Source organism: Pseudomonas sp. LB3P14, assembly GCF_054898045.1.
Genome location: NZ_CM142714.1, coordinates 57,672 through 113,339, shown reverse-complemented (window position 1 = coordinate 113,339; position 55,668 = coordinate 57,672). Strand labels below are relative to the sequence as shown.

General features: G+C 57.9%; 57 protein-coding genes and 4 pseudogenes (1 of these 61 cut by a window edge). 31 read left to right on the top strand and 30 right to left on the bottom strand.

Going from position 1 to position 55,668, the window contains the following annotated elements; genetic code table 11:
• Positions 1-270: 270 nt before the first annotated feature.
• The 6 genes and pseudogenes from ACYZT5_RS00535 to ACYZT5_RS00510 form a co-directional block, all read left to right on the top strand.
• Positions 271-613 (top strand): annotated as a pseudogene (locus ACYZT5_RS00535) (integrase domain-containing protein); the annotation flags it as partial.
• 216 nt (positions 614-829) lie between these two features.
• On the top strand, positions 830-1,162 hold the full coding sequence (locus ACYZT5_RS00530; protein ID WP_462049329.1) for a carboxymuconolactone decarboxylase family protein: 333 nt from the start codon (positions 830-832) through the stop codon (positions 1,160-1,162).
• A gap of 44 nt (positions 1,163-1,206) precedes the next feature.
• Positions 1,207-2,313 carry an alkene reductase gene (locus ACYZT5_RS00525; protein ID WP_462049328.1) on the top strand — a complete coding sequence of 369 codons (1,107 nt, stop codon included), beginning with the start codon at positions 1,207-1,209 and terminating at the stop codon, positions 2,311-2,313.
• Between the two features lie 48 nt (positions 2,314-2,361).
• Positions 2,362-2,580, top strand: a complete 219-nt coding sequence (locus tag ACYZT5_RS00520; RefSeq protein WP_095052113.1) for a tautomerase family protein — start codon at positions 2,362-2,364, stop codon at positions 2,578-2,580.
• 111 nt (positions 2,581-2,691) lie between these two features.
• Positions 2,692-3,147, top strand: a pseudogene (gene kefF, locus ACYZT5_RS00515) (glutathione-regulated potassium-efflux system oxidoreductase KefF); the annotation flags it as partial.
• 13 nt (positions 3,148-3,160) lie between these two features.
• Positions 3,161-3,445 (top strand): annotated as a pseudogene (locus ACYZT5_RS00510) (glutathione-regulated potassium-efflux system protein KefC); the annotation flags it as partial.
• 14 nt (positions 3,446-3,459) lie between these two features.
• On the opposite strand, the gene ACYZT5_RS00505 reads toward ACYZT5_RS00510, so the two are convergent.
• The 10 genes from ACYZT5_RS00505 to ACYZT5_RS00460 form a co-directional block, all read right to left on the bottom strand.
• Positions 3,460-3,789, bottom strand: coding sequence for a thioredoxin family protein (locus ACYZT5_RS00505; protein WP_104910647.1), 330 nt, complete (start codon positions 3,787-3,789; stop codon positions 3,460-3,462).
• Positions 3,790-3,852: 63 nt separating this feature from the next.
• On the bottom strand, positions 3,853-4,551 hold the full coding sequence (locus tag ACYZT5_RS00500; RefSeq protein WP_462049327.1) for a DsbA family oxidoreductase: 699 nt from the start codon (positions 4,549-4,551) through the stop codon (positions 3,853-3,855).
• 23 nt (positions 4,552-4,574) lie between these two features.
• On the bottom strand, positions 4,575-5,147 hold the full coding sequence (locus ACYZT5_RS00495) for a TetR/AcrR family transcriptional regulator (RefSeq protein ID WP_462049326.1): 573 nt from the start codon (positions 5,145-5,147) through the stop codon (positions 4,575-4,577).
• Between the two features lie 105 nt (positions 5,148-5,252).
• Positions 5,253-6,026: an SDR family NAD(P)-dependent oxidoreductase gene (locus ACYZT5_RS00490; protein WP_462049325.1), complete on the bottom strand. Its 774-nt coding sequence runs from the start codon at positions 6,024-6,026 to the stop codon at positions 5,253-5,255.
• 98 nt (positions 6,027-6,124) lie between these two features.
• The gene (locus ACYZT5_RS00485) at positions 6,125-6,679 is read right to left on the bottom strand and encodes an OsmC family protein (protein WP_462049324.1); all 555 of its coding nucleotides are present in this window, start codon (positions 6,677-6,679) and stop codon (positions 6,125-6,127) included.
• A 397-nt stretch (positions 6,680-7,076) separates the two neighbouring features.
• A complete protein-coding gene (locus tag ACYZT5_RS00480; protein ID WP_462049323.1) occupies positions 7,077-7,652 on the bottom strand; it encodes a TetR/AcrR family transcriptional regulator in 576 nt (191 codons plus the stop codon).
• A 48-nt stretch (positions 7,653-7,700) separates the two neighbouring features.
• Entirely contained in the window at positions 7,701-7,934 is a 234-nt protein-coding gene (locus ACYZT5_RS00475; RefSeq protein WP_462049322.1) for a hypothetical protein, read from the bottom strand.
• Positions 7,935-7,973: 39 nt separating this feature from the next.
• Positions 7,974-11,060 carry an efflux RND transporter permease subunit gene (locus ACYZT5_RS00470; RefSeq protein WP_462049321.1) on the bottom strand — a complete coding sequence of 1,029 codons (3,087 nt, stop codon included), beginning with the start codon at positions 11,058-11,060 and terminating at the stop codon, positions 7,974-7,976.
• Positions 11,057-12,178 (bottom strand): efflux RND transporter periplasmic adaptor subunit, encoded by a 1,122-nt coding sequence (locus tag ACYZT5_RS00465; protein WP_462049320.1) that lies wholly within the window; start codon positions 12,176-12,178, stop codon positions 11,057-11,059. The genes ACYZT5_RS00470 and ACYZT5_RS00465 overlap by 4 nt, the downstream gene beginning before the upstream one ends.
• 176 nt (positions 12,179-12,354) lie before the next feature.
• The gene (locus ACYZT5_RS00460) at positions 12,355-12,975 is read right to left on the bottom strand and encodes a TetR/AcrR family transcriptional regulator (protein ID WP_462049319.1); all 621 of its coding nucleotides are present in this window, start codon (positions 12,973-12,975) and stop codon (positions 12,355-12,357) included.
• A gap of 87 nt (positions 12,976-13,062) precedes the next feature.
• On the opposite strand from ACYZT5_RS00460, the gene ACYZT5_RS00455 reads away from it, so the two are divergent.
• Complete coding sequence (locus ACYZT5_RS00455; protein ID WP_462049318.1) at positions 13,063-14,532, top strand: efflux transporter outer membrane subunit; 1,470 nt, start codon at positions 13,063-13,065, stop codon at positions 14,530-14,532.
• 391 nt (positions 14,533-14,923) lie between these two features.
• Here ACYZT5_RS00455 and ACYZT5_RS00450 read toward each other — a convergent pair whose 3' ends face one another.
• Positions 14,924-16,441, bottom strand: coding sequence for a nucleobase:cation symporter-2 family protein (locus ACYZT5_RS00450; protein WP_462049317.1), 1,518 nt, complete (start codon positions 16,439-16,441; stop codon positions 14,924-14,926).
• Between the two features lie 256 nt (positions 16,442-16,697).
• On the opposite strand from ACYZT5_RS00450, the gene ACYZT5_RS00445 reads away from it, so the two are divergent.
• Together ACYZT5_RS00445 and ACYZT5_RS00440 are read left to right on the top strand one after the other, a co-directional pair.
• Positions 16,698-16,979, top strand: coding sequence for a BrnT family toxin (locus ACYZT5_RS00445; RefSeq protein WP_462049316.1), 282 nt, complete (start codon positions 16,698-16,700; stop codon positions 16,977-16,979).
• Positions 16,980-16,982: 3 nt separating this feature from the next.
• Positions 16,983-17,315, top strand: coding sequence for a BrnA antitoxin family protein (locus tag ACYZT5_RS00440; RefSeq protein WP_462049315.1), 333 nt, complete (start codon positions 16,983-16,985; stop codon positions 17,313-17,315).
• Between the two features lie 65 nt (positions 17,316-17,380).
• Here ACYZT5_RS00440 and ACYZT5_RS00435 read toward each other — a convergent pair whose 3' ends face one another.
• The 3 genes from ACYZT5_RS00435 to ACYZT5_RS00425 form a co-directional block, all read right to left on the bottom strand.
• Positions 17,381-18,208, bottom strand: a complete 828-nt coding sequence (locus tag ACYZT5_RS00435; protein ID WP_462049314.1) for an arylamine N-acetyltransferase family protein — start codon at positions 18,206-18,208, stop codon at positions 17,381-17,383.
• Positions 18,209-18,320: 112 nt separating this feature from the next.
• A complete protein-coding gene (locus ACYZT5_RS00430) occupies positions 18,321-19,115 on the bottom strand; it encodes an exodeoxyribonuclease III (protein WP_462052357.1) in 795 nt (264 codons plus the stop codon).
• Positions 19,116-19,212: 97 nt separating this feature from the next.
• Complete coding sequence (locus ACYZT5_RS00425) at positions 19,213-21,783, bottom strand: bifunctional diguanylate cyclase/phosphodiesterase (protein WP_462049313.1); 2,571 nt, start codon at positions 21,781-21,783, stop codon at positions 19,213-19,215.
• 261 nt (positions 21,784-22,044) lie between these two features.
• On the opposite strand from ACYZT5_RS00425, the gene ACYZT5_RS00420 reads away from it, so the two are divergent.
• Positions 22,045-22,395, top strand: a complete 351-nt coding sequence (locus ACYZT5_RS00420) for a hypothetical protein (protein WP_462049312.1) — start codon at positions 22,045-22,047, stop codon at positions 22,393-22,395.
• A 140-nt stretch (positions 22,396-22,535) separates the two neighbouring features.
• Here ACYZT5_RS00420 and ACYZT5_RS00415 read toward each other — a convergent pair.
• From ACYZT5_RS00415 to ACYZT5_RS00400, 4 genes and pseudogenes are all read right to left on the bottom strand, one after another.
• Positions 22,536-23,471, bottom strand: a pseudogene (locus ACYZT5_RS00415) (DUF1254 domain-containing protein); the annotation flags it as partial.
• A 144-nt stretch (positions 23,472-23,615) separates the two neighbouring features.
• Entirely contained in the window at positions 23,616-25,187 is a 1,572-nt protein-coding gene (locus ACYZT5_RS00410; protein ID WP_462049311.1) for a sensor domain-containing diguanylate cyclase, read from the bottom strand.
• A gap of 60 nt (positions 25,188-25,247) precedes the next feature.
• Complete coding sequence (locus ACYZT5_RS00405) at positions 25,248-26,045, bottom strand: aldolase (RefSeq protein ID WP_462049310.1); 798 nt, start codon at positions 26,043-26,045, stop codon at positions 25,248-25,250.
• A gap of 14 nt (positions 26,046-26,059) precedes the next feature.
• Positions 26,060-26,764, bottom strand: coding sequence for a haloacid dehalogenase type II (locus tag ACYZT5_RS00400; RefSeq protein WP_462049309.1), 705 nt, complete (start codon positions 26,762-26,764; stop codon positions 26,060-26,062).
• A gap of 108 nt (positions 26,765-26,872) precedes the next feature.
• Between ACYZT5_RS00400 and ACYZT5_RS00395 the strand changes: the two genes are divergently transcribed.
• Complete coding sequence (locus ACYZT5_RS00395; protein ID WP_462049308.1) at positions 26,873-27,715, top strand: LysR substrate-binding domain-containing protein; 843 nt, start codon at positions 26,873-26,875, stop codon at positions 27,713-27,715.
• A 54-nt stretch (positions 27,716-27,769) separates the two neighbouring features.
• Here ACYZT5_RS00395 and ACYZT5_RS00390 read toward each other — a convergent pair whose 3' ends face one another.
• Positions 27,770-28,561, bottom strand: a complete 792-nt coding sequence (locus ACYZT5_RS00390; RefSeq protein ID WP_462049307.1) for a lipopolysaccharide biosynthesis protein — start codon at positions 28,559-28,561, stop codon at positions 27,770-27,772.
• Positions 28,562-28,781: 220 nt separating this feature from the next.
• A complete protein-coding gene (locus tag ACYZT5_RS00385) occupies positions 28,782-30,533 on the bottom strand; it encodes a L,D-transpeptidase family protein (protein WP_462049306.1) in 1,752 nt (583 codons plus the stop codon).
• A 79-nt stretch (positions 30,534-30,612) separates the two neighbouring features.
• Here ACYZT5_RS00385 and ACYZT5_RS00380 point away from each other — a divergent pair, with 79 nt between their 5' ends.
• The 8 genes from ACYZT5_RS00380 to ACYZT5_RS00345 all read left to right on the top strand — a co-directional run bounded on the left by ACYZT5_RS00380 (position 30,613) and on the right by ACYZT5_RS00345 (position 37,004).
• Positions 30,613-31,317 carry a murein L,D-transpeptidase catalytic domain family protein gene (locus tag ACYZT5_RS00380; RefSeq protein ID WP_462049305.1) on the top strand — a complete coding sequence of 235 codons (705 nt, stop codon included), beginning with the start codon at positions 30,613-30,615 and terminating at the stop codon, positions 31,315-31,317.
• 113 nt (positions 31,318-31,430) lie between these two features.
• A complete protein-coding gene (locus ACYZT5_RS00375) occupies positions 31,431-33,128 on the top strand; it encodes a copper resistance system multicopper oxidase (RefSeq protein WP_462049304.1) in 1,698 nt (565 codons plus the stop codon).
• Between the two features lie 10 nt (positions 33,129-33,138).
• A complete protein-coding gene (locus ACYZT5_RS00370; RefSeq protein WP_462049303.1) occupies positions 33,139-34,026 on the top strand; it encodes a copper resistance protein B in 888 nt (295 codons plus the stop codon).
• A 54-nt stretch (positions 34,027-34,080) separates the two neighbouring features.
• Positions 34,081-34,452, top strand: a complete 372-nt coding sequence (gene copC / locus ACYZT5_RS00365; protein ID WP_462049302.1) for a copper homeostasis periplasmic binding protein CopC — start codon at positions 34,081-34,083, stop codon at positions 34,450-34,452.
• A 3-nt stretch (positions 34,453-34,455) separates the two neighbouring features.
• Entirely contained in the window at positions 34,456-35,391 is a 936-nt protein-coding gene (gene copD, locus ACYZT5_RS00360) for a copper homeostasis membrane protein CopD (protein ID WP_462049301.1), read from the top strand.
• An 85-nt stretch (positions 35,392-35,476) separates the two neighbouring features.
• A complete protein-coding gene (locus ACYZT5_RS00355; protein WP_462049300.1) occupies positions 35,477-35,839 on the top strand; it encodes a DUF7079 family protein in 363 nt (120 codons plus the stop codon).
• 51 nt (positions 35,840-35,890) lie between these two features.
• Positions 35,891-36,178: a hypothetical protein gene (locus ACYZT5_RS00350; protein WP_462049299.1), complete on the top strand. Its 288-nt coding sequence runs from the start codon at positions 35,891-35,893 to the stop codon at positions 36,176-36,178.
• Positions 36,179-36,218: 40 nt separating this feature from the next.
• Positions 36,219-37,004: a transporter substrate-binding domain-containing protein gene (locus ACYZT5_RS00345; RefSeq protein ID WP_462049298.1), complete on the top strand. Its 786-nt coding sequence runs from the start codon at positions 36,219-36,221 to the stop codon at positions 37,002-37,004.
• A gap of 118 nt (positions 37,005-37,122) precedes the next feature.
• Here ACYZT5_RS00345 and ACYZT5_RS00340 read toward each other — a convergent pair whose 3' ends face one another.
• On the bottom strand, positions 37,123-37,341 hold the full coding sequence (locus ACYZT5_RS00340) for a hypothetical protein (protein ID WP_462049297.1): 219 nt from the start codon (positions 37,339-37,341) through the stop codon (positions 37,123-37,125).
• A gap of 475 nt (positions 37,342-37,816) precedes the next feature.
• Between ACYZT5_RS00340 and ACYZT5_RS00335 the strand changes: the two genes are divergently transcribed.
• The 6 genes from ACYZT5_RS00335 (at position 37,817) to tal (ending at position 42,188) form a co-directional block, all read left to right on the top strand.
• A complete protein-coding gene (locus tag ACYZT5_RS00335; RefSeq protein WP_462049296.1) occupies positions 37,817-38,086 on the top strand; it encodes a short-chain dehydrogenase in 270 nt (89 codons plus the stop codon).
• A gap of 466 nt (positions 38,087-38,552) precedes the next feature.
• Entirely contained in the window at positions 38,553-39,548 is a 996-nt protein-coding gene (gene dusA, locus ACYZT5_RS00330) for a tRNA dihydrouridine(20/20a) synthase DusA (RefSeq protein WP_462049295.1), read from the top strand.
• A 153-nt stretch (positions 39,549-39,701) separates the two neighbouring features.
• On the top strand, positions 39,702-40,076 hold the full coding sequence (locus tag ACYZT5_RS00325) for a DUF2388 domain-containing protein (protein ID WP_462049294.1): 375 nt from the start codon (positions 39,702-39,704) through the stop codon (positions 40,074-40,076).
• Positions 40,077-40,403: 327 nt separating this feature from the next.
• Entirely contained in the window at positions 40,404-40,646 is a 243-nt protein-coding gene (locus ACYZT5_RS00320; RefSeq protein ID WP_140679683.1) for an AbrB/MazE/SpoVT family DNA-binding domain-containing protein, read from the top strand.
• A complete protein-coding gene (locus ACYZT5_RS00315; protein ID WP_462049293.1) occupies positions 40,643-41,038 on the top strand; it encodes a PIN domain-containing protein in 396 nt (131 codons plus the stop codon). The genes ACYZT5_RS00320 and ACYZT5_RS00315 overlap by 4 nt, the downstream gene beginning before the upstream one ends.
• A 223-nt stretch (positions 41,039-41,261) precedes the next feature.
• On the top strand, positions 41,262-42,188 hold the full coding sequence (gene tal, locus ACYZT5_RS00310; RefSeq protein ID WP_462049292.1) for a transaldolase: 927 nt from the start codon (positions 41,262-41,264) through the stop codon (positions 42,186-42,188).
• Between the two features lie 73 nt (positions 42,189-42,261).
• Here the strand turns inward: tal and rssC are convergent, their stop codons facing one another.
• The 3 genes from rssC to ACYZT5_RS00295 form a co-directional block, all read right to left on the bottom strand.
• Complete coding sequence (gene rssC, locus ACYZT5_RS00305) at positions 42,262-42,744, bottom strand: anti-sigma factor antagonist RssC (protein ID WP_007935262.1); 483 nt, start codon at positions 42,742-42,744, stop codon at positions 42,262-42,264.
• The gene (gene rssB / locus ACYZT5_RS00300) at positions 42,744-43,925 is read right to left on the bottom strand and encodes a two-component system response regulator RssB (protein ID WP_462049291.1); all 1,182 of its coding nucleotides are present in this window, start codon (positions 43,923-43,925) and stop codon (positions 42,744-42,746) included. The genes rssC and rssB overlap by 1 nt, the downstream gene beginning before the upstream one ends.
• Positions 43,926-44,278: 353 nt before the next feature.
• Positions 44,279-44,968 carry an MlaA family lipoprotein gene (locus ACYZT5_RS00295; protein WP_462049290.1) on the bottom strand — a complete coding sequence of 230 codons (690 nt, stop codon included), beginning with the start codon at positions 44,966-44,968 and terminating at the stop codon, positions 44,279-44,281.
• A 200-nt stretch (positions 44,969-45,168) separates the two neighbouring features.
• On the opposite strand from ACYZT5_RS00295, the gene ACYZT5_RS00290 reads away from it, so the two are divergent.
• Complete coding sequence (locus ACYZT5_RS00290; protein WP_462049289.1) at positions 45,169-45,789, top strand: HAD family phosphatase; 621 nt, start codon at positions 45,169-45,171, stop codon at positions 45,787-45,789.
• Positions 45,790-45,915: 126 nt separating this feature from the next.
• A complete protein-coding gene (locus ACYZT5_RS00285; protein ID WP_462049288.1) occupies positions 45,916-46,179 on the top strand; it encodes a DUF4404 family protein in 264 nt (87 codons plus the stop codon).
• Between the two features lie 79 nt (positions 46,180-46,258).
• Here the strand turns inward: ACYZT5_RS00285 and queF are convergent, their stop codons facing one another.
• Both queF and copI read right to left on the bottom strand, forming a co-directional pair.
• Positions 46,259-47,089, bottom strand: coding sequence for an NADPH-dependent 7-cyano-7-deazaguanine reductase QueF (queF, locus tag ACYZT5_RS00280; protein WP_462049287.1), 831 nt, complete (start codon positions 47,087-47,089; stop codon positions 46,259-46,261).
• Positions 47,090-47,150: 61 nt separating this feature from the next.
• Positions 47,151-47,672, bottom strand: a complete 522-nt coding sequence (gene copI / locus ACYZT5_RS00275; protein WP_462049286.1) for a copper-resistant cuproprotein CopI — start codon at positions 47,670-47,672, stop codon at positions 47,151-47,153.
• Between the two features lie 155 nt (positions 47,673-47,827).
• On the opposite strand from copI, the gene ACYZT5_RS00270 reads away from it, so the two are divergent.
• Positions 47,828-48,508, top strand: a complete 681-nt coding sequence (locus ACYZT5_RS00270) for a heavy metal response regulator transcription factor (RefSeq protein ID WP_338922410.1) — start codon at positions 47,828-47,830, stop codon at positions 48,506-48,508.
• A complete protein-coding gene (locus tag ACYZT5_RS00265) occupies positions 48,508-49,857 on the top strand; it encodes a heavy metal sensor histidine kinase (protein WP_462049285.1) in 1,350 nt (449 codons plus the stop codon). The genes ACYZT5_RS00270 and ACYZT5_RS00265 overlap by 1 nt, the downstream gene beginning before the upstream one ends.
• Before the next feature lie 123 nt (positions 49,858-49,980).
• On the opposite strand, the gene ACYZT5_RS00260 is transcribed toward ACYZT5_RS00265, so the two are convergent.
• From ACYZT5_RS00260 to ACYZT5_RS00250, 3 genes are all read right to left on the bottom strand, one after another.
• The gene (locus ACYZT5_RS00260) at positions 49,981-51,225 is read right to left on the bottom strand and encodes a lipoprotein-releasing ABC transporter permease subunit (RefSeq protein ID WP_462049284.1); all 1,245 of its coding nucleotides are present in this window, start codon (positions 51,223-51,225) and stop codon (positions 49,981-49,983) included.
• Between the two features lie 66 nt (positions 51,226-51,291).
• A complete protein-coding gene (lolD, locus tag ACYZT5_RS00255) occupies positions 51,292-51,975 on the bottom strand; it encodes a lipoprotein-releasing ABC transporter ATP-binding protein LolD (RefSeq protein ID WP_462049283.1) in 684 nt (227 codons plus the stop codon).
• 7 nt (positions 51,976-51,982) lie between these two features.
• Positions 51,983-53,233, bottom strand: a complete 1,251-nt coding sequence (locus tag ACYZT5_RS00250) for a lipoprotein-releasing ABC transporter permease subunit (protein WP_462049282.1) — start codon at positions 53,231-53,233, stop codon at positions 51,983-51,985.
• Between the two features lie 94 nt (positions 53,234-53,327).
• On the opposite strand from ACYZT5_RS00250, the gene ACYZT5_RS00245 reads away from it, so the two are divergent.
• A complete protein-coding gene (locus tag ACYZT5_RS00245; protein ID WP_462049281.1) occupies positions 53,328-53,909 on the top strand; it encodes a PilZ domain-containing protein in 582 nt (193 codons plus the stop codon).
• Positions 53,910-53,923: 14 nt separating this feature from the next.
• A complete protein-coding gene (locus ACYZT5_RS00240; RefSeq protein WP_462049280.1) occupies positions 53,924-54,646 on the top strand; it encodes a glycerophosphodiester phosphodiesterase in 723 nt (240 codons plus the stop codon).
• A gap of 42 nt (positions 54,647-54,688) precedes the next feature.
• Here the strand turns inward: ACYZT5_RS00240 and sthA are convergent, their stop codons facing one another.
• Positions 54,689-55,668: the 3' portion of a Si-specific NAD(P)(+) transhydrogenase gene (gene sthA, locus ACYZT5_RS00235; protein ID WP_462001991.1), read on the bottom strand. 415 nt of this gene lie beyond the right edge of the window; 980 of the gene's 1,395 nt are visible here — the last part of the coding sequence; its start codon lies beyond the right edge, outside the window — the gene reads right to left on this strand; the stop codon is at positions 54,689-54,691.

Sequence of the window (55,668 nt, the reverse complement as noted above, 5' to 3'; positions counted from 1 at the left end):
GCCCCGGTCATCGCATCACTGCCTTCACCCGACTCAGGATCTCGCGGCGCCGGTCTCGTCAGCCAGCGCAGCCTCCACCCGCCCACCGGTAACGGTGTTCAGGAGGCCAGATCATGAGATGCCCAAGCTCCCGGTCGTAAAGAGCCGCCAGTCCCGCGCTAGTGGACAACCCTCACAGGTCGCAGGGGCCTTGATCCCTGATAACACTCAACATCCATGGCGGGATGACGTGGGGAAGGTTTCAAAGGTTTGGCTTCGAGGAGTTTGATCATGGCATTGGTGGGTAGACGGGATGGACGCAATTTTGGCTATGGACGGCAACTGAGTTATGCCGGGCCGCAGGCATTGCGCGATCTATTTGGCGGCGGGCATTACGGCACGGTGCAGGCGCACAGTGATCGCTGGCAGGCGTTTGTTCGGTGGTGTCGCTCGGAGGATGGACCAGGGTTTAACGATGCGCGACAAATTGATCGGCAGACCTTGCTGGACTTCGCCGGACATCTGCGCCAGCAAGTTGAATAAGTGCGCTATCGGCATCGCCACCGCGCAAAACCGGTTGCCCAGTGTGAATCGACCCATGACAGCGCTTCGCGGCGATCAGTATGTGAGCGTCTCGACGATGCCTGGCAAGTGGTGCTGACAATCGACAGTCCAGTAATCGTCATCCCCATGAAGCGTTTTTCCTATTGTTCGGGAGCAAACTATCAATACCTTCGATTGCGTCGATAGTGAAAATCAGTACGAGCATATTGTTTGCCTACCAACTGGATGGTATCTTATTAGCAAGTTTATAGATAACTGTAATCAACACCATCCCTGTGAGAATCCCATGCAAGATTGGAAGCAAACCCGCAAAGACATCAATACTCGCTTGGTAGAACTAAACGGCCTGTCTCCGGAAACAATGAAAGGCGTGGCGTCGCTCGGCGCTGCCGGCGGCAAGACCAATCACCTGAACGCGAAGACCCGGGAACTGATCTCCCTCGCCGTAGCCGTGACCACCCGCTGCGACGGTTGCATCGCCTTCCACGCCGCCGAAGCCAAGAAACTTGGCGTCACCAGTGAAGAAGTCGCCGAAGCACTGGGCGTGGCAATCAACATGAACGCCGGTGCCGCGTTGGTGTACAGCACACATGTGCTGGACGCATTCGATAAGTCGTAAATCAAACGCTGACTTTCAACCTGTTAACGACTTCGAGACTAATCATGAATAAGCTGCTCACCCCTTACGATCTGTCCGGTACTGCGCTAAAAAACCGGGTCGTCATGGCCCCCATGACCCGCACCCGGACCCTAGACAACATCCCTAACGAGTTCACCACGCTGTATTACGCACAGCGTGCTTCTGCTGGTCTGCTGATCACCGAAGGCCTGCCGATTTCCGACGAAGCCCGTGGCTACCTGTACACCCCAGGTATTTATGCCGACGAACACTTGCCAGGCTGGCGTCAGGTCACCGACGCGGTGCATGCCAAGGGCGGGAAGATCTTCGCGCAGTTATGGCACGTTGGCCGTATGTCCCATATTTCGGTGCATGGCATGGTTCCGGTTTCTTCGGGTACTCAGCCGGCGGTCGATACCACGGTATATGCCTGGATCGAGCCTGGCGAATCCGGTCCTGTGCAACCCAGCGTGCCTCGTGCGCTGGAAACAGATGAAGTGAAACGTGTCATCGCTGACTTTGTGAAGTCTGCGCGTATGGCGATGGAGGCCGGTTTTGACGGTATCGAAATCATGGCTGCCAACGGGTTCCTGTTCGATCAGTTCCTCAGCAGCGCCTTGAACACCCGTACCGACCAGTACGGTGGCTCTATCGCCAATCGCCAGCGCTTTCTGCTGGAAACCATTGACGCGATTTCTGCCGAAATCGGCGGCTCGAAGATTGGCGTACGGTTCTCGCCGTTTGGCCGCCTGTATGACTTTGGTGTGTACGAAGGTGAAGCAGAAACCTGGATGAGCATGGCGGCAGCGCTTAATGAACGCGAACTGGCCTACGTCCACCTGAACTACCAACCGACCATCGTCGCCGCTGAAACGCCGCCGGGGTTCGGCGCCGCGTTCCGTGAAGCCTACAAGGGCACCTTGATGGCCGCCGGTGGGTTTAACCAAGCCCTCGCTGAGTCGGAACTGGTTAAAGGTGAACTCGACTTGATCGCCTTCGGTACGGCCTACATCGCCAACCCCGATTTGGTGGAGCGCATGCAGAACGGATGGCCACTGGCAGAGGGTGATCGCGCGACTTACTACGGTGTCAGCGATCGCATTGCCAAGGGTTACACCGACTACCCGGAATACGTTGCAGCCAAAGCCTGATTATTCGCTGTTTCATCACCGTCCACTTCAGACATTAAGGAGCACACCATGCCTCTCGTTACCATCAAAGGCATTGAAGGCGTTTTTACCGACAAGCAGAAAGCCGAAGTCATCCAGAAAGTGACGGACGCCATGGTGTCTGTGGAAGGTGAAAACATGCGCGCCCTCACCTGGGTCATCTTCGAAGAGGTCAAAAGCGGAGATTGGGGAATCGCTGGCGAACCCGTGACTGCGCAGGATGTATTGAAACTGCAAGTAGGTAAATAAAGGGTTCCATCCCCAAAAAGCGACTCTCTGGTCGGTGGGCATCTTCATGCCCAACGACCAGAGAGTCTTTTCGTTCTGAATGAACTCGCGATTTGTCGTGGAATGCTCCCAATGATTCTGATCATTTACGCTCACCCTTACCCCGACAAATCCAAGGTTAACGAGGTGATGCTCAGGCAAGCCTCCAATAACCCGGATGTGGTCATACGCTCCTTTTATGACCTGTACCCGGACTTCAACATCGATGTCCCAGCCGAGCAGCAAGCCCTAGAACAGGCAGAGCTTCTGGTCCTGCAACATCCGCTGTACTGGTACAGCTGCCCGCCGCTGCTGAAATTGTGGATCGATAAAGCCTTCACCCAAGGGTGGCCTATGGCAGAGGCGCCACCGCACTCAAAGGTAAGAGCTTGTTGTGGGCCGTGACCACCGGCGGCGAGCACGACCAGTTCGACATGGGTGCCCCCCGGGTTTTCGGTGCTTGCCCACCCCCTGCATGCGACCGCGACCTACTGCCAGATGCGCTGGCTGACGCCTGTGGCTGTCCACGGTGCTTTCAACGCTGCCCCTCGACCCTGCTTTCGCATTGTCTTTGGGCCGCAGGGCATTGGAGCAACTGGGCATTGGTCGTTACGAAGCCCGCGAACGAGCGGATCGATTCCGTCGCCTGAACCTGGAGATGCTGGAAGAAATGGCCGCACAGCCGGTGGATGATACCGAGTTCAAGTATGACGCCTACAAACGGGCCAACGCGCTGTTAACGGAAATCTTCAACGAAGACCGCGCTCATCCCATCGATAACTGGTCCGGGGCAAATCCACACCCGAGGGATGAAAAAGAACGCCAGACTGATCAGCCTGACCGCTGATGGAGGAGGTTCGGTTAAATCGCCTCTTCCAACTCCGCAAGAATGGCTTTTTTCATGGCTCCAACTGAACGGGATCCGGGCATGACCCGCAGCAGCCGCCCCTCATGGAACACCGCCAAGGATGGCACCGCCCGGATACCGTACATTTGCGCGATCGTCGGAGACACCGCCACATCAATCTTTGCAAAAGCCGCCAGGGAGTGAAGCTTTTCTTCCAAGGCATGAAACACCGGTTTCATCTCCTGACAAGGCTTGCACCAAGACGCTGAAAACAGCACAACGCTGCTGCCTTTGGCCACAAAGCGGGCGAACTGCGGAGCACTCAACTCAACGATACGGCTCATTTGGATCTCGCTCTCAATACGGATGAAGGGCGGCACAACCCGGTACCGCACCGCTTCTGCTGATCAAATTTTGCAGCCATCTATGCCGCAGACTTGACTGCTGAATGCGTCATCTTCGACTTTCGACTTCTCCTGCATCTTGTTCAGCGCTTCAAGAAAAGCAGCCTCGGGCTGAGCACCGGACAATGAAAAGGCATTATCGAATACAAACAAAGGCACGCCCGAACCTAGTTGCGCGGCGATATATTCGTCCTCCTCCATCTCTACGCGCAATTCAACGGATGACCACGCCCGTTGGATTAACGCGTCCGAAACGCCTGCGGCCTTGGCTATGGCCTCCAGGCTGCCGCGATCAAACAGCGACTGACCATGGGAGGTGCTTTGCTCATACAACGCCTCGACCAAGCGTTTTTTAACGGCTTCGTCCGCAACCGCCTTGACCAGTACATGGGCATCGGCAGTATCGCCAAACAGCATGCTGTCAAAGCGGTAATCAAGCCCATCGGCCTGGCCATATTTACTGACGGTGTTCATCATCGCGACAGCGGAATCCGGATTGCCGAGCTTGCGTTTAAGGGCAGCGATCATAGGCTCTGGCGCGTGATTCGCCGCCAGGCGATAGGCCCTGACGTTGACTTGTACATTATCTTTTTCAGCAAATTTATCGAGCGCCTGCTCGAATCGACGCTTGGCTACCCAGCACCAAGGGCAAACAAAATCAGACCAGATATCCACTGCATATTTTTTCGAAGAACTTTGCATGACTCGTCCTGCACTCAAAGAAATTAAGACCGCGTTACCAGCGTTTCAAGCAAATGATCGAAGCCTGCCAGCGGGTCGGTTGATCGGCCCAATGTCCAATCGATAAGGCTCGCGCCCTCCAAGCTGCTTAGCAGCATGAACGCGTAGGTCTCAACGGGTTTGTCCAGCGACCAGTTGCGCTGCCGGACCCCGTCATTGAGGGTGGCCTGAAGCCAATCGAGCTGGCTCTCAAAGAACACCCGAGTGAGCCCTTGCAGCGACAGCGGCAGTGCCGCCATTTCTGCCGCCAGGGCGCCACACAAGGGCAGCAGCCCCTCGTTGGCGCTGATGATGAAAAGCCGGGCAAAACCACGAAGCCGCAGCAACGGATCGACATGCGTTTCTTCGATCGAACTGAGGGTCGCATCGAAGCGTTTGATGTAGTCCTTGATCAGCTCCGCGCCCAGGCTTTCCTTGGTCGGGAAGTGATGGTGAATACTGGCTTTTCTAATACCGATCTGCGCCGCAAGATCGGCATAACTGAACGCGGAATAGCCCTTGGAGCGCATTTGGGTTTCCGCGACTTTCAACAGCGCTGCTTTTGTCGTGATCGACATTGAAGACTCCTGCAGCCAGCATTCAGCTTTCTTTCACTTGTACTGAGTGAAGGCGTGAAAGCTCCCGCAGAGGGAGCTTTCATCAGGCCGCGCTCGCCACTGTGGTCAGGCCCGAACAGCCATAATTCCAGCATCCACGTCCCAGATTGCGCCGGTCACCCAGGACGTCTTGTCCGACAGCAGGAACAGGATGGTGTTGGCGACGTCTTCGGGAACGCCGACTCGTCCCAACGGGTGGAAATCGTTCAGCGACTTCATCGCTTCCGGGATCGCCTCTTTGTCCATGAACCCTTCATAGATCGAGGTGTGAACGATCCCTGGCGAGACAGCGTTGACCCGAATACCCGAGTGAGCCAACTCAATTGCCAGGTTGCGTGTCAGCGCATGCAAACCTGCCTTTGCCATGGAGTAGGCAGAGGCCGGCGAACCTGCCAATGCGGCCTGTGCACCGATGGAGCCGACGTTGACAATTGCCCCTTCAAGCTTGACGGCCAGCATGTTCTTGACCACGGCCTGAGTGATAAAGAAGGTCGCGCGGTTGAGCGACAGGTACATGTCGTACTCGGCCTCATCGTGCTCGGTGAACGGCTTGGGAATAAAGATCCCGGCGGAGTTCACCATCAGACTGACATCGCGGTGGTTGGCATTGATTTCCATACGAACGAAATTCATGCCCTCTTCAGTCATCAGGTTGGCGACGATCACCGACACAGGGCCCAGCGGGCTCAGCTCGTTACGCACCGCATCAGCCTTGTCTTGCTTGCTGCCGGTGAGAACTACGCTGCCGCCTGCCTTGAGCACCATGCGTGCCGTTTCCAGGCCCATGCCACTGGTACCGCCGACGACCAACAGTTTTTTGCCTTTAAAAAAATCGTTCATTGCAGACTCCGGTTATCCAGATTCCGTAAGGGTCGGCATCAGGGCAGCTAGCCGTCTACCGGTGCACGCTAGGTTTGAATCTGTTTGAAACAGGCGAATTAGCCCTCACGCACTTCGAGGGTCGGCACCATACGGATAGCTTTCGAAAAGTTGGCGTAGTTGACAGAGGTTTTGAGCACCACGTTGTGCAGCTCTTCAACACGCTCACGGGAGGCGTCGGTATGCAGGCGAATCACTACACTCACTTCGTCGTAGCCCGGGTTGACGCTTTCGTCGATGCCCAGGAAGCCACGCAGGTCGAGGGTGCCGTCAGTCTCGATTTCCAGGCTGTGAATCTTGATCCCCATCATCGCGGCATTGGCGGCATAACCGACCGACATGCAGGCGTTGAGAGCGGCCATCAGCAGCTCTTGAGGGTTAGGCGCAGTGTTCTGGCCCAGCAATTCATTAGGCTCATCGGCGACGATTTCGAAATCCCGCGAGTAGGTTTCACCGCCCAGACTGTAGCGATTGACTTTGGCCACAGAGCGAGTCTGGCCTTTCCACTGAGTCTTGACGTTGAAGCTCGCGTGGCGCTTGGTCGCATCCTCAGCAACGCCTTGGGCAAACTGCTGGAGTGCGGCGACATCGATACCATTCAGGTTGTTGCTCATGTGTTCGTTCCTCTTCGGATGGACCGGGCGTTTGGCCCGGAAGAGAAACAAGACTACCAACTAGTAGGTTGTCGATCAATAGATTATTCTTCTTATAACCAATCGCCAAAAAAAACCAGCTCCGACAGAGTTTTCCTGAATAGGGATAACTGCGATAACAATGCAGTAATTTCTACTTAATCTTGTACTTCTGGTCACACACCGAAAGTGTAGACAAGGGTAGGTATCCGCAACCCAAATGCGAGACTAGACGTACGCTCGTCAGATTGAGTGCGCGCAAAAAGAATTCAGAGAGTGTGAGCTAAGCGGCTGAAACCACTTACGAGGCGGGAAAACGGACCGAGCCAGCGGGGGCAGAATCGGTCGATTTATGACGCAGAATAAAGCTGATCGAACCTCAGTGATGTGTTTCGGTAACCCGAAGTCCATCTAAAATGAAATCAAATCCAGAAGACTGTTCGTAATTGTCGTTCAGCGCCCAAGATACAAAGCTGCCACCTTCCAACGTATTCAAGATGAACCTGGCAGCCTTCACGCCGTCCAGCTCAGCTTTGAGTTCCCCTGCCGCTTGGCCCAGTGCGATATTGGCCTGAAGCCAATTGAGATGGATTTCGAAAAAATCCCGCGTCAATTCCTTTAGGCTTTCAGGCAAAGCCAGCAATTCCGCCGCCAGAGCGCCGCAGAGCGGAAGCATCGCGTTTTTACTGCTTTGTGCGAACATCAAGGCGAAGGCATTGAGCCGATCGATAATGCCGGTATTTTCATCATTGATGCATTCCAGCTGATTCTTGAACCGGAACAGATAACTCTCAACGATGGCAATCGCCAGACTTTCTTTGGTGGGAAAGTGGTGGTGAATACTCGCCTTCTTGATACCGATGTCTTCCGCCAGATCGGCATAGCTGAAGGCTGCGTAGCCCTTGGTACGCAACAGAATCTCAGCGCTGGTCAGGAGGTCGGAACGTGTACTCATGATGCCGTTTCCAAATTTATCAATGCGGCATCATAAATTAGTACTTCTTCATAAGACAGCGCTCAGGTTGCGCACCTGAACCACCCACTGGAATCGGCCTATAAATGAGACCTGCGCGGACTTGAATGGCGGTAAATCCGGCCATGTCTCAAGCAACACCGTCTGCAATGACAGGGCTGCAGATAGCCCGCCAAACACCGTTCTTCCCTGGAGCCAGTTGGCCGGAGCCACGAAGGGCGCAGCGGGATCAAACTGCTGAGTAATCCGGGCCAACGAGCTCATATCGATATTCCTTTTTGAGACGATCCAGGCACGCAGGTATCAAGCAACATGAGTGTTCGCTGCAAGCTCATGCGCGGGCTCTGGCTTGATCTTGAACCAGAGGGCGTACATCGCTGGCAGGAACACCAGGGTCAGCACGGTGCCGGCAAACGTACCGCCAATCAGGGTGTAGGCCAGCGTTCCCCAGAACACCGAATGGGTCAGCGGAATGAACGCCAACATCGCCGCCAACGCCGTGAGAATCACGGGCCTCGCTCGCTGCACAGTGGCTTCGACCACGGCGTTGTAAGGCGACAGGCCGGCTTGCTCATTGGAGTGAATCTGGCCGATGAGGATCAGCGTGTTGCGCATCAGAATCCCTGACAAGGCAATCAGTCCCACCAAGGCGTTGATCCCGAACGGTTGCTGGAACAGCAGCAGAATTGGCACCACACCAATCAGACCCAAAGGCGCTGTGGCGAACACCATCATCATTGCCGACATCGAGCGCACCTGAATAATGATGGTCAGCAACATCAGCGCGATCATGATCGGGAACAACGGTAGCAATGCCTTGTTCGCTTTGCCCGACTCCTCGATCGAGCCGGCAAACTCAATCCGGTAGCCCGCCGGCAGTTTTTCGATGATGGGCTGCAACTGCGTTATCAAGGCGTTGGAGACATCGGGAGGCTGAAGACCTTCAGCCACGTCACCGCGCACAGTTATCGTCGGCGTACGATCACGACGTCGCAGGATGGGCTCTTCCATGCGCACATCCACCGCCCCTACCTGGGACAGCGAAACGCGCTGGCCTTGGGCGCCGGTCAGCGTGAAGGCGGCAATTTTCGACGGATCCAGACGCGTCTCTCCCGCCGAGCGAGCGATCACCTGAACCGAACGAATGTCCTCACGCACCTCGGTGACAGGCACCCCCGTGAGCAGGAATTGGAGCTGTTGCGCGACATCGGTCGAGGTCAAGCCGAATGCTTGCAGGCGATCCTGATCCAGCGTGAGATGAAGTGCCGGCGCACGCTCGCCCAAGTCGGTGTTGACGGTCCTCATCATGGGGCTGGCGGTCATGACCTCACGCACCTGCGCGGCGATATCTCGCAACACCGCGGGGTCGGCGCCCATCACCCGAAAGGCCACCGGATACGGTGAATAAGGACCAAATACCAACTGCGTCACCCGCACCCGGGCTTCAGGCGCCAAGCCATCGGCCGCGGCTTGCCTGAGGCGGAGCTTGAGCGCCTCGCGCTCTTGCTGACTCGCCGTCAGGACGACGATTTTTGCGAAGGATGGATCGGGTAGCTCAGGGGCCATCGCCAAATAGAAGCGCGGCGCGCCCTGGCCAATGTAAGCGGTGACGATCTTGGCCTCCGGCTGCTGAGCCAACCACGCCTCGACTTTGGCCGCTGCCACATCAGTCTGCTCGATAGACGTGCCGTAAGGCATCTGCACCTCAACCAGCACCTCAGGCCGGTCGGACGTTGGAAAGAACTGCTTCTTGACCACGCCCATGCCCAGAATCGCAACAACAAACAAGCCCACGACAGATGCAGCCACCAGGCCTTTGCGGCGGATCACACCGCCCAGCAGGCGCCTGAAACGCTGGTAGTTCGGTGTACCGTAAATCGCCGTATGCCCGCCTTCAGGCACCTTGATCTGCGGCAGCAGTTTGACGCCCAGGTAAGGTGTAAACACCACGGCCACCAACCAGGAAGTGATCAGCGCAATGCCAACGATCCAGAACATATTTGCGGTGTACTCACCAGCGGTCGACTTGGCAAAACCGTTGGGCATAAAGCCGATCGCCGTCACCAACGTCCCCGACAACATCGGCGCGGCCGTGTGGCTCCAGGCATAAGCGGAGGCCTTGATTCGGTCGTAGCCCTCCTCCATCTTCACCACCATCATTTCTATGGCAATGATTGCATCGTCCACCAGCAGTCCCAGCGCCAGAATCAACGAGCCCAGGGTAATTCGATCGAAGTCTTTGCCCGTGGCCGCCATGACAATGAACACGGCCGCCAGGGTCAGCGGCACCGCCGCGGCAACCACAATGCCGACACGCCAGCCCATGCTGAGAAAACACACCAGCAGCACCACGCCCAGGGCAGCAAAAAACTTCACCATGAACTCGTTGACGGATGCGCCAATATTCACAGCCTGATCCGTGACCTTGGTCAGGCTCATGCCCAAAGGCATCTGCTCGTTGATCGCTGTCGCCTCGGCCTCCAGCGACTTCCCCAGATCCAGACCGTTCCAGCCATCGCGCATGACCACGCCGAGCAACAATGCGGGCTCGCCATTGTTGCGTACCAGGAACGTCGCAGGGTCCTCATAACCGCGCTTGACCTCAGCCACATCGGACAACTTGAGGGTTCTGCCCTGCACCGTCAGTGGGGTATTACGAATCTTCTGCAGGTCATCAAACGCGCCATCCAGGCGGATGAAAACCTGTGGGCCCTTCGCTTCAACTGAGCCGGCCGGCGTTATCATGTTCTGCGTGTTCAACGCACTGAAGATGTCTCGTGCGGAAATGCCCAGTGTCGCCAGACGCTCGTAGGACAGCTCGACAAAAATGCGCTCGGCCTGTTCACCGATGATGTTGACCTTCTTCACACCCGCCACATGCAGCAGACGCTGGCGCAAGCTCTCGGCTTCGCGCACCAACAGACGTTGCGGCTCGCCCTTGGCCTTGAGCGCATAGAGCGCGAAGGTGACATCGGAATACTCATCATTGACCATCGGGCCGATCACCCCAGACGGCAACCCCTTCTGCTCATCCAGGATTTTCTTGCGCGCCTGGTAAAACTCCTCCTGGACGGCTGAGGGCGGCGTGCTATCGAGCAGATAAACCGTGGTGAATGCCAAGCCGGGCCGGGTAAAGGTCTCGGTCCGGTCGTACCAACGCAGTTCCTGCATGCGTTTTTCCAGCTTTTCTACCACCTGGTCTTGGATCTCCTGGGCCGTCGCTCCAGGCCAGGCGGTGACCACCGTCATTTGTTTAATGGTGAATGCGGGGTCTTCCGCACGCCCCAGTTTGAAGAACGCGTACAACCCACCCACAGAAATCAGCAGGATCAAAAACAGGGTGATTGAGCGCTCGCGTACTGCCAGCGCCGAAAGATTGAAGCCGCTCATCGACTCACCTCCACCACCGTTTTTTGCGTGGCACCGGCAAGTTCAGTCCTGACCTTCTCTCCCTCATTCAATAGGTGCGCACCCAATGCGACGACACGATCACCCACCTGGAGATCACCCGTCACGCGCACGCTGGCCTCGTTATTCAGGCTGCGAACCTTGATCGGGCGCCATACCACATGCTCCGGTTCTCCCCCAACCACCCAGACACCCGGGCCTTTACCCGCGTCGTAGAGGGCCCCCATGGGCACCTGAAATTCCTTGGCATCAGCAACATCCGTGTCAGCGATAACCACTGAGATCGTCGAACCCAGGGTGGCGTTGGAGAGCGCCCCCTCCAGCACATAACGCGCTTCAAACGTTCGGGTCTGTCGGTCCGCAGAGTCGGACAGCTGACGTAAACGGGCGCTGCCTGCACGCTGGTTCTGCCCGTAGAGCTCAACCGTCGCCGCCGAGCCCAGCGCAGGACGTAGCGTCTCGGGTAACTGGATCACGGCCTCGCGCTGCCCTGAATGAGCAACGCGTACCACCATCTGTCCTGCGCCAACCACCTGCCCCGGCTCCGCCAAGGTATCCACTACAACCCCATCAGCATCCGCCAGCAACGTCGAATAACCGGTCGCGTTTTTCGCCACATCAGCCTGAGCCTGGGCAGCGTTTAGCTGAGCTTTCGCCGAGTCGGCAGCCGCTTTGATCCCTGCGTAAGCTGAGGCAGATACCGCACCGACGGACACCAAATCACGGTAGCGACGCTCATCATCGGAGGCCTGCCGGGCTCGGGCCGTAGCGGCCAGCACCGCTTCCTGCTGCGCCCTCGCGGTCAGCGTCAGGTCGTTGGCATCGATGCGCATGAGTGGCTGCCCACGTTTGACACTCTGCCCAGAGTCCACCAAGCGCTCCAAGACTTTCCCAGGCACCCGAAAACCGAGATCGCTCTGAACTCGAGCCGCGACGATACCGGTGAATACCCGTGCCGCAGGCGCGGAGGGTTGAACCACGCCGATGCGCACCAAGGGCACTTGAAGGCGAGGATCGGCAGGCGTGGCCTCGTTGCAGGCCGCTAGGGCAAACGGCAACAAAACAATGAAAATGAGTGACAGGCGGTGGCGCTGGATCATAAAGACCTCTCGGTAGCGGATGCACCATGCTTATTCAAGTGACCAATTCTGTCAATAGTCACTACCGAGACGAATGGACATCGCCCACTTGATCAGAGCAAAGCAAAGAGGGTTGATATCTAGTTTTTCAGTCGCACACGCTGATACGGATGCGCAGCGCATCCGTCAGCAGAGGTTTAAGGCATCAGGCTGCGCAGAACAAGATTGGAGATGAGAGAAGGGGCTTCTTCAATAAAATCGAGGTTGTACTGCAATAGCAGAGGATTGATGAAGGGCCGCAGAGCGAGATGAATCGCCTCTACCGTCTCGTCCAGCGGTGTCTTGCGTTCAAACTCGCCGAGCTCTCGCCCCTCACGCACGATTTGCAACACGAAACTCTTGATCTGAGCGTCATAGACTTGTGAGCTGGGCCAGCGCTCCGACGCGGCGAACGCTGCGATGTCGTAGAGTTTACGGTCGTTAAAGAACAGGCTCACACCTGTAGCGATTAAGGTTTTGACCAGGCGCCGAAAACGCTCAGTCGGCGAGATGCCGTCTACATTGATGGCCTGCTCCACTGCCGCAACGATTTCAGTCAGGCAATTTGTACAGATTGCTTCACCAATCGCCTGCTTGGATTCAAAGAATTTGTAGATGTAAGCCTTGGAAAAGCCGATGGCCTTGGCTAGGTCAGAAACCGTTGTTTTGCCATAACCATACTGACTGAAATGCTCGTTGGCCGCCGCAACAATCTGGTCTCGAATGTCGTGATCGGCTGGGCCACGGGCGCTGGGTGAAGAAACTGATGGCTGATTCATGCTAGCAGCTTACTCATCCCAAAGGTGGTTGACAACTTGTGACCAAATTGTAATATCGTCACAAACCGACCCTTTCGCAGGTATCGCATGCACCCTCCTCCTCGTTTCGCCGTCTTACTGTGTTTGGGTATGGTTGCAGGTTGCGCAGTGGGCCCCGACTACTCAGAACCCAGTGTGGAATTGCCCGAGCATTTCTCGGCGCAAACGTCCAAGGCACGACAAGTGGCCGTCGCAAATGCCGATCTCGCCGCTTGGTGGAACGCATTTGATGACCCGGTACTCAGTCAGCTGATAAATCGAGCACTTGAACAGAACCTCGATTTAGCCCAGGCAAGCGCAAGGATCGATCAGGCTCGCGCCGGTTTGGGGGCCGCTAACGCAGCCCTCCTGCCGTCGGCCACCGTCAACGGTCAAGCGGCCCGAGCCCGACAGTCATTGGAAACTCCGTTGGGCCAAGTGCTCAATTCAGCCCCTTCCTATAATCGCTACGGCAGTGCCTATGAGGCGAATTTGAATGCCGGCTGGGAGTTGGATGTGTTTGGCGGGCTGCGCCGCAGCAAAGAGGCGGCCTTCGCCGATTATCAGGCCTCACAAGCCGGGGCGATTGCCACACGCCTGGCAGTGGTCGCGCAAACAGCCGACCTTTACATCAGCATCCGTGGCCTGCAAGCACGCCTGGAAATTGCCCGGCAGCAAGTAGACACACGACAACAACTGCTCACCACCATCGAACATCTCTACGCAAAAGGCCTGGCGGCTGAACTGCAGTTGAACCAGACCCAAGGCGCGCTGAATCAAGCGCAGGCCACCGTTCCGGTACTGCAAGCAGGCATTGACGCGGCAATGAATGCGCTGGATGTCATGTTGGGCAAGGCGCCCGGCACTTATAGCGCGCAGTTGACTAAGCCGGCGCCCATCCCTGATGTGCCAGGCCTCTCGGACATGGGCGCTCCGGCCGACCTGCTGCGTCGGCGTCCAGACTTGATCGTCGCTGAGCGCCGGCTTGCGGCATCCAACGCACGCATCGGCGAAGCCATGTCCGAGTACTACCCTAAACTGTCTGTGGGGGCGCTGCTCGGCAGTGCTACCTCGGCATCCAGCGCAAACCTGTTCAGCAACGGCGCCAGTCAGGCTTCGGCGGCACTGGGATTACGTTGGAGGCTGTTCGATTTTGGCCGCATCAACGCTCAAATTGATTTGGCGAAAGGCCAAGAAGCCGAAGCCTTAGCCGCTTACCGCCAGTCCGTTCTGCGGGCCTGCGAAGATGTTGAAAGCGCTTTTTCGGCGCTGATCAACCGCGAGCAACAATCGACACAACTCGCCCAGGGCGAGTCGGCGTATGCGAAAGCCCGAGCGACGTCGTTTGTCGCCTATGAAAAAGGCGTGGTCAGCCTGATCGAAGTACTGGATGCCGATGAACACCTTTTAGCGGCATCTGATGGCAGAGCTCAGGCACAAACTGAATCGGCTCGCGCTGCAGTGGCCACGTTCAAAGCATTGGGCGGCGGTTGGCAGCGGGACGACTCAGATGCTCGCGTTGCCTCAAAGACACGGTAGAACTGTGACCTGTGTCATCCCTCTTAACGGCCTTAACCGACCGTTTTTTTGGAGGGGTATCAGCCAGCGCCCTCCCTCAGCCCCAGCTAAGCTTCGTCCGCCAAGCGAATTAGCGAGCCCGAGGATTTGTCGTCGTTAATTACCTGAGCTCTTCGCCAAGAATCCTTCCCACGCCGACGTGGTGGCATTTAACCAGTCCAGGTCGTGGAGCCAGACAGCAATATCGAAAAGCCCCTGAATCGAAAGGTTCAGGGGCTTTTTTGTGGCCAAAAGATCGCAGCCTCGTTTCACTCGACAGCTCCTACAGAGAATTGCGTTCCACTGTAGGAGCTGTCGAGTGAAACGAGGCTGCGATCTTTTGATCTACCAGCCTTTTAAGCGAATACAACTGTCAGACATGCTCACTGCTTTTGGCATGAGCCGCACGATGCTCGCTCGAATCATGGGTCGCTTCCACCACCGGAATCTCATTCCCGTCGCAGTCACGCAGTTTACCTTCGCTGAAGTAATCCCCTTCGCGCAACGCTGCCAGATCCTGATAACGCAGGACGCGCTCAGTACCGGCCGCGAACACCGATTGCTGATCCGAGTTACCGGCAGTGAGGTGGTTGAAGGTCAGGTTAAGCACGATGGCCATGATCGCCGAGGAGCTGATGCCTGAGTGGAAGATCGTTGCGAACCAGCTTGGGAAGTGGTCGTAGAAGTTCGGCGCAGCGATGGGGATCATGCCGAAGCCGATGGAGGTGGCGACGATGATCAGGTTGACGTTGTTGCGGTAGTCGACCTTGGACAGCGTACGAATACCGCTGGCCGCCACGGTGCCGAACAGCACGATACCGGCGCCGCCGAGAACAGAAGTCGGTACAGCGGCGATGACCCGCCCCATAAAAGGCAGCAAGCCGAGGATCACCAGAAACAAACCACCGGTAGCCACCACGAAGCGGCTCTTGATGCCGGTCACCGCCACCAGTCCGACGTTCTGGGCGAAGGCGCTTTGGGTGAAGGAGCCGAAGATCGGCGCGATCATGCTCGACAGCATGTCGGCGCGCAGGCCGTTGCCCAGGCGTTTGGAGTCGACCTTGGTGCCGATGATCTCACCCACCGCGAGGATGTCGGCCGAGGTTTCCACCAGGGTCACGATCACCACGATGCACATCGACAGGATGGCGGCGAAGTGGAAGGTCGGCATGCCGAAATGGAAGGGTGTCGGGAAGCCGAACATCGGGCCCTGGGTGACGGACGAGAAGTCTGCCATGCCGAGGAACACGGCGATCACCGTACCGATGACCATGGCCAACAGGATCGACAAACGAGAGATGGTCGCGCTGCCGATCTTGCTCAGCAGCAGCACCAACACCAGCGTCACGGCCGCCAGACCGATGTTCGCCATGCTGCCGAAGTCCGGGGCATGGCTGTTGCCGCCCATGGCCCAGCGTGCGGCTACCGGCATCAGCGTCAGGCCGATGGTGGTGATCACGATGCCCGTCACCAACGGCGGGAAAAACCTGGTAATGCGTGAGAACACCGGCGTGATCAGCAAACCAATCAGGGAGGCGGCAATCACCGCCCCGAGAATCGATTGAAACCCGCCCTCCCCGCCACTGCTGACAATCGCCACCATCGTCGCGACACCAGAGAAAGACACGCCCTGTACCAGCGGCAATTGGCAGCCGAAAAACGGTAAACCCAGCGTTTGCAGTAATGTCGCCAAGCCACCCGCAAACAATGAAGCAGCAATCAACAAACCGATGTCCGCCGGCGAGAGCCCGGCCGCCTGGCCGATGATCAAAGGCACCGCGACGATGCCGCCGTACATGGTCAGAACGTGTTGCAGGCCGTAAGCCATATTCGCGCCGACACCGAGATTTTCGTCCTCAGGCCGTTGGTGTGAAACAGGAGGCGTTTTCATGGTTTGGGGGGTTCCCTGGTTTTTGTTGTGCGCACACTGTATGCAAGAGTCAGGACAAATGTCTATAGAGTTGTATACAACTAATCAGTCAGATTATGGACACCTGTCCACACGCTCCTTTACCTGCGCAGTCTCCCCCCTCCAAAAACTTATGAAATACATCCTTTCTTTGCCTCCTTCCTCGCCCGCTAGTCTTTGGAGTTCCAAGCGACCGCCGGCACGGACGCCTCTCGCTTATACATATAAAGTATGCATAATGAAGCCATTCGAGATTCAGTATCACAAGGCAAAGAACGCAGCTAACAAATTAAAGCATCAAGGGATCAGCCTCGCGGAAACGGAGGCCGTGTTTTATGACGGGAGAGCCCTCTCGTTGCAAGACAACCATCACGATGAGCAGCGGTGGATCATCATGGGGCTGGATGCCAAAGGTCGTTTGTTGGTCGTTGCGTACACCTATCGCGATCCGAATTTCGTTCGAATCATTTCTGCGCGCATCGCCACCAAAAACGAGCGCCGGCGCTATACGGAGGTTTGATCAATGAAAGACGAATACGACTTCAGCAATGCCAAGCGCGGAGCAGTTGCTTCCAGCAAAGGCAAAACCCGAATTACCATCATGCTGGATGATGTCGTCATAGAGGCTGCTCGCTCTACGGCCGAGAGCGAGGGATTTGGCTATCAGACGGTGATCAACAACACCTTGCGCCAGGCCTTGCTCACCGATAAAGGCAAAACAGCCGAGCCGGATCAGTGCACCGCTGTTGCGAACGCGGGACATTTCAAAGAAGGGATTACGGCCAGCGAACTGCGCAGTCTGGAGAAAAAACTCTCAGAGGTCCTCAGCGAAATCCATCGAGTGATGGAGTCTTGATCCTGCCTCATGAGCACTGTCGAGCGATTCACGCCCGAGTGCCGCGGTTTGGTACTAAAGCTGAGCTAGCTTGATTCAATCAGCCCCTCAAACACCCGCTTCAACCCGGCATGCACCGGCACCCGAATTCCGAACTCACGCTCCAGCAACCCGATCAACTCATCCACATCCGCCACTTGCCGCCGTTCAGTCTCACTGCCGATACGATGAATCGCAAAATTGCCGTTATTGAGCGTGCGTCGCCATCCCTCCCCTGTGCGCGCCACCATCAACTGTCTGGCAAAAGACGATTCGGGATGGGTCGAGACATACCAATTGCCGACGGCGTAATCGATGTCCTCCTGGCGCTGTAAATCGAAAATGTACATCGCCCGCCATTCGCCGGCGACGTTGGCACGGAGGGTGTAGCCATCCTGGTGCTGTTCGATGCGATAGGGTTCGTGAGGTGTGAGCTGTTCAGCCGAGGTATCGAGCAACAGCGGTGCAGTGGGCACCATGCCGCCGAAGCCGACGTCGGTGATGTAGCGCACGCTGTCCAGGGTTACCAGGCTCAAGCGGTGCGTACGGGCGGTCCACGCGCCTTCGGGCTGGCCCATGACCACTCGGCCGGAGATGGCGCGAGCATCGAAACCCAGTTCCTGGAGCAAGACCAGAAACAGGTTGTTGAGTTCGTAGCAGTAACCGCCGCGACCGTCGTGCAGGACCTTTTGCTCAATGGACGGCAGGTCGATGAGCACCGGCTGACCCGACAACGTGGTGAGGTTTTCGAACGGGAAGGCGCCGGTGTGGCGCAGTTGAAGTTGGCGCAGGGTTTCCAGAGTCGGCGCCGGGGGCGCGTCGAAGCCCAGACGCTGCAAGTACAACGCACGGTTCGTCAGGTGTGGCTCGCTCATTGCTCTGTCCTTATGCATGGGGCCTCGGATCTCTGGGCCGATGGGCGCCATGTATAAGGGATAAAGCGGCTCGACTGACAATTGATTTAGCCAATCGCCGCACACGTAAAGATCAACGCCGCTTGCGCGAACTCAACCGAATCCACGTCGGCGCGTGATCGCTGGCATGCGGCTCGTTGCGAACCCAGGCATCGACTCCCGCCTCATGCAGATAAGGGCTCAGCGCCGGGTTAAGCAACAGATGATCGATACGCAGGCCTGAGTTTTTCTGCCAGTGCTGGCGAAAATAATCCCAGAACGTATAGAGCCGATCCTCCGGATACAGATGGCGCAAGGAGTCGGTCCAGCCCTGGGCCAACAGGCGCTGATAACACTCGCGGCTTTCGGGTTGCAGCAACGCATCCTTCAGCCAGGATCGCGGGTTGTAAATATCCAGGTCGGTGGGCACCACGTTGTAGTCACCGGCCAGCACCACGGGATGCTCACTGGCCTGCAGCGTCTGCGCGTATTGGATCAGCCGTTCGAACCACGCCAGCTTGTAATCAAACTTCGGCCCCGGCTGCGGGTTGCCATTGGGCAGGTACAGGCAGCCCACCAGAATCCCGTGCACGGCGGCCTCCAGATACCGGCTATGGGTGTCGCTGTCATCGCCCGGCAGACCTCGACGACTCTCCAGCGGCTGTGCATCCCGCGCCAGAATCGCCACCCCGTTCCACGAAGACTGACCTTGCCAGATCGCGCCGTAGCCAGCAGCCTCAAGCTCGGCGGCGGGGAATGCACTGTCGACCGACTTGAGCTCCTGCAAACAGGCAATGTCCGGCTGCTCCCGCTCAAGCCAGGCCAGCAAGTTCGGCAGTCGGGCGCGCATGCCGTTGACGTTGAACGTCGCGATTCTCAGGTTCTTCATGTTCCACGCTCGCAATGGCGGGTCGATATCCAGTTGTGACCGGGGTGCATCCCGGCAGTTGCCACCGCGAGTGAGAAAGGCGACTAAAGGCACGCCCCTACACTGGAAACTCGTCCCGCGATGCCTTGAGCAATGGCAGCAACGCCTGCTTCTCCATGGGTCGACTCAAATAGAATCCCTGCACCTCATGGCACTGATCCGAGATCAGGAAGTCCAGTTGTTCCAGGGTTTCGACCCCTTCTGCCGTCACGGTCAGGCCCATGGCCTTGCCCAAGTTGATGATTGCCTGCACCACGGCGCGGTCATTGCCGCCGCTGCTCATGGACGAGATGAAACGCTTGTCGATCTTGATCCCGTCGAACGGGTATGTGCGCAGGTAACCCAGGGACGAATAGCCGGTGCCGAAGTCGTCCATGTTCAACCGTACGCCCAGCTCCTTGAGCGCATTCATGGTCGCCAACGCGCCCTCGACATCGATGAGCATCACGTTTTCGGTGATTTCCAGCTCCAGGCGACTGGCCGGTAAACGGGTCTGGATCAACGCCTCCCTGACGTCCTCCACCACATCGCTGCGGGCAAATTGAACCGGCGACAAATTGACCGACACCATCAACGCACCGGGCCAGGTCAGGGCCGTTTCACAGGCTTCGCGCAATACCCACCGCCCCAAAGGCACGATCAAGTCAGTCTGCTCGGCCAATGGGATAAACGCGTCGGGGCTCAGCAGCCCCTGTTCCGGATGCTGCCAGCGCAGCAACGCTTCCACCGAGACGACCTGCTTGCCGCCCATGTTGTAGCGCGGCTGGTAATGCATCACGAACTCGTTGTTCTTGATTGCCCGGCGCAGGTCATTTTCCAGTTGCCGGCGGTGCTGGATCTGATCGTTCATGTGCGGCGCAAAGTAGCTCCAGGTCCTCTTGCCATCGGATTTAGCCTGATACAGCGCAATGTCGGCACACCGGATCAACTCATTAGGGATGTAGCCCTGACGCCGACTCAAGGCGACACCGATGCTCGCCCCAATGTGCAGCGTGTGATGCTCGTAATGAATCGGCTGGTGCAGGCTCTCGAGCAAGCGTTCGCAGAACCGGTCGATTTCGGCGTGGCTGTCCATGCCGTTGAGCACCAGCACAAACTCATCACCACCGAGCCGAGCGACCAGATCAATGTCCCGCGTGCACTCGCGCAACCGGGTGGCAACTTCCAGCAGCACGGCGTCGCCGGCCGGGTGGCCGAGGGAATCGTTGATTGGCTTGAAATTATCCAGATCGATCATCAACAGCGCCAGCGCCGCCGAATGCTCTTTCTGCGCCAGGGTCTCGTCGAGGAAACGCGCCAGTTTGTTGCGATTCGGCAGCCCCGTCAGGGCATCGTGCAACGACAGATGCTGGATCTGGGCATGGGCGGCGACTTCATCGGTGATGTTGCTGGCCGTTCCGCGATAGCCCAGTACCGCACCCTTGCGATGGATAGGTCGCGCCGAAACCCGGCAAATACGCTGTTGCCCCGACTGATCGCGATAGGCGCAGCGCAAATGGCTGACGGGTTGTTCTTCATTGAGCTTATGCAGCCACAGCGACAAGGGAATTGTTTCGCAATTGAGCAGTTGCCCGATGTCTTGCCCTATCCATTGCTGATCGGAATAACCGGTGACGGTGGCAAAACGTCCTGACAGATAAGAGATGCAATGCTTGTCGTCGATTTCCCAGATCCAGTCGGAAGCGGCCTCAGCCACTGCTCGAAATCGTTCTTCACTGGCCTCCAGCGCCTGATTCGATAAATCGAGGCTGGCGTAGCTGGCATCCACGTGCCCGGACGTGCGTAAGACATACCGGAAGACATAAGCCGTTAACAACGCCAACACCAACAGCGCGCCGCCCAATGGCGGCAGCAGCGACCAGAGCAATTGATGACCCGGTTGCTCAAGTCGGGAAACCAGGCTGTAGCCGGTGCCCGCCAATGCCACGGCTGGCTTGCCGGGCGCGATGGCGTCATCAGGCGCCAGGTTTAAATCATGCAAACCGTAATCGGTGCTCAGGGCGCTGAGCTTGTCAGGGCTTAACTGGTCGACGAACACCAGCACCGAGGTGCTTTGAGGATCGGCCGCCGGCCTTTCGTCATTGGGGACGATCGCGGCAGCCGTCAGCAATGCCGGTTTGCCCTCGAACAGCGTGAACTGGCTGACGGGATCAATGAGGCTTTCCTGACGCTGGACGGCCTGTATCAGCGTCGCCATCGATGCCGAAAGATAGGTGGTCGCCGCCTCTTGCACCTGAAGCCCGCGCACCACGGCGTATTTGGTCTGCTGATGATCGACGACGAAGACGCCATCGTAGTGATCGATGCTGAACAAGGTTTTGCCCAGGTTCTGCTCGACGTAGGCCCATTGCACATCGACCTTACCGTTCAAATGGTCGTAGGCGGTCGTCCAGTTTGCATAACTGGCGACGTAGCTTTTCGAGGCGGTGATGCGGTTTTCCAGCGCACGCTGGGTGTAGAAAGTGGTCTTGGTCAGGTCTTGGGCGTCCAGCCGTCCGGCAATGTTGAACAAGGCCAACAAGGCGATCAGCACACCCAGAACAAACAGCAGGCCGACGACAATCACCAGGTTGCGGGTTATCGGCGTATGACGGGGAGCGGCGACGGTGGTATTGGCAGTCATTTCCATGCACTTGATCCTGTCAATCGATTGCCTGATCGGGATGCGACGCTCGCAATGCTTTTTTACCAAGGCACTTGCTGAACGTTCATTGACCATAGCACCATGCCGGGCCCTGACGCCGGGATAACGCAAGTCATTGCCGCAATTGAAGAACCGTTAACACAACCCTTGCCAATCGACGGCCGCTGCCACTCGTCAACCAACCGGCACCAACCGCCCAGCGCTTCACACCAACATCAGGTAACGACTCATCTTTGGAGACGCACCATGATGATCATCAAACTCACCTTGCTGTTGCTGGCTGGAGTGCTGTCCGTCGCATCCATGGCCACGTTTGCAGCCTCCGGCGATGGCGCTGACGCAACCGGAACCCAGTCTGGCTCAACCGGCGGTTCGACAATGGCGCCCAACAACAACAACAACAACAACAACAACAACAACAACAACAACAACCCGGGCGAACCTTCAGGCGGCCACAGCGCTGACGGCGGCAGTGGATCGGACCCTTCCAGCGGTGGTAATGGCGGCAATGGTGGAAACAGCGGTTCTGGCGCGGGTGGTGGCACGGGTGCTGCGGGGGGAGGAACGGGCGGTGCCGGAGGCGGGACAGGCAGCTGAACGCGTAGAGGCAGCCGATGACGACTGCTGTCAGTTGGGTGCTACACACCGGCTTGTGACCGCCGGCAGGTTCCACTTGCCGTTCAACACCTCGGGCTTGAGCCCATACAAACGCATGATCAGGTTGAACCGACCCTTCTGCCGTTGACCACGCGCGTGAGCGTTGGAGCCTTCCACGTCATCAGCGTCTGCGCGTCTTCGGGCACGGTCTGAAGCGCCGCTTTGATTTCAGGCTCCAGCGCATCCAGGTCGAACGATTTACCGGATTCGATACCGATACGCTTCATCTGCACCAGGATCGGTTGATCGGTGATGTGCGCAGGGTGCATTTGGAGCAATTGGGCGGCGTAGGCGAAGTAGTCGGCCACCGACATTGTGTCGACCTGGATCTTTGGCGGGGTCTTCAGGTCCACGGTCGGCTCGACTTTCACGCTGGCCGGCTCGGGACTTTTACCCAGCCGGGACAGCGGCGTCACGGTGTAGCCCGCCTGAATTTTGTGCACTGCCGCGTAGTCCGCAGCACCGTCGGTGGCGGTGCGGCCAATGACCCAGACAAAGAGTGTGGGTGCCGGCAGATGGTTCAGTCCAGCAGGCACCGTCCCGGTCCAGTCCGGCGGTGTCACCAGAAACTGCCCCGCTTGTGTACCCGTGGTGAGCCAGCCCGGTGGAGCGAACACATCGGTCAACATGTCGAGCATCGGCAGCACGTAAAAACGCCCGGACGTATCGGGCGCGGCGATCACCAGCGGTTCTTTGGTCAAATCCAGCCAGGCAATGGAATACACGGTGTCGAAGTCCGAGCGCACCACACCTTTGAAATCGGCGGGTGGATACTGCGGCAGGCTGAAAAACCTATTCATCGGACCTTTACCGAATTCCTTGCCCGATTCGATGTGGGTGAATTGCTTGCGGGTGATGTCCATGGTCAACAGCGGGTAAAAATAAAGGTAGGCATCCACGCCAATGGCGTGAGCTTCTTCGGCTGTGACTTTCGATTGAGCGTGGCTCGCAAGCGGAAAGATGGCGGAGACTGCAACGGCTAGAGCAACGGCTGTCAATGCTTGAGTTATCAACATTTTGGCGATCGTCCCGTGCGGAGGGGAGACTTGCCGGAATTGGCAGACCTACCGCAACTCTAGACGATCAATTCAAGAGGATCTGAGAGGCGGACAGCCGGCTGGCCGGGGTGTTGCGCGGGTGAAACACCATCGAGCTTCACCTCAACGATCCGAACGCAGCAGTGCCTCGACACCGCCCTCCATCGACAACACCGCCGAGCGGTTTCGCCCCGAATGCTTGGCTTGATACAGCGCCGCGTCCGCTCGCTCGATAAACACTTCCATGCTGTCCATCCCCGTCGGCACAAACGAATAACAGCCAAGACTGACCGTCACGAAGCCCGAGGGTGAACCGCTGTGGATGATGTTCTTGTCCATGACGCTGCGGCGGATCTGCTCGGCAATCACCATCGCGCCGTGAATGTCAGTGTCGGGCAGCAAAACCGCAAACTCCTCACCGCCGTAACGCACCGCCAAATCGGCTTTTCGATGGCAGCACCCCTTCACCGCCCGCGCCACTTCAGCCAGGCAATGGTCCCCCGCCACATGGCCGTAAGCGTCGTTGTAGGGTTTGAAGTAATCGATATCGAGCATGATCAGGCTCAGCGAACTCGACTGCCGGGCACCACGGCCGAACTCGATGTCCAGCGCCCCTTCGAACAACCGGCGATTGGCCAGGCCGGTCAGGCTGTCATGGGTCGCGATCAGCTTCAGCGCTTCCTTCGCCTTGCGCAAATCCGCCTCGACCCGTTCGCCGAGGCGCACCTGATAAAGGAACACCCAACCGAACAGCCCCACGCCCAGCACCACCAGGGCAACGATGACCGAAGAACGAAACGCCGTGTCGTACCAATCCTTGAGAATCGATTCCCTGGACGAGGCGGCGGACACTACCAGCGGATAAGTGTCGAGCTGACGGTAGCCATACAACCGCACAACACCATCGACCAGCGAGCTGAACATCGCGCTACCGGAGGACGCGTTGGGCAGCCATTTTTCAAAGATCTCGCTCTTGGCCAGTGATGTGCCAATCAGCGAATCCACAAACGGCCGTCGCGCCAGCAACGTTCCGTCGGTCAACCCCAAAAACATCGAACCGTTGTCATCAATGCTGAAGCTTTTGAAGAACTGATCGAAGTACGCCATCTTGATTCCGGCCAACAAGACGCCCTGGAAATTGCCATTCTTGTCGTTCACACGCTTGGATATCGGAATGATCCACTCGCCATTTTCCCGACTGCGAATCGCCGGCCCGATGTGCGCCAGGGACGAAACGTTCTGCTGGTGGAACTTGAAATACTCGCGATCCGCCACACCCGGTCCGCGTGGCAGATTTTCGAAAGAGGTAACGAGCCACTGCCCCTTCTGGTCGAACAGAAATATCCCGTGCAATTGATTCAGCGCCTGCACCCGTCGGGCGAACGTCTTCTGCAAGCGTGCCTTTTGAGGCGCGCCGAAACCGTCAGCCTGAATCCAGTCCGCCAGGCTGGTCAGCACCAGATCGGCTTGCATGAAGGTGTCTTCAGCCTGCTGTGCCATGGCCCGCGTCAGGTTTGATGACGCCACTTGCGCCAATGCCAGATCGTGCCGGCGCGATTGCTCCAGTTGCAGGTAAAGCAAACCGCACAGGCTCAGGCACACGACCGCAATAAACAGCACCGCTGCTTTGCGCAACGGTAACCGTTTCAACGTGACGCCCGTGGCGTTGTGCGGATCGTAAAGAGGGATAGGCAAAAGCTCGTCCTGTAAGGGTAAGGCATGGGCAAAGACCCAAAACCCTTATTTTTTGTGAGCTTAGTCTACGGGGGGGTAAGGGGGCAAATGTCCTTGGGCTAGCCGCCGCATCGCACTGCGCAAATGCGCCCGGGCACTTTCTGCATCCCCCAGGCGCATTTGCTTATACGCCCGCAGGGCAATCTCATGAGGCACCGGCTTGAGTTCGCGCTGGGTCGCCATCGCCATCAACTGCACCTGGGCGGCACGCTCAAGGTAATACAAATCATCCCAGGCTTCAGCGATGGTGGGTCCGGCGACGATCACCCCGTGGTTCTTCAAAAACAGGATGTCGGCATCGCCCATGACGCTGGCAATCCGGTCGCCTTCAGAAGCGTCGAGCGCCAGACCGTTGTAATCCTCGTCCACCGCCGTACGGCCGTAGAACTTCAAGGCCGTCTGCCCCAGCCACAACAGCGGCGGGCCTTGCAGCAGGCACAATGCCGTGGCGTGTGGCATATGCGTGTGAAACGCCACTTTCACCCTCGGCAGCTGTTGATGCAGTCGCGCGTGGATATAGAACGCGGTCGCTTCCGGTTGCCCTTCGCCGGCCACGACGTTGCCGTGAAAGTCGCAGACCAGCAGATTCTGCGCCGTCACCTCCGCGAACGCATAACCGTAGGGGTTCACAAAAAACAGATCATCACGGCCCGGCACCATGGCGGAAAAATGGTTGCAGATGCCCTCCTCCAAACCGTGCAGAGCCGCCAGTTGAAAGCACGCTGCCAATTCCGTGCGAGCGGTGATGGCGGCCTCCGAATCCAGATTGAGATTGGCGTAACGCGCCGGACGAGAATGGCCTGCAAGGGTGTGTGCCATGACGACTCCGTGTTTTACCAGCCAAGGGATGTGAACAAGGGCACGACCTGATCCAGCGTGCTTACTATCGCATCGGGTTGATAGTCCGGCAGCAATTGCCGACCCGTGCCGCGGTCAATCCAGACGCAGCGAAAGTGCATGTCGCGGGCGGCGGTGTGGTCCAGCATTGGGCTCGCGCAGATGTGCACCACCTGATCACGACTGACGCCGAGCTGTTCATGAGCGTAGTCAAACAACCGCGGATTCGGCTTGTAAGCACCGGCCTGCTGGGCGGTGATGACCCGGTCGATATGCCCACCGAGTTGCGCAACATTGCCGGCGATGATGTCGTCGTCGGTGTTGGACACGATGCACAGCTTGAACCCCATCGCCTTGAGCCGCGCGAGCGTCTCGACCACTTCGGGGAACGGTGGCATCCGCGGGATCGCCCCGGCCAGCCGCTGACTGTCTTCGGGCGCACTCGCCAGCCCCAACTCTTCCAGGGCGAAGTGCAAGCCCTGCGTGCTCAATTGGCGAAACGAGCGATGCGGCGGGACCTGCTCCAGGCGGTGTTCATGCCGGTCGTACACCTCGATCAGTCGATCGACATCAACGGCGTGGTCAACTTTGTCGCGCAATATCTCGGCAACCACGGCCTTCAAGCCTTCATCCCACTGAATCAGCGTGCCGTAGCAATCGAAGGTCAGCCACTCGGGGCGCGGGGTGTTTTTGAGTGTCATGTTCGTCTCCTCTGAAAGATGATTTTCAGATTACGAGTCATTTGAGATAGTGTGAAATTAAATTAATATCGACTTGTCAGTGGCATATCGAATATCAAGGAAACCGCCATGCTCGACCTCGAGTTGCTCAAGACCTTCGTCTGCGTGGTCGACGAAGGCAGTTTCACCCGCGCCGCCGAGCGTGTGCATCGGACCCAATCCACCGTGAGCCAACAGGTTCGCAAACTCGAAGAACTGGTCGGGCATTCGCTGCTGCTTCGTGATCGAACCGGGCAGAACATCAGCGTCACCGAGCATGGCGAACTGCTGATTCACTATGCCCGGCGCTTGCTGGCGCTGTCCTCTGAAGCGGTTGAAGCGCTGGCCAGTGACCTCGATCTGGAGATCCTGCGCATCGGTGTACCGGAGGATTTCGATGCCAGGCGCATGGCGGTCATTCTCGCCGGCTTCAACCGCGCCAGACCGCAAGCGCGTCTGGAAACCATCAGCGGCATGAGCACCGATCTCAAGCAGAAACTGAGCACTGGCGCCCTCGACATTGCATTGGTCAAGCGTGAACCGGACAGCGGGCCGTGCTGGGCAGCCTGGCCGGAAGTGTTGGTGTGGGTCAAAGGAGCAGGCGTGGATTCAGCCAGCGGGGTTTTGCCATTGGCGCTGTTCCCGCAGGGCTGCATTTACCGTCAACGGGCCATCCGCCTGCTGGATGTGGCTCAGCGGCCCTGGCGGGTTGCGTTCGGCAGTCATAGCCTGACGGGCATTCAGGCGGCGGTGACTTCAGGTTTGGGCGTGTCGGTGCTGCCCGCTTCGGCGGTATTGCCTGAGCACAGTGTATGCACCGACTTGCCCGAATTGCCGCCGACAGAGTTGGCGTTGATCAGCCGCGAGGGTGCGCTGACCGGGTTGCAACGAGCGTTGGTGGAGTTTTTGTGCGAGGAGCTGGGCCAGGCATGATCACAAAGAATGGGCGCCTCCAAGGCGCCCATTTCAATAAAGCACGAACAACTTTTAGATCAGCTTGTCGATCTCATCCAACGTCACCCGGGGAATGAGCTCACCAGGAATCCTTGAAGAACTGGACAGGTTGTAGACCTGAAAATCTTTATCCACGACGTACTTCGACAAGATCTCGAACGACGGCAGGATTCTCGTATAAAAATGCTGATCGAGCAGGCATGGCGAGGCGAACGTGTCGCCCCCTTCGTAAAAACGGCTCACAGACTGATTCAAGTCGACGCCTACCAAAAACACCTTGGTAAACCCCACGTGATACGCAATCTGCAAAGCCAGATAGGCCACGGTGCGGGCATCAAAAAAACCGCGCTTAAGGTTCTTGCTGAAACCGAGGGTTCTATTGCGGCCAGTTCCGAGTTTGCGACTTCTGACGAGTTCTTTATCAGCCCTGAAAACCAGGTCCGCCCAGGAGAGCTTGGGTGCTCGGCCGAGTAAATACAGCTCGCCCTCAGGCTCTACCGTCGTATGCCAGATATGCTCTTCCCACAGTGCAACCCGCTGACTAATACGCATGGCCTGTGAAAACAGTTCCGGCTGCTGCCGGGAAAAGCCTTGATCCGTACAGGCATAAAAGAACGGCTTGATACCCGACTCGGTGAACATAGAGATGGCGCCGTTCATCGTGATCATCGGAATGTCGGCAAACTTTTCCAGCGGAAAATCTTTAGCGGACGCCCCCGAGGCAATGATAAATACAGCTCCTTTTTGAATGTTGCGGCACTCATCGAGGTCATGCGCCTGAAGCATACCTGTGGTGAGTGACGAGTTTTTTTGCGCAACATCCATCTTCAATTTCCCTATCCCTTCACATCGATGATCGGTGACTATTTTGCATTGTGATAGTTTTCAACGGGTGAGCCAACCTTTTGGCTTCACCAACGCCGGAATCTGCGACGGAGCGCAAAGGCTGACGCAGAGCGCTTGCATCGTTGGTGCATCGATGACAGGCCCTTACCCACAGATATCAATTCCCCCCGGACAGACTTATTTAATCAAGCCTGATCCCCTACTGCTGACTCAGCCCCGCCGCCACCACCGAACCCGCCGATGTGTGTAAATCCAGCACAGGCATTTGCGAAGGCCGATTCAATGCGCGCAACACCGGCGCATCGTATCCATACACATCAGGCTTGAACGCCACCCGACCATCACTGCCCAAATCCACCGTCCAGTACGCCAGCAACACCGGCACTTTCACCGGAAGCCGGATGTTCTCGGTCTTGCCGTTAGCCAGTTGCTTTTGAATGCCTTCGCTATTCCAGCGGACCGGGTCATTGAACAACAGCTCCACGAGTTGCAGCGGGTTCTCTACCCGAATGCAGCCCGAACTGGTGGCGCGGACAGTTTTGGCAAACAACTCGCGATGCGGTGTGTCGTGGAGGTAAATCGCATACTCGTTGGGAAACCGGATCACCACCTGACCGAGCGAGCTGTCAGGTCCGGCGTCCTGACGCAGGGTGAGGCCGCGCGGATTGCTCCAGTCAACGGTCGACGGATCGAGCATATTGCCTTCTCTATCAAGCACGCGAATCTGGTTAGCGGCCAGGTAACCTGGATCGTTCTGAATTTTTGGCAACACATCCTGTTTGAGGATCGTCGGCGGCACGGTCCAGGTTGGATTGAACGTGATGTAAGAAATCTCGGCCTGGAATATCGGTGTATTGCGCACTGGTTTACCGACCTGCACCCGAGAACGCCAGATCGGGTGACCGTCGCGATACATCGCAACCTTGTACCCGGCGATATCCACGATGACGAACGTGCCCTGAAGTTTGTAAAGCAGCCAACGCGCCCGCTCCATGTTCACCCGCACCTGATCGATGCGCGCATCAACGGACACATTCAGCGCCGCCAGCGTCGCTGCGCCCGCCATACCATCCGTCCCAAGATATTGCTCGATTTGATACTTTTTCACCGCGGCGGTGACGGCGGCGTCGTAGTTCGTCCCGCGCGTCATTCGCGGGTCCAGAAAACGGCCTGCGGCCAACCTCGCCCGCAACTGCGCGACAGCGGGTTCGTCCATGCCAGGCTTGAGGGAATGGCCTTCAGCAACCTTCGGCCAGCCGCCCATGTCCCGAACCTTGCGCAGTTGCGCCAAGGCTTGACGCAAGCCGACGTAAACCGATTCCTGCGGCGGCGCTTGAGCAAAGGCACGGGCGACATCATGGTTGTCGAGTGCAGCGAAGAAGTTATTGACGTCGTCGCGGGGATCGACGCCGGACGGGTCGAAATTCCAGTGGATGTCGAGCCGCGAAGGATCGACCTTGCCCCGCCGCAATTGCAGCAATGCAGTGATGAAGGTATGAGTCGTCGCCATATCAAAGGCTGCCCGTTGCTCGGGCGTGGGCGACGAGGTCTGCATCGATGACTGAGACCTGACCAGTTCATCAATATGGAAATCCGCCGGGTTCAAACCGTCGGCCTGGGTGTCATTCAGGCTTTTTATTAACTGGCCGACGTCGCTGTCATTCGACCAGGCCGCGCGATAGGCGCGATGCGTATAAAAATCCATGACCAGGCGGCTGACATCCACCCGCCGATGGCGCGGTGAAGTGAGCAACGGTGGAAACGCGGTTTTCAGTGGAGCAAGCGTGGCCTGAATCGCCTGAGCGACGTTATCGTCCGCTGCGGCTTCCATAACGGTGCTCGGCGCAATTGTCGACTCAATCGGCGAAGTTTCGGCGATCGCAACACCGCTGATCAGAAAGCCCATAAAAAAAACGCGGCTTATGACGAATAACCTTGTTAACTGCCCCATGGATAATCCTTAATCTCCCGGATTCAACGGCTAGCGTTCCACACACTGCTAGACTCGAAACTATTGATGAGACATCTATATGGCGCCAGAACGCTTCGGCCTCCTACTCACGGCACTGCTGCTGACGATAACGTCAGTACCGTCAGCCTACGCCGATTCGCTCGCGGCCGCCCTCATCAAAGCGGCCCCCAATGCTAACGCCAAGGTGATTGGACTGGCCGTACGCGCATCCCAGTGCAGCATTGCTCAAGGCAAAGCACCTGTCCAACGACTCGCCGTCATCGACTATTCCCTGCCTTCGACCGAACAACGATTGTGGGTGTTCGATTTAAAGAAGCGCAAGTTGCTGTTTCATGAACTGGTCGCCCACGGACGCAACAGTGGCGAGAACATGGCGGTCAACTTCTCCAACCAGAATGAAAGCTTTGCCACCAGTATCGGCTTGTACCGCACTCAACAGAGCTATGTCGGACAGAATGGCTATTCGTTGCGCATGGAAGGCCTGGAACCGGGTTTCAATGACAACGCGTTTGACCGGGCAATCGTTATTCATGGTGCACCTTATGTCAGCCCGGTGCTCGCCCGTGCGAATGGACGGATTGGCAGAAGCTTGGGCTGCCCAGCCGTGCGGCCGGCGATTGCTCATCGGCTGATTGATTCGATGAAGGATGGGCAATTGCTGTTTTCGTATTACCCGGATCAGCGTTGGTTGAAGTCTTCTTCGTATATCAATTGCGGGGGCGGCACTGTGGCCGCGGCTTCAACGCGCAATTCACGCCAATAGACACGGTTTGAACCTGTCAAAATTGTAATCTGCGCCTCAGCCTGCTGAAAGGCATCGCCCGTTAGCCTCGTCGTCAAGCTCTCCTCTCCACGCTGACGGACCGGGAAAACGGCATGCATTCCAACACATCAAGACGCACCTTCGTGAAGGGGCTGGCCGCGGGCGGGCTCCTCGGTGGCCTCGGGTTATGGCGCACGCCTGTCTGGGCGGTCACCAGTCCCGGCGAACCTCAGGTGCTGGCGGGCACCGATTTCGACCTGCTCATCGGCGAAACCCCGGTCAACATCACCGGCAACCCGCGCACCGCAATGACCATCAACGGCGGTATTCCCGGGCCCCTGCTGCGCTGGCGCGAAGGTGACACGGTGACGCTGCGGGTGAAGAACAGACTCAACGCTGACACCTCCATTCACTGGCACGGCATCTTGCTGCCGGCCAACATGGACGGCGTGCCGGGGCTGAGCTTTCACGGCATCGAGCCGGATGGCCTGTACGTCTACCAGTTCAAGGTCCGGCAGAACGGCACTTACTGGTACCACAGCCATTCGGGTTTTCAGGAGCAGTCCGGCGTTTACGGGCCGTTGGTGATTGATGCCAAGGAGCCGGAGCCGTTCCAGTACGACCGCGACTATGTGGTGATGCTGACCGACTGGACCGATGAAGATCCGGTCGGCCTGATGAAGACGCTGAAAAAACAGTCCGATTACTACAACTACAACAAGCCCACCGTGGGTGATTTCATCCACGACGTCAGTGAGAAAGGTTGGGGTTCCACGGTCGCCGATCGAAAGATGTGGGCCGAAATGAAGATGAACCCCACCGACCTGGCCGACGTCAGCGGCGCGACTTACACCTACTTGATGAACGGCCAGGCGCCGAACTCGAACTGGACGGGCGTGTTCCGGCCGGGCGAGAAGTTGCGCCTGCGCTTCATCAATGGCTCCGCCATGACCTACTTCGACGTGCGCATTCCCGGGCTGAAAATGACGGTGGTCGCTGCGGATGGGCTGCACGTCAAACCGGTGAGTGTCGATGAGTTTCGCATTGCGGTGGCGGAGACCTTCGATGTGATTGTCGAACCGACCGAAGCGGCTTACACCTTGTTCGCCCAGTCGATGGATCGGACTGGCTTTGCACGCGGCACACTTGCAGCGAAGGCTGGTTTATCCGCGCCGGTACCGCCGCTGGACCCTCGACCGCTGGTGACCATGGATGACATGGGCATGGGCGGGATGGATCACGGCAGCATGGCGGGCATGGATCACAGCGCGATGGCCATGCCCGGCATGCAGTCCCATCCCGAGACGGAAAAAGACAACCCGCTGGTGGACATGCAAGCCATGACCACCGCCCCCAAACTCGACGATCCCGGCCTGGGCCTGCGCAACAACGGCCGCCGCGTCCTGACCTATTCCGACCTGCGCAGCACCTTCGAAGACCCGGACGGCCGCGAGCCCAGCCGCACCATTGAACTGCACCTCACCGGCCACATGGAGAAATTCGTCTGGTCGTTTAACGGTGTGAAGTTCTCCGATGCGGAACCCGTGCGCCTCAAATATGGCGAGCGGGTTCGGGTGGTGCTGGTCAACGACACGATGATGACTCACCCGATCCATCTGCACGGCATGTGGAGCGACCTCGAAGACGAGAACGGCGAGTTCATGGTGCGCAAACACACCATCGACATGCCACCCGGTTCCCGACGCAGCTATCGGGTGACCGCCGATGCGCTCGGCCGTTGGGCCTATCACTGCCATCTCCTGTACCACATGGAAATGGGCATGTTCCGTGAAGTTCGGGTGGAAGAATGAGGCGCTACCCATGACCAGACTCACTCCCCTCTCTTTGGCACTCGTGACCGCGAGCCTGACACTCTCTTCGGCCATGGCGGCCACCGACGACATGCAGAACATGGATCACAGCCAGATGCAGGGCATGGACCATAGCCAAATGCAAAGCATGGACGACGGCCAGATGCAGCCCGCCGCGCCGACCGAAAGCCGCACGCCCATCCCGGCGCTGACCGATGCCGACCGCGCCGCCGTGTATGCCAGTCCGTCCGGCCACCAGGTGCATGACACCGCGCTCAACCATTACTTGCTCGCCGACAAACTCGAATGGCAGGACGCCGATGATGGCAGCGCGTTGGCCTGGGACATGTCCGGCTGGATCGGCGGCGACATCGATCGCCTGTGGCTGCGCTCCGAAGGCGAACGCACCAACGGTAAAACCGAAGACGCCGAAATCCAGGCCCTATGGGGCCACGCGATCTCCCCGTGGTGGGACGTAGTGAGCGGCGTTCGCCAAGACTTTAAACCCGGTCCCCCACAAACATGGGCTGCGTTCGGCGTGCAAGGCATGGCGCTGTACAACTTCGAAACCGAAGCCACCGCCTTCATCGGCGAAGGCGGCCAAACCGCTGCACGACTGGAAGGCGACTACGACATCCTGCTGACCAACCGGCTGATCCTGCAGCCGACCGCCGAGCTCAACGTCTACGGCAAAAACGATCCGCAGCGGGGTATCGGTTCCGGGTTATCCAACACTGAAGCCGGCCTGCGGCTGCGCTATGAAATCCGCCGGGAAATCGCGCCTTACATCGGCGTGACCTGGAATCGGACCTACGGCAAAACCGCCGACTACGCCAACGATGAAGGTGAGGACCGCAGCGAAGCACGCCTCGTACTTGGGGTTCGGCTGTGGTTCTAAACGCATTAACTCAATAATCAAAAAACAACCGCTCCGAGCGGTAAGAGGCCTTGCATGCGCATGATTAAAACTACCGCTGTTGCCATTGGGCTGCTCATGAGCGCGCTCGCTCAAGCGCACCCGAAACTGCTTTCCTCCACTCCGGCGGAAGGTGCAGATGGCGCGGCACCCGGCACCATCGAACTGCACTTCTCGGAAAACCTCATGACCCAGTTCTCCGGTGCAAAATTGGTCATGACGGAAATGCCTGGCATGGCGCACTCCCCCATGCCCATGAAAGCCAAAGTCTCCGGTGGCAACGACCCGAAAACCATGGTCATCACGCCGCTCTCGCCATTGCCCGCCGGCCGCTACAAAGTCGAATGGCGCGCCGTGTCGTCGGACACCCACCCGATCACCGGCAACGTCACGTTCAAAGTGAAGTGATTGATGAGCGACTCAGTCAGCATTGCACTGCGCTTTGGGTTGTATGTGGATTTGATGCTGTTGTTTGGGCTGGCGTTGTTTGGGCTCTATAGCCTTAAAGGACAGGAACGGATATCAGGCGCGGTGTTGCCGTTTCGGTCGGTGTTGACGGGGTCGGCGTTGCTGGGTGTGCTGCTTTCTGCTGCCAGCATGGTGATGATGGCGAGTGCCATGAGCGGTGAGTCGGACTTTGCCGAGCTGCGTCCGCATATCGAGATGATGGTGTTTGAGACGGATGTCGGGTTGGCCTGGGTCGTGCGCATCGTCGCGCTGGTTATCGCCAATCTGGCGGTGATGCTCAATCAACGTGCGCCCGGATTCAGCCTGCTGATCGCGTCTTTTACCGGCGCTATCGCCTTGGCCAGCCTGGCCTGGAGCGGTCATGGGGCGATGGATGAAGGCAGCCGTCGTTATTGGCATTTCATCACTGACATCTTGCATCTGTTGGCGGCGGGGGCCTGGTTCGGTGCGCTGGTCGCGCTTGCCTTGATGGCAAAGATCAACGATCTGCAAACCGAGGAACGCATCAGATTGCTGGCTCGGGCTGTCAGCCGATTTGAATGGGTGGGCGCAGTGATCGTGGTCGTCATCACGGTCACGGGCATCGTGAATTACCTGTTCATCGTGGGCCCAAGGCTCGACGACGTGTTGCTCAGTACCTACGGGATTTTGCTGTCCATCAAAATTGCGCTGTTTGCCGGGATGCTGGTGCTCGCCGCGTTGAACCGATTTCACCTGGGGCCATTTTTGCAGCGGTCGTTGCGTGAGGGTCAGTATCGGGTGGCAGCGAATACGTTGCGGCGCAGCGTGGTGGTTGAGTTAACAGCGGCGGTGTTGATTGTGGGGTTGGTGGCCTGGTTGGGGACGTTGAGTCCGGAAATGGAGATGGCGGGGCAATAGCTGGTCGATCGTTATGGCTAGCCAGGCGCTGTAATCGGTCGCTCTGTGGTAAAACCACCCAAACGACCACCCTGAAGGAACAGGCATGTCCATCACTGCCGCTCTGACCCCGGAACAGAAAGCAAGCATCCGGATAGCACTGGCTGAGGCGTTTGTAGACAACCCGGTCGACTACGCCTACATCGCCGAGCAAATTCGGCCGTACGACTTAAAAGCCGTGGAGGACATCCTTTACACAGAAGTCGCACCGGTCTGTTTCTGGAACCTGGAAGTGGCCGTTCCACCCATCTGGACGGGCTTCAAGGATGACTGGCTACTGAGTGAAATCGAAAACACGTTGAGCGCACGAGCGTCGAGTAGGGTTCGTCGCACCTTCGCGAAAGTGAAAATCGCTTGGCTGCGTTACAGCTACGGATACGTCTGGAAGGAAATTCGGGAGTATTTATAAGTTTCTGGTGTTATCCATTGCCCCAATCTATTCCCCCGCGGAGTCTCAAGGATGAAAAAACTGATCGCTGTTACCGCGCTGATCTTGTTGGGCGTGCTGAATCTCGGTTACTACAACGCCCTTGAAGACGCCGACGTCGAAACAATCCCCTTCATCAAGAAACACCCTACCCTGCAAATCAAGTTCTACAACATCCACGCCAATGACGGCGACACTCGAAAAGTGGAACGCCTGACGGAAGAGCAGCGCGCGTGGATTATCGACTACTGCAAATACCGGTTGGGAATCGAGACCGATTTGAAAACCCAGGATGATGTTGAGCGGTGCAGCAGAAAGTAAGTACTCTCAGCCCCCACTCCATCATGGAAGCCGGATAACAATGAACAACCTAAAAAGCACAATGATGCTCGGTGGCCTGCTCGCACTATCGTTTGCCGCTCAAGCCGAGCAATCGCACTTGGACAGCGTCATCCAACAAGGCCAACTGCGCGTGTGTACGACGGGCGACTACAAACCCTATACCGTCAAAGCCGAGGACGGCGAATACTCGGGCATCGACATCGCCATGGCCCGCTCACTGGCCGACAGCCTGGGCGTTAAGGTCGAGTGGGTGCAGACCACTTGGAAAACCCTGATGCCCGACATGCTGGCGGGGAAATGCGACATCGGTGTCGGCGGCATCTCGGTCACGCTGGAGCGTCAGAAAAAGGCCTTCTTCAGCACCACGCTGGACGTCGACGGAAAAATCCCACTGGTGCGCTGCGAAGATCAGGCGCTGTACCAGACCGTCGAGCAAATCAACCAGCCTTCGGTTCGTTTGGTCGAACCAGCCGGCGGCACCAACGAGGCCTTTGTTCACACCCTTCTACCCAAGGCGCAATTGCGCCTTCACGACAACGTGACCATCTTTCAGGAGCTGCTGGACAAGAAGGCTGACGTGATGATCACCGACGCTTCGGAAGCGCTCTATCAGCAGAAACTCAAACCCGGCTTGTGCGCGGTGAACCCGACACAATTCATGCAGTATGGCGAGAAGGCTTACTTGCTACCGCGTGATGACATTACCTGGAAGTTGTACGTCGATCAGTGGCTACACCTGGCCAAGGTGACGGGCAATTACCAGAAAGTTCTGGGTCAGTGGATAGCGACACCCGAGCCCAAATAACCGCCCTACACAACCCCTGTAGCAGCTGGCGAAGCCTGCGTCCGACTGCGCAGCAGTCGCCAACCCAAAGCACACGGCACATCAGGCAAAACGCAAAACGGCGGAAACACTTCCGCCGTTAATCGTCGTGCAACAACCCCGAACTGTACTCGCCGAAGCTGCTACCGAGCGCACTGCCATGGAAACTCAACTTACTGGGGTTGTTGGTGGGGCCCGGGCCAAAACCGGCAGACGGCAGCGTGGCTTCCGAATATTCGCTATGGGTGCCTGCACCCGAACAGGCGCTCAACAGCAATGCACCACCGATCAGAGCGACTTTGACGAGGTTTGAGATCATTTTTCAGTTCCCTGTGGGTTGGAAGCGCGGTGACCTTAGGGAGTCATCCTATGCCGTATGCCCACCAGGAATTATGAAACTTTGCTCGGCGACAGCGTTGGTTCAGGTACTGCGGTTTCTCGATACAAAAAAGGGGGTTCCCCAGACAAACTGTCAAAAGAGCAACGTCCTACACGACTCTGGGAATTGTCCGTACACTTGTCCATTGCTGCGCTTTTGTCACGAGGCCTATAATCCACCCAACGCCAAAATGGCGTGTCGGGTTTGGCGACTCGATGGCAATTGAACTGAATCCTTCGACTATTTTCGAAGCGTTTCGGAACGTACTTAGCTGCCTGTTTTATGGTGGCTGTGCGCGGGAGACCTTAGGGTCTGCCGGTTTCTCCATTGCCCGGTTCGCCAACCTGCGTACGGCTACCACCCATTCGTTTGGCGACGATTGAGTTGTAGTTTTCTCAAATTAATGGAGCTTCACATGAAAGAATTTATGGCTTTAACCAGCAACGCCGACGACCTTCCCTCGCTGTATATAAACACCACCCAACCGCTGCACTCACTGCTTAGCACCGCGCGCTACCGAATTGGTGCAGTAACGCAGATCCTGGAAAACCTCGCGATGCGCGGTGATATCACCACGGATTCGGTGATTCTCAGCGACTTCGCAATGCTTTGCTGCATACCCTTGCGCGATGGATGTGATGTGCTGGATGTCGTTGCGCGACGTATGGATGCGCAAACGTCCTGACGTCACAACGGGGCGCCCTCCTCGGACGCCCCTTCGGATTCATGGAAGCTGGCAGCGAAAAGAAGCTCCGTATACCGCCTTTTGCGGTTTGCCCGGATACCATCGATCACATCAGCTGGTCACATCCTTCGGAGGCTCCGATGGCCACCACTAAAAAAACCGACAAGCCCCGCAGAAAGGTCATCCATAGAGAACTGACGTTCCTGTATGTTCGAGAAGCAGCGTGTGATGGGCAGAAAGTGTTCAATACGGTTGTGACCACTGGCAAGCTTCCTAGTACAAAGTAGCTCTCAGTGCTGGTTACGAAAAACACATCCACCGATTTATTTACTTGTAGCGATCCAGTCGATTTCTCTCATGCTTTTGCTCAGATGTACTGAACAATCGCAGAAAAGCTCGTCTGAACCTGCAACCCCAATCCTGATAAACTCCCCACCTCCCAGCCCCACCCATCTCAGAACCGCCAATGCCCCCAATCACCGCCACCCCCGCCCCGCTCTCCCGCCGCTTCTCCGTCGCCCCGATGATGGATTGGACCGATCGTCACTGCCGTTTCTTCCTGCGCCTACTCTCCAAGCACGCGCTCCTCTACACCGAAATGGTCACCACCGGCGCGCTGCTCAACGGCGATCACGACCGCTTCCTGCGTCACAACGAAGCCGAACACCCGCTCGCCTTGCAGCTCGGCGGCAGTGTGCCGCTGGATCTGGCGATGTGTGCACGCATGGCTCAGGAGCACGGTTACGACGAGGTGAATCTGAATGTCGGCTGCCCGAGTGATCGGGTGCAGAACAATATGATCGGTGCGTGCCTGATGGGGCATCCGCAGTTGGTGGCTGATTGTGTGAAGGCGATGCGCGATGCGGTGTCGATTCCGGTGACGGTGAAGCATCGGATCGGGATTAATGGGCGGGACAGTTACGAGGAGTTGTGTGATTTCGTCGGCACGGTTCGGGATGCCGGGTGCACGAGTTTTACGGTGCATGCGCGGATTGCGATTCTGGAAGGGTTGTCGCCGAAGGAGAATCGCGACATTCCGCCCCTGCGCTATGACGTGGCGGCGCGGTTGAAGACGGATTTTCCGGAGCTGGAGATTATTCTCAACGGCGGGATCAAGACGCTGGAAGCCTGTCACGAGCATTTGCAGACGTTCGACGGCGTGATGTTGGGACGTGAGGCGTATCACAATCCTTATGTGATGGCTGAGGTGGATCAGCAACTGTTCGGCAGCACGGCACCGGTGATCAGCCGGGCCGAGGCGCTGGCGCAGTTGCGGCCTTATATAGCTGCACACATCGATGCGGGCGGCTCGATGCACCACATCACTCGGCATGTGCTGGGGCTGGGCACCGGGTTTCCGGGAGCTCGTAGGTTTCGGCAGTTGTTGTCGGTGGATATTCACAAGGCTAAAGAGCCTTTGGTGTTGCTGGACCAGGCGGCGGAGTTGTTGGAGGGGCGTTGATTGGTCGCGCTGGCTATCTAACCGAACCATTCGCAACGTGTAATGATTGCGCCGCTTTGAAGCCTGGCCTGCGCCAGCAGGTCAGCAGGTAATTCATGGATGTTGCCTGCTTATGGAATAACAATGATGTACTGACAGGACGTCCTTTTTGATATGCCCGTGTTCAAATCTATTCTTTTCAAGCGCTGCACCCTCTTTGCCCTTCTCTCCGCAACTTCAGCTTCGGCCTATGCCCACTGCGATTTCGTATGTGGAGCGGGAGAAGAGAGCCCATGGCAGATCACCCAATTCACCGGGCTTGGCATCGCCGTCACTGTGTTGTCGCCCTTCACGACTACCCGGGAGATGTCAGGTCTGAGCAAGCGTGTCTACTCCACACAGGAAATCGAAGCGGCGCAGCTCTATCTCGCCAGCGATGGCATGGTTGAAGCGGTGTATTTCACTTCGGCGTTGAGGCGGTTCAGGCAGGAAACGCCTGAGGTAGAGCTAAATGATTTAGCTGTGGCTGCGTTCATCAGCAGCCAGTAACCATGTCACGGTCCTATAGGGATCTACCCTGTAGCCCTGTGTAAAAATTGGAAACGTGTTTGAGAAGGCCTATCCGTACCCTGTCCCACGTGATGCGCTGAACATTCGACCGTCGGCTCCATATCCAGTCACAAAGATGAAATGTCGTAACACAGGCGTTGATCGCAAAATAATTGACGGTCATCAACGCATCTGACGTTTGAGATATGTGCGAGACCTGCAATTGTTCAATTCTTCACCGCCCATCGTTTCTCGTTCTTTTGAGCATTGTTTTTAATTATTCCTTACCTCAAAGTAAGGACATTAGGATTTTACGGAGTATCCACCATGGCAACCGCCACACTGACCTCGAAAGGACAAATCACCATTCCGGCACAGGTCCGGGCTTCTCTTGGCCTAGACACGGGGGATCGCATTGAATTTGTAGCCATAGGCGATGGTAAATTCGCCATTATGGCCGCGACTCATTCGGCTCGCGACCTCAAAGGGCTCATACGCAAGCCCGCTAAAGCTGTAAGCATCGAGGACATGAACCAGGCCATCGCAGTACAAGGATCCAAAGCCATATGATAGGTCTGGATACCAACGTACTGGTCAGGTATGTCGCTCAGGATGATCCAAAGCAGTCAGCTAAAGCCTCCGAACTGATTGAGTCGCTGACGATAGCCTCACCTGGCTTCATCACGACGGTTTCAATAGTCGAGTTGGTCTGGGTACTTCAATCCTGCTACGAGAGCGCAAAAAGCGAGATCATTACAGTCCTCGAAACGCTTTTGCGGACTCGTGAATTGACGGTGGAAAACCCCGAAACTGTTTGGCAGGCGCTGCGTAGTTACTCACAGGCCAACGCCGACTTCGCAGATTGCTTGATTGAGCGCAGCGCCAACGCGGCAGGCTGCGAGTACATCGTCACCTTCGACAGCAAGGCTGCCAAGACGGCAGGCATGCGTCGCCTGACTTGACTTGGCACGTTCAGATCAACCGCCATCGGCATTAAGCCGCGTTAGCCGTCAGACCGGTTGAACCTGCGCCCCATTTCAGCATCGTATTTACCGACACCGCGCCCCGCCTTTCAAACAGCCGTTTTTCGGTTGTTGCCGCTAGGGCCCTCGATACGTACACGCACCCTTGAGTGGCTGACAGCGCTCGGGTAATGTCATTAGACCCATAGGACAGAGCACGCCCATGACTTCCAAGCTGGAACAACTCAAACAAATGACCACCGTGGTTGCCGACACCGGCGACTTCGAAGCTATCGCTCGCGTTAAACCCGTGGACGCTACCACCAACCCTTCCCTGCTGCTCAAAGCGGCGGCCATTCCCGGTTATGCCGAATTGCTGAACGCCTGCGTTCACGACTGCAAGGGCGATGTGGGCCTGGCCAGTGACCGTTTTGGTGTTGCGGTAGGGCAAGAAATTCTGAAAGTGGTCCCTGGCCGTATTTCCACGGAAGTGGATGCGCGCCTGTCGTTCGACACTGACGCCGTATTGAAGCGTGCGCACCGTCTGATCGACCTGTACGACAAGGCCGGCATTGGCCGTGACCGCGTGCTGATCAAGATCGCTTCCACCTGGGAAGGCATCCGTGCCGCCGAGACGCTGGAAAAGGAAGGCATCCAGACCAACCTGACGTTGCTGTTCTCGTTCGCTCAGGCTGCGGCTTGTGCTGATGCAGGTGTGTTCCTGATTTCGCCGTTCGTAGGTCGTATCTACGACTGGTACAAGAAGGCCAACGGCAACGACTACACCGGCGCGGATGATCCGGGCGTGCAGTCGGTGACGCGCATCTACAACTACTACAAGGCCAATGACTACAAGACTGTGGTCATGGGCGCGAGCTTCCGTAACCTGAATCAGATCGAGCAGCTGGCGGGCTGTGACCGCCTGACCATCAGCCCGGATCTGCTCGAGAAGCTGGCGGCGGACACTGGCAAGCTGGAACGCAAATTGGCGCCGGGTCATGCCGGTGAAGCGCGTTTGAGCCTGAATGAAGCGCAGTTCCGTTGGTTGTCCAACGAAGATGCGATGGCGACCGAGAAATTGGCTGAGGGTATTCGTCAGTTTGCTCGCGACCAGGAAAAACTCGAAGCATTGTTGCAAGCCAAGCTCTGATCCAATAAGAGCAAACGCAAAAAGGGCAAACCCTCACAGGTTTGCCCTTTTTTGTGTGCGGTCGCTTATGGAATCAGTGACGCTCGAGGGCGTTCACCAGATCATGGAATGCTTCACGATTGGAGTCGTTGAGGCCCATGAGGATCTTGTGTGCTTCGAGCACTTTGATCCGCACCACTTCTTCGGACTGATCCTGGTCTGGCAGGTCGGTCAGGCACTCAGGGCACGGGATCGGGCGGTCAACGATGTTGAACACTTGCTCGAAGCCCATGGACTGCAGCAGACGGGTGATGTCTTCGTGGGTGGTGACGACGGTCGGCAGCAAGCCGACCTTTTGCCGCGACAGGATCGACAGTTTGGCCAGCAGGCCCAACGTGGTGCTGTCGATGCTGCGGGTTTCGGTCAGGTCGATCACGATCGCATTGAAGTTCAACGCCGTGAAGATCCGCTCAATAGTCGCATCCAACGCCGAACACAGGGTCAGGCGAACTTCACCGACGAACTTCAGGACGAAGGTGCCATCCTGCTCGGCGAACTGGATTCTACCGGTACTCATTAAAGATTCCTGCTCAACACCAACAGGGCGATATCATCCGGCATCTCCCCTAGCGTGGCCAATCCAAAAACCTGCCGCAGACCATCCAGGCTGCCGCCCGCTGCCTTGACCCGCTGGGGCAAAGCCGCTTCTTTTTCTTTGAGTGTAGGTTCTGGCAAAAGGTCCAGAATGCCGTCAGACATCAGCGTCAGGCTGAATATCGGCGGCAGCTCCAGTACGTGGTCTTCGTAGGTGGCTTCATTAAAGAGGCCCACCGGCAGGCCACGCCCTTCCAGATAACAAACACTGTCTGGCGTGTACAACACAGGCAACGGCAAATGACCGCCGATGCTATAGGTCAACAAACCTGTCTCCTCGTCGATGACTCCACCGACCATTGTGACGTGTTTACCCAGCTTACAACTGATCAGGCCTCGGTTGATATGACCAAGGACCTCTGAAGGCTTGAATTCCGGCAATGTGCCGCTGCGCTTGGATTCGAACAGCAAGCGCGTGGTCATGAACTTCAGCAGCACGGTAACGAAGGCTGAAGAGGCGCCATGACCGGAAACGTCCGCCAGGTAGAAGGCTACCCGACGCTCGTCGACCCGAAAGTAGTCAACGAAATCACCCGACAGGTACAGCGACGGGATGATCTGGTGAGCAAACTGGAACTCGTCGATGGTCCAGGGACTGACCGGCAGCATGTTCATCTGCACCTGGCGACCGGCGTTCTGGTCTTCCTGGAGCAGGTTCAGGCTGGCGGCGAGCTCGCGGTTGGCCTTTTCCAGCTTCTCGCGGTAGCGCTGGTTTTCCAGCAGCAGGCGCGCACGATCCAGGGCCCGGCGCACAGAGTGCTCGAGCACGGCAAGATCTTCGAGAGGCTTGATCAGGTAGTCCGCCGCGCCCAGGCGCAGGGCCTCGACCGCGTCGTTCATCACGCCGGCACCCGAAACCACGATCACCGGGGTTTGTGGCGACAGCTCGGTGACCTGGCGAATGAGTTCGAGCCCGCCCATCTGCGGCATGCGCAGATCGCAGATGACCAAGTCGGGCTTGTCTTGCTCGAATACCTGAAGTCCCTGCTGGCCATTGCTGGCCTGCAGGACACTGAAACCACTGTCTTCCAAGTAGGCCGCGAGGCTCGCGCGCACTACTTCGTCATCATCGATTATCAGCAGCGTGGCACTGGTTTTTGGCATGTGGGCAAACGGCGCCAGAATTAGGTTGGCGTAGCAGGCAGGGGCTTTGTCCCGGCTCACACTACTGGATTCGCTTTCTAGCCTCTCTACTGCACTGTTTTCGAGCGTTTGCCCTACACACAGGTACACCAGAGGTGCCCTTCTAAGGCGCAGACGGTACTCCCATCCGCGGGGCGTTTCAAGCTCACGCCGATGGTCGCTTGACGTCTTTCCATTTCAAATCACCAGGAGTTATAAGAACCGGCAAAACCGTAACGTAATGGAAGGTTCGATCCCATGCGTCAAACCTGTCCCGGAGGCCCAACGAAAGAAGGCGGCCAACTGGCCGCCTTCTTCGGTTTTACCGGTCGAGATCAAAAATCGTCTTCAACCTGGCCGTCTTTGACTTTGAATTCGCGGTTCTGCAAGTACGCATTGCGGATGAAGGTGTACTTGTCGCCAGTGATCAGCTTCTCGGCCGACAGCAGGCTGGCACGGGTATCGACAATGTTCAGACCGAAGATCGAGTTACGCACGGGCACGTCGTGGATGTACGGGTACGGGCCCGTGTAGCCGTCGACATACTTGGACGGCGCGTCACGCAGCGTGCTTGGCCCCAACAATGGCAACATCACGTACGGGCCGCTACCCACACCCCAGTAGCCAAGTGTCTGGCCAAAGTCTTCGTCACTGCGTTGCAGGCCCATTTTGGTGCCCACGTCGATGAAGCCCAGCAGGCCGAACGTGGTGTTGAAGATCAAGCGTGCGGTATCGACGCCAGCGGCGGCCGGTTTGGCCTGCAAGATGTTGTTGGCAAGGTTGGTGACATCACCGACGTTGCGGAACATGTTGTGAATGCCGTCTTCAAGAAACTGCGGCGTCACGAACTGATAGCCTTGGGCCAAAGGCTTCAGTGCATAGGTATCGACTACGTCGTTGAACGTGTAGATCGGGCGGTTGATGCTTTCCCAAGGGTCGTCTTCCGAGGCTGCCTGGGCAACGAACGGAACCAGCAATAGGCTGGCAGACACACAAAACTGAGCTAGATGATTGCTCCAGCGCATAGAAAAACTCCTTGGATTGTACTGGCGCGGGCGCTTGGCCCAAGCGTTAAGCGGGCTAGTATAAGACGGAAAAGCCGCTTTAGGCAGCACCGTGCAAGGCAGCCTACGGATCATTCGCGATGATTGTGAGCGATTCACATCAGTGTCACTCAACTGTCACCGTTACTCCCTAGCCTTGAAGCTATTTCAGGGACGTTGATATGCCGCACGCCGAAACATTGCCCCACATTGCGCCCAGCCTGACCGCCGTACTGTTCGGCCTCAGTGGTTGCCTGGTGGACTTCGGCGCCCGCACGCGCACGCAAGGCAGCCACTGTGCCGTGCACGCCGAGGCCACGCCCGGTGCGCTGGATAGCCTGCGCAGCTTGCAGCATCAGCAGATTCCCTGTGCCTGGCTCGATGAGCTCCCCCCTGCCCTCAGCCATTCCCTGGCCGCCGCATTGCCTTCATGGATCAAACCATCGCAACACCCCGAAACAAACAATCCATGGCCGGCACCGCACGCCTGCTGGCAAGCCTTGATGACGTTGAATGTCGAACGACTGGAGGGTTGCGTGCTGGTCAGCGGCGAACCGCGATTGCTGCAAGCGGGGCTCAATGCCGGATTGTGGACGATTGGGCTGGCGTCCTGCGGCTCACTCTGCGGCCTGGCGCCCAACGACTGGCAGGCGCTGACCCAGCAGGAACGGGAACTCAAACGCGGCAAGGCAACGGTGCAGTTGTTCGGTCTGGGTGTGCATTCGGTGATCGATCACCTCGGTGAACTCGACACCTGCCTGGCCGACATCAGCCTGCGCCGGCTCAAGGGCGAAAAGCCCTGATCGCCGCCTCACACCTATGAACGCATGCAGGTTGCGCGCGAGTGGATTAATCTAAAGGTCAAGCCATAGACCTTTGGCGTGCCGCTGCGGTCTATGCCAGTGCCTATCGATAAAAGGAAGAACGCCATGCCTGCCCGCGAACTGCAACAACAGCTCAATACTCTGCGCGAGCAATTGGAACAGAATCCACCGCTGACCGAAGCCGAGCGCGAAGACCTGCACGCGCTGATGCAACAGATCGAACTGGAGCTTGAGCTCGAAACCAAAACCCAGGACTCCAGCCTCTCCGACAATGTGAACCTGGCCGTCGAGCGCTTCGAAATAGAACACCCGACCCTTGCCGGCACCTTGCGCAACATCGTGCAAGCGCTGGCCAACATGGGGATCTGAACCCGCCGAATACGCAAAAGCCCCGCTAGTGATAGCGGGGCTTTTTCATATCCGGGATGTGCAATCCCACATGAGATCTTTATTGGCGGACCAGACGGTGGTTCGGCAACTGCACGTCTTCAGTACTACGATACGGGTTGATGTCCAACCCACCGCGCCGCACATACCGCGCATACACCGTCAACTTCTCCGGTTTCAGCAACCGTTGCAGGTCGAGGAAGATCCGCTCCACGCACTGTTCGTGGAAGTCGGAGTGCTGACGGAAGCTCACGATGTATTCCAGCAAACTCGCGTGATCCAGCGCCGCGCCACGGTATTCCACCGCCACGCTGCCCCAGTCCGGCTGACTGGTGACCGGGCAGTTGGATTTGAGCAAATGACTGTGCACGCTCTCCTCCACGATGCGCGATTCATCGCAACGCAGCAGTTCCGGACGCGGATGCTCATAGTTGCTGACGCTGATGTCCAGATCATCAATGCACACACCCGGCAACGCCACGACGCCTTCGGCCTCGACGTCCTTGAGTCTGCGAACCCGCACGCCGACCGGTTTACCGGCAGCGGCCGACAGGTCTTTCGCCAACGTCGATTCAAGGCTTGCGGTGTCGGCGAACGGTGTCTGGTTCAGGGAGTTGAGATACAGCTTGAACGACTTCGACTCGATGATATTCGGTGAATCCGCCGGGATGCTGAATTCGCCAATGGCCACCACTGGCTTGCCCGACGGCAATAGCCACGACAGTTCGAAGCAGTTCCAGAAATCCACGCCTTTGTAGGGCAGGGTTTCAGCCGTCAGGCCCAGTTCGGCCCATTTCGCGGTGCGCGGGATCGGGAACAGCAAGGACGGCGTGTAGGTGGCGATGTATTCGCTGGATTTGCCCAGCGGCGAGTGTTCGGCTGCGGGATGCATGGCGGAAACCTGACTGAAGAATCAGCGGATTCTACCAGTCTTTGCTCCTGCCTTAGAGTGCTTACTGACTGACAGTCAACTTGCCGACCATCCCGGCCTGGTAATGACCGGGGATGTTGCAGGCAAACTCCAGGTTGGTGGCCTTGGTGAAGGTCCAGGTCAGCTCGGCGGTTTTGCCCGGTTCTACGAGCACGCTGTTAGGGTCGTCGTGCTTCATAGCGTGATCCATACCGGCCATTGAACCGTGGTCCATATCCGCAATGCCTGTAGGCGTGAGCATGCCGCTCTGCTGCATCTTCATCATTTCCTGCTGATGCCTGGCATGCATCGCCGCGTCACCGAGGTTGAGTTCGTGCAACAACTGGCCTTTATTCACCAGCACAAAACGAACCGTCTCACCGGCCTTGATATCAATCGCCTTGGGAGTGAACGACATGTCGCCCATGACAACTTCAACGCTGCGAGTCGCCTTGGCCGCCGGGGCCGGTTGACCGAAATCGTAGGTATGCGCCGGGGAAGCCCACGCCGGCGAGCTCAGCGCCAGCAAACACGCGGCCCGCACCAGTGATTTGCGCAAAAACATAGTCGTACTCCAACAAGGTAAGGTTCAGCCTGTGGAAAACTCTAAACTGCTGCGACTGCCCGCAACCTGACAGCCAGATTACAACTTTGTCAGGTTGGCCTGTATTAACGCCGCCCACGGTATAAAGCGTTCGTTCCATTCACCCCGAGTCGCCCATGAAACTGCTGATCGTCGAAGACCAACCGAAAACTGGCCACTACCTGCGCCAGGGCCTGACCGAGGCCGGTTTCAACACTGAACTGGTCGCGGACGGCAGCACCGGCCAGCAACTGGCGCTGACCGGCGATTACGCCCTGTTGATCCTCGATGTGATGCTGCCCGGTCGCGATGGCTGGCAGATTCTGCAAGCGGTGCGCGGTGCCGGGCTCGACACGCCGGTATTGTTTCTTACAGCGCGAGACGCAGTGGAGGACAGGGTTCACGGCCTCGAACTGGGCGCCGACGATTACCTGGTCAAACCATTCGCCTTCTCCGAACTGCTGGCCCGGGTCCGCAGCCTGTTACGCCGCGGTAGCGCCACACCTCAGGAAACCAGCCTGCAACTGGCGGACTTGCGTCTGGACCTGATCCGCCGCCGGGTCGAACGCAGCGGTCAGCGCATCGACCTGACGGCCAAGGAATTCGCCCTGCTGGAAATGCTCCTGCGCAGGCAAGGCGAAGTCCTGCCCAAGTCGCTGATCGCTTCCCAGGTCTGGGACATGAATTTCGACAGTGACACCAATGTCATCGAAGTGGCGATCCGCCGTTTGCGCCTGAAGATCGACGACGAATTCCCCAACAAATTGATCCACACCGTGCGTGGCATGGGTTACGTCCTTGAAGAGCGCCCCGCCTGATGCGTCGACTTTCGTTAAGCAGCCGTCTGGCGCTGCTGTTTGCGGCGTGCACCGCCGTCGTTTCATTGTTCGCCGGGGTGTTGTTCAGCCGGGCCAGTGAAGCGCATTTCGTTGAACTCGATCAGCAGTTGCTGGACGGCAAGTTGATTGGTTTGCGCCGGGCACTTCATGACATTCAGTCGAGTGAAAGCGAAGTCAAACTGGCCGATGAATTGAGCCGACAGGCTGATCTGTCGCTGCGGATCACCGGCAGCGACGGCAAGCGTTGGTATGACAGTTCGACGCGCCTGCCCCAGGCATTGCCGGCCCAACCGGGTTTGTCCACGGTTAGCAACGACGGTACTGACTACCGCGTCCTCAACGCTCCGTTGTATCTCGACAAACCCGACTCGCCGCAGTTGACCTTGCTGCTGGACATCACCCATCACCAGCACTTTCTGCAACGCATGCAGCACCTGATCTGGCTGACAGTCGGTTTGTCAGCACTGGCCACCGCCCTGCTCGGTGCCTGGGCGGCGCGCAGTGGGTTGCGGCCATTGCGGCGCATGAGTGCGGTCGCCAGGGGCGTTTCCGCGCAATCGCTCAATGCACGCCTACCCGAAGAAAACATGCCGCCAGAGCTCGCGGAAATGGCCCACAACTTCAACGCCATGCTCGGACGCCTTGACGACTCTTTTCAACGGCTCTCGGCCTTCTCCGCCGACATCGCCCATGAATTGCGCACGCCGTTGTCGAACCTGCTGACCCACACCCAGGTCACCCTCACCCGCCCACGTCCCATCGAGGATTATCGCGAAGCACTGCACAGCAACCTCGAAGAACTGCAATGGATGGCGCAACTGGTCAACGACATGTTGTACCTGGCCAAGGCTGACCACGGGCTGTTGATGCCCAAGCGCGAACCGCTGGAGCTGGCGGAAGAAGCGGATCTATTGCTGGAGTTTTTTGCGCCGCTGGCGGAGGACGCTCAGGTCAGGTTGAGTCGTGAAGGCAGTGCGCGCATAGAGGGCGATCGCAGCATGTTGCGTCGGGCGCTGTCCAATTTGCTGGACAATGCGTTGCGGTTTACGCCTGCCCAGGGCGAGGTTCGGGTGCGGATAGTCGAGCAAGCCAAAGGGTTGAGGCTGACTGTTGAGAACAGTGGAGACGGAATTGACGGGGCGTTGCTGCCGCGCTTGTTCGATCGTTTCTACCGGGCTGACCCGGCGCGCCAGGAAGGCAGTAGTGAACATGCGGGATTGGGGTTGGCGATCACCCAGTCAATCATCCGTGCCCATGGCGGGCAGATTCGTTGCGAATCGGATGATGGGTGGACCAGGTTTGAAATCGAGTTACCAAAGGGAGATTGAGGCCAGCAGGGCCGGCCTCATCGCGGGCAAGCCCGCTCCCACAGTGACCGAGTTGAATCACAATATTGTGAACGACTCGAAACCCTGTGGGAGCGGGCTTGCCCGCGATGACGATCGGAAGGCTTACGAATACCGCAACGCGTGAGCCGGCTCGATCTTCGCCGCACGCCATGCCGGGTAAACCGTGGCGAGGAAGCTCAGAATGAAACCCGCCGAGCAGATCAACAACACATCCCCGCCCTGCAATTCAGACGGCAAGTTACTGACGAAGTACACGTCAGAACTGAAAATGTGCTGCCCACTGACCCGCTCCATCCAGCCCACCAGTTCACTGACATTCAGCGCCGCAATCACGCCGAGCACGCCACCGATCAAGGTGCCGACAATCCCGATCACCGTGCCCTGAACCATGAAGATCGCCATGATTTGTCCCGGCGTGGCACCAATGGTGCGCAAGATCGCGATGTCCGCGCCCTTGTCGTTCACCACCATGATCAGGGTAGCGATGATGTTGAACGCCGCCACCGCGACGATCATCAGCAACAACAGGCCGATCATGGTTTTTTCCATCTTCATCGCGCTGAACAGACTGCCCTGAGTGTGGGTCCAGTCGTCAGCCTTGTAAGCGGTGCCCAGCCCGCCAGCAATATCGCTGGAAACCTTCGGCGCCGCGTACAAATCCTTCACCGCCAGGCGCACGCTCTGCACCTGATTCGGCGCCCAGTGCTGCATCTGCGCGGCATCGGCCACGTGGATCAGCGCCATGGAACCGTCCAGCTCGGCGCCGACCTTGAACACGCCGACCACGTTCAACCGCTGCATGCGCGGGGTGATGCCGCCGGGTGCGTTACTGACTTCCGGCACGATCAGGGTGATCTTGTCGCCGACGTTCAAGCGGAAGCGGCGCGCCGTGATCTCGCCGATCACCACGCCGAACTCACCCGGTTTCAAGGCATCGAGACGGCCCTGAACAATGTGCTGGGCGACGATCGAAACTTTGCCTTCCTGCGCCGGATCAACGCCGCTGACCTGGATCGGCTGCATCATCCCCTTGTAGGACAGCATGCCTTCCATCTCGGTGAACGGCACGGCGGCCGTCACTTCAGGATTCTTCATGGCCGCAGCGGCGACGGGCTGCCAATCATCGATCGGATTGACGCCGACGATAGTCGCGTGAGGCACCATGCCGAGGATGCGCGAGCTCATTTCGCGCTGGAAGCCGTTCATCACCGACAGCACCACGATCATCGCCAGCACGCCCAGGGCGAGACCGATCATCGAGGTCATCGAGATGAAGGAAACAAAGCGATTGCGGCGCTTGGCGCGGGTATAGCGCGTGCCGATAAAGATCGATAACGGTCTGAACATTCGCTGGGGCACCGTATAAAAATAAAAGACCCGACGCACTTTTCAGTTACGCCGGGTTTCGGCCAATCAGATGGGTGTCAGGCAACCTTCCTGCAAATGCAGGACGCGATCCATCTGGCGAGCCAGGTTCATGTCGTGAGTCACCACCAGGAACGCCGTGCGCATCGAGGTGCTGAGTTCCAGCATCAAATCCTGAATGCCCTGGGCGGTGTGGGAGTCGAGGTTGCCGGTCGGCTCGTCGAGCATCACCAGGCCTGGCTTGTTCACCAGGGCGCGGGCGATGGCCACACGCTGGCGTTCACCACCGGACAGTTCCGAAGGCTTGTGTTCCAGACGATGCCCCAGCCCTACCCGCTCCAGCAATGCTGTCGCACGCTGACGCGCTTGCGGGATCGCGGTCTTGCCGATCAGCAGTGGCATGCAGACGTTTTCCAGTGCGGTGAACTCAGGCAGCAAGTGATGGAACTGGTACACGAACCCGAGGAAACGGTTACGCAGCAGCCCACGGTTCTTCTCGCTCAGTGCCGAGAGCTCTTCGCCATCGAGCCAGACGCTGCCCTTGGTCGGCGTATCGAGGCCGCCCAGCAGGTTGAGCAAGGTACTTTTGCCCGAACCCGAGGTGCCGATAATCGCCACGCGCTCACCCGGATGCAGTTCCAGTTGCAGACCCGCCAGAACTTCTACCGATTCCGGGCCTTCCTCGTAGGATTTGCCCAGGTTGCGGCAGCTCAAGATTGCTTTATCACTCATGCCCAACTCACTCATAACGTAGCGCCTCCGCAGGCTGGGTGCGCGCGGCACGCCAGGCTGGATACAGGGTGGCGAGGAAACTCAGGACCAACGCGGCGGCGCAGACCATCAACACATCCTGGCTCTGCACTTGCGACGGCAGGTAATCGATGAAGTACACGTCGGCGTTGAGGAATTTGTGCCCGATCAGGCCTTCGAGGGCCGAGATCGCGGCGCTGACGTTCAGCGCGGCGAAGATCCCGACCACGGCGCCGATCAGCGTACCGATCACACCAATGACCGTGCCCTGGACCATGAAGATCGCCATGATCTGCCCCGGCGTGGAGCCAAGGGTGCGCAGAATCGCGATGTCGCCCTTCTTGTCGTTCACCACCATCACCAGTGTGGAAATAATGTTGAACGCAGCGACGGCGACGATCAGCAGCAACAGCAAACCGATCATGGCTTTTTCCATGCGGATCGCTTGATACAGATTGCCGTGGGTGCGCGTCCAGTCGCGGGCATAGAAATGGTCTTCGCCGAGCTGCTGGGCGATGGTCCACGCGACGCGTGGCGCCTGGAACAGGTCGTCGAACTTCAGGCGAATGCCCTGGACCTGATCCGGTTTCCAGCGATGCAGTTTGGCCAGATCCTGAAGATTGGTGATGCCCAGGTAACCGTCCAGCTCGCCGGCGCCGACATGGAAGATGCCGACCACAGTGAAGCGTTTCATGCGCGGGAACATCCCGGCCGGGGTCACGGTGACTTCCGGCGCCACAAACGTCAGCTTGTCACCGACCGCAGCGCCAAGCTTGGCCGCCGCCTTGTCGCCGATGACGATGCCGAAACTGCCCGGCGCCAGGTCGTCGAGTTTGCCCTGCTGCATGAAGTTATCAATGATCGAGACCTGCCGTTCCAGCGCAGGGTCGATGGCATTGAGCAGGACTTTGGAGACCTTGCCGTTGTTGGTCAGCAAACCCTGCATCTGGGTAAACGGCGCCACGGCCGTCACCTGCGGGTTCTGCTTGACCTTGGCGGCCAGGCTTTTCCAGTCGCTGATCGGTTCACCGGACTCGATGGTCGCGTGGGGCACCATGCCCAGCACGCGGGTGCGCATTTCATGATCGAAGCCGTTCATGACCGAAAGCACAACGATCATCACGACCACGCCGAGGGCGAGTCCGATCATCGAGGTCAGGGAAATGAATGACACAAAATGATTGCGACGCTTTGCACGGGTATAACGCGTGCCAATAAATACGAAGAGAGGTCTGAACATGTCGGGGCTTGTTCGGAGGGAAAAGGAACGTCCTTGTGGCGGGGGTCGATAACCAGCTTTACACTCAGACCACCGCCGCTACCATGGGTTCGCCATGTCGACATTAGATGAAGAAGATCGCCGCGAATACTACCGTATCGAGGACACGATCGCACTGGAAATTCGGCCCCTGTCCGCTCCCGAAGCCGCAGGCCAGGAAGTGTTGCAGGATGCTTCCCCTCTGTTCAACGTGCTCAGCGAACTGCACCTGAGCGAATTCGAGTCACAGCACCTGTTGCGCCAGATCAGTGAGCGCGACCGCAACCTCGCGGCGTTCCTGAAATCCCAGAATAAACGCATCGATTTGCTGAGCCAGGTGATCGCAATCACCGTACTCGGGCAGATCGGCGAGCCGCAGCCGGTGATCATTTCCGAAGGCGGGATCGAGTTTCAGCATCCGACGCCCATTGCCGAGGACGCACGCCTGTCGGTCAAACTGGTGCTGATGCCGCAAGCCCTCGGACTCTTGTTGCGGGCTCGAGTCACCCATTGCGATCGCAAAGGCGACGGCTACAACGTCGGTACCGAGTTCGAGTACCCGACCGATGCCCAGCGCCAATTGCTGGCCCGCTACATTTTGCAGAAGCAGGCCCAGGAACGACGTCTGGCCCGCGAACAAAACGAATCAGGCATTTAATTTAAGGAAGAACCGTGACTCTCATCTACGGCCATCGCGGCGCCAAGGGCGAAGCACCGGAAAACACGCTGACCAGCTTTCAGCAATGCCTCAAGCACGGCGTGCGCCGCTGCGAACTGGACCTGCACCTGGCCATGGACGGCGAGTTGATGGTCATCCACGACCCGACGCTCAAGCGCACCACTGACCGACGCGGCAAAGTCGTCGAGCACACGGCGGCCGAGCTGGTGACCTACGACGCGCGCAAGGGCGGCCCGGGCTGGATCAAGCCCTGCCCGATTCCAACACTGGAAGAACTGTTCGAGAAATGCGATTTCGAGCACTGGCAGCTGGAAGTCAAAAGCGCTTCACGCACCCGCGCCGCGACCACGGTGCTGGCGATTCGCGAAATGGCTCAGCGTTTCGGCCTGCTCGACAAGGTCACGATCACCTCGAGTTCACGCGAAGTGTTGAAAGCCGCGCTGGACCTGGTGCCTGACGTGTCCCGAGGATTGGTGGCCGAGTACGCCTGGCTCGACCCGCTGAAGGTCGCGCAAAGCTATGGCTGTGAGATTCTGGCGCTGAACTGGACCCTGTGTACGCCGGAACGCCTGCAGAAGGCGCAGCGCCAAGGGCTGCATGTGTCGGTGTGGACAGTCAACGAGCCCGCGCTAATGCGCAGACTCGCCGACTTCGGCGTTGACAGCCTGATTACAGACTTTCCCGGTTTGGCCAGCGCCACGCTCGAGAATTGCTGAAATCGGTCTCCCCGGCCGGCTCAGGCCACCGGCCGGAGCCACTCAAAAAAGCCGGTTGAGGCCATCGTACGCCGCTACCCGATAGGCTTCGGCCATGGTCGGGTAGTTGAACGTCGTGTTGACGAAATACCTTAGCGTGTTCAGTTCGCCCGGCTGGTTCATGATCGCCTGACCAATGTGAACGATCTCCGACGCCTGATAACCGAAACAGTGAACGCCAAGCACTTCCAGGGTTTCGCGGTGGAACAGAATCTTCAGCATGCCCTGAGGCTCGCCGGCGATCTGTGCACGCGCCATGCCCTTGAAGAACGCCTTGCCCACTTCGTACGGCACCTTGGCCTGAGTCAGCTCCTGCTCATTCTTGCCGATCGAGCTGATCTCCGGAATGGTGTAGATGCCGGTCGGCACGTCGTTGACGAAGCGCCAGCTATTGTTGTCAACGATGCTGCCAGCGGCCGAACGACCCTGGTCGTGAGCAGCACTGGCCAGGCTCGGCCAACCAATCACGTCACCGGCGCCGTAGATGTTCGGCTTGCAGGTACGGTAGGCCTCGTCGACTTCGATCTGGCCACGGCTGTTGACCTTCACGCCGACGTTTTCCAGACCCAGCTGATCGGTGTTGCCGGTACGACCGTTGCACCAGAGCAAGGCGTCGGCCTTGATCTTCTTGCCCGACTTGAGGTGCAGGATCACACCGTTGTCCACGCCTTCGACGCGGTCGTAGTCTTCGTTGTGGCGAACCGTGATGTTGTTGTTGCTGAAGTGATAGCTCAGGGCCTGGGAAATTTCCGAGTCGAGGAAGCTCAGCAACTGACCGCGGTTGTCCACCAGTTCAACCAGTACACCCAGACCGCTGAAGATCGAGGCGTATTCGCAACCGATCACGCCGGCGCCGTAAACGATGAGTTTGCGCGGGGTGTGGCCGAGGCTGAGGATGGTGTCGCTATCGTAGATACGCGGGTGGTGGAAATCGATGTCCGCCGGCCGATACGGACGCGAACCGGTGGCGATGATGATGTGCT

Coding starts and splice junctions, on each gene's coding strand:
- ACYZT5_RS00460 (WP_462049319.1), bottom strand. CDS start 12,975: ATGAATCAGCCATCAGTTTCTTCACCCAGCGCCCGTGGCCCAGCCGAT.
- ACYZT5_RS00430 (WP_462052357.1), bottom strand. CDS start 19,115: ATGAAGAACCTGAGAATCGCGACGTTCAACGTCAACGGCATGCGCGCC.
- ACYZT5_RS00245 (WP_462049281.1), top strand. CDS start 53,328: ATGTCGACATTAGATGAAGAAGATCGCCGCGAATACTACCGTATCGAG.
- ACYZT5_RS00465 (WP_462049320.1), bottom strand. CDS start 12,178: ATGATCCAGCGCCACCGCCTGTCACTCATTTTCATTGTTTTGTTGCCG.
- ACYZT5_RS00315 (WP_462049293.1), top strand. CDS start 40,643: ATGATAGGTCTGGATACCAACGTACTGGTCAGGTATGTCGCTCAGGAT.
- ACYZT5_RS00475 (WP_462049322.1), bottom strand. CDS start 7,934: ATGAGCTCGTTGGCCCGGATTACTCAGCAGTTTGATCCCGCTGCGCCC.
- copI (WP_462049286.1), bottom strand. CDS start 47,672: ATGTTTTTGCGCAAATCACTGGTGCGGGCCGCGTGTTTGCTGGCGCTG.
- ACYZT5_RS00250 (WP_462049282.1), bottom strand. CDS start 53,233: ATGTTCAGACCTCTCTTCGTATTTATTGGCACGCGTTATACCCGTGCA.
- ACYZT5_RS00270 (WP_338922410.1), top strand. CDS start 47,828: ATGAAACTGCTGATCGTCGAAGACCAACCGAAAACTGGCCACTACCTG.
- ACYZT5_RS00405 (WP_462049310.1), bottom strand. CDS start 26,045: ATGGCACACACCCTTGCAGGCCATTCTCGTCCGGCGCGTTACGCCAAT.
- ACYZT5_RS00500 (WP_462049327.1), bottom strand. CDS start 4,551: ATGCAAAGTTCTTCGAAAAAATATGCAGTGGATATCTGGTCTGATTTT.
- lolD (WP_462049283.1), bottom strand. CDS start 51,975: ATGAGTGATAAAGCAATCTTGAGCTGCCGCAACCTGGGCAAATCCTAC.
- ACYZT5_RS00530 (WP_462049329.1), top strand. CDS start 830: ATGCAAGATTGGAAGCAAACCCGCAAAGACATCAATACTCGCTTGGTA.
- ACYZT5_RS00350 (WP_462049299.1), top strand. CDS start 35,891: ATGAAAAAACTGATCGCTGTTACCGCGCTGATCTTGTTGGGCGTGCTG.
- rssB (WP_462049291.1), bottom strand. CDS start 43,925: ATGCCAAAAACCAGTGCCACGCTGCTGATAATCGATGATGACGAAGTA.
- copC (WP_462049302.1), top strand. CDS start 34,081: ATGCGCATGATTAAAACTACCGCTGTTGCCATTGGGCTGCTCATGAGC.
- ACYZT5_RS00355 (WP_462049300.1), top strand. CDS start 35,477: ATGTCCATCACTGCCGCTCTGACCCCGGAACAGAAAGCAAGCATCCGG.
- copD (WP_462049301.1), top strand. CDS start 34,456: ATGAGCGACTCAGTCAGCATTGCACTGCGCTTTGGGTTGTATGTGGAT.
- ACYZT5_RS00505 (WP_104910647.1), bottom strand. CDS start 3,789: ATGAGCCGTATCGTTGAGTTGAGTGCTCCGCAGTTCGCCCGCTTTGTG.
- ACYZT5_RS00425 (WP_462049313.1), bottom strand. CDS start 21,783: ATGGAAATGACTGCCAATACCACCGTCGCCGCTCCCCGTCATACGCCG.
- ACYZT5_RS00260 (WP_462049284.1), bottom strand. CDS start 51,225: ATGTTCAGACCGTTATCGATCTTTATCGGCACGCGCTATACCCGCGCC.
- ACYZT5_RS00495 (WP_462049326.1), bottom strand. CDS start 5,147: ATGTCGATCACGACAAAAGCAGCGCTGTTGAAAGTCGCGGAAACCCAA.
- ACYZT5_RS00380 (WP_462049305.1), top strand. CDS start 30,613: ATGGCGCCAGAACGCTTCGGCCTCCTACTCACGGCACTGCTGCTGACG.
- queF (WP_462049287.1), bottom strand. CDS start 47,089: ATGCATCCCGCAGCCGAACACTCGCCGCTGGGCAAATCCAGCGAATAC.
- ACYZT5_RS00390 (WP_462049307.1), bottom strand. CDS start 28,561: ATGGATGTTGCGCAAAAAAACTCGTCACTCACCACAGGTATGCTTCAG.
- rssC (WP_007935262.1), bottom strand. CDS start 42,744: ATGAGTACCGGTAGAATCCAGTTCGCCGAGCAGGATGGCACCTTCGTC.
- ACYZT5_RS00400 (WP_462049309.1), bottom strand. CDS start 26,764: ATGACACTCAAAAACACCCCGCGCCCCGAGTGGCTGACCTTCGATTGC.
- ACYZT5_RS00450 (WP_462049317.1), bottom strand. CDS start 16,441: ATGAAAACGCCTCCTGTTTCACACCAACGGCCTGAGGACGAAAATCTC.
- ACYZT5_RS00325 (WP_462049294.1), top strand. CDS start 39,702: ATGCCCGTGTTCAAATCTATTCTTTTCAAGCGCTGCACCCTCTTTGCC.
- ACYZT5_RS00395 (WP_462049308.1), top strand. CDS start 26,873: ATGCTCGACCTCGAGTTGCTCAAGACCTTCGTCTGCGTGGTCGACGAA.
- ACYZT5_RS00320 (WP_140679683.1), top strand. CDS start 40,404: ATGGCAACCGCCACACTGACCTCGAAAGGACAAATCACCATTCCGGCA.
- ACYZT5_RS00345 (WP_462049298.1), top strand. CDS start 36,219: ATGAACAACCTAAAAAGCACAATGATGCTCGGTGGCCTGCTCGCACTA.
- tal (WP_462049292.1), top strand. CDS start 41,262: ATGACTTCCAAGCTGGAACAACTCAAACAAATGACCACCGTGGTTGCC.
- ACYZT5_RS00490 (WP_462049325.1), bottom strand. CDS start 6,026: ATGAACGATTTTTTTAAAGGCAAAAAACTGTTGGTCGTCGGCGGTACC.
- ACYZT5_RS00290 (WP_462049289.1), top strand. CDS start 45,169: ATGCCGCACGCCGAAACATTGCCCCACATTGCGCCCAGCCTGACCGCC.
- ACYZT5_RS00445 (WP_462049316.1), top strand. CDS start 16,698: ATGAAGCCATTCGAGATTCAGTATCACAAGGCAAAGAACGCAGCTAAC.
- ACYZT5_RS00295 (WP_462049290.1), bottom strand. CDS start 44,968: ATGCGCTGGAGCAATCATCTAGCTCAGTTTTGTGTGTCTGCCAGCCTA.
- ACYZT5_RS00435 (WP_462049314.1), bottom strand. CDS start 18,208: ATGAGCGAGCCACACCTGACGAACCGTGCGTTGTACTTGCAGCGTCTG.
- ACYZT5_RS00455 (WP_462049318.1), top strand. CDS start 13,063: ATGCACCCTCCTCCTCGTTTCGCCGTCTTACTGTGTTTGGGTATGGTT.
- dusA (WP_462049295.1), top strand. CDS start 38,553: ATGCCCCCAATCACCGCCACCCCCGCCCCGCTCTCCCGCCGCTTCTCC.
- ACYZT5_RS00385 (WP_462049306.1), bottom strand. CDS start 30,533: ATGGGGCAGTTAACAAGGTTATTCGTCATAAGCCGCGTTTTTTTTATG.
- ACYZT5_RS00265 (WP_462049285.1), top strand. CDS start 48,508: ATGCGTCGACTTTCGTTAAGCAGCCGTCTGGCGCTGCTGTTTGCGGCG.
- ACYZT5_RS00285 (WP_462049288.1), top strand. CDS start 45,916: ATGCCTGCCCGCGAACTGCAACAACAGCTCAATACTCTGCGCGAGCAA.
- ACYZT5_RS00480 (WP_462049323.1), bottom strand. CDS start 7,652: ATGAGTACACGTTCCGACCTCCTGACCAGCGCTGAGATTCTGTTGCGT.
- ACYZT5_RS00335 (WP_462049296.1), top strand. CDS start 37,817: ATGAAAGAATTTATGGCTTTAACCAGCAACGCCGACGACCTTCCCTCG.
- ACYZT5_RS00420 (WP_462049312.1), top strand. CDS start 22,045: ATGATGATCATCAAACTCACCTTGCTGTTGCTGGCTGGAGTGCTGTCC.
- ACYZT5_RS00440 (WP_462049315.1), top strand. CDS start 16,983: ATGAAAGACGAATACGACTTCAGCAATGCCAAGCGCGGAGCAGTTGCT.
- ACYZT5_RS00520 (WP_095052113.1), top strand. CDS start 2,362: ATGCCTCTCGTTACCATCAAAGGCATTGAAGGCGTTTTTACCGACAAG.
- ACYZT5_RS00470 (WP_462049321.1), bottom strand. CDS start 11,060: ATGAGCGGCTTCAATCTTTCGGCGCTGGCAGTACGCGAGCGCTCAATC.
- ACYZT5_RS00340 (WP_462049297.1), bottom strand. CDS start 37,341: ATGATCTCAAACCTCGTCAAAGTCGCTCTGATCGGTGGTGCATTGCTG.
- ACYZT5_RS00375 (WP_462049304.1), top strand. CDS start 31,431: ATGCATTCCAACACATCAAGACGCACCTTCGTGAAGGGGCTGGCCGCG.
- ACYZT5_RS00525 (WP_462049328.1), top strand. CDS start 1,207: ATGAATAAGCTGCTCACCCCTTACGATCTGTCCGGTACTGCGCTAAAA.
- ACYZT5_RS00370 (WP_462049303.1), top strand. CDS start 33,139: ATGACCAGACTCACTCCCCTCTCTTTGGCACTCGTGACCGCGAGCCTG.
- ACYZT5_RS00485 (WP_462049324.1), bottom strand. CDS start 6,679: ATGAGCAACAACCTGAATGGTATCGATGTCGCCGCACTCCAGCAGTTT.